The following is a 57671-nucleotide window of genomic DNA, read 5'->3' as shown; positions in this document are numbered from 1 at the left end:
ATGTTCACCTCTTCTCGGGTGTTGCGGGTGATGTCCTTCTCGAAGAACCGTGCGACCAGCGGCAGAAGCCCAAGCGCGCGCGTCGCGGCGAGGAGACGGCGTTTCGACGCGAACATCGCGAAAAATCGGTTCTCCCACCAGCGGTACGCGTCGAAGAGCCGGGTGACCGCGGTAATCGTCAGCGGATGCGCATAGGCCTCGAGGCCGAGCGTTTCCATCACGCAGGCCGGATCGTTCAGATCGAGCCCCCAGCGCCCGGCCTCGCGGAGGCGTATTCCCATGCGCTGGCGGTTTTCGATTTCGTCGGGCGCACGGTCATTCGCGATCTCATAAATGACGCGGGGCAGCCGATAACCGCCGAGCGCGAGCGTTATGGCGCTCATGTTGTCCTCGCCGGCGAAGACGCCCGTGCCGAACAACAGTTTGGAGGTGTCGGTCGTCGACTCCAGAAAGGGAAAGCGCTTCTCCCTGGCATAGCTCCTGCCGTGGGTCGAGCCGAAGATGCCGTTGTGGCCGTTGAGCGCCATATCGAAAAACATGAGATCCAGGATGATGGCCGCGCGGCGGGCGACGATTTCATCGCGGCAGAAGTCCGCGAGGTTCGCCAGCGCCGTAACGTCCTCGTCGTAGTACACGTTCGAGAGCCATTCGCTGAAGCCGGTGAGGTAGCGCATCTCCATCCAGCGCAAAATCCGCACGCGCGAGCGCTCCATCCGTTCGATGCCGGCAAGGCCGCTCCCGGCGAACACACGGTCGGGAAGGATCTGGCCGGCGAGATACTCGTTCGCCGCGAACATTATCTGGTGGTTCTCGGTCCAGGTGCACATGGAGTCGATCCCCGGTTCGTCAGGCCAGTACTTGAACGATAGGAGGGTCTTTTCCGCGCGCGCGACGAGCTTCCGGTCGAGCAGGCGGCTCTCCCGAAACTGATAGAGCATGCGCACGATGCCGAGCATCACGAAATCGGAACAGTCGCGCCGCTCATCGATATAGGTGAGCGCCGCGCCGAGAAGGCCCGCATGTATGGGACCGCGTCCGAGCGCAAGGCGCGCCAGCTCGCGAAAATGTCCCTTCATGGTGGTGCGGGCGGGATTGGTAATGGCGTGGTTGAGCAGCGCCCTGCGGCGGGCGTCGTAGGCCGGCGCGAAGGGACGCGGTGAGTAGCGGTCGGCGCGTTCGTGGGCGGGATATCCCTTCGGCGGCCTTCCGTACCCGGTGAACACATAGTCGGTCGCGCTCGTTGCCTCGAAGAACTCGTGCTGAAACATCGGTTCACCGGTTTTATTTTTCATGATGCTTATGCCTCTTTCCGATCATTGAGAACACGGTCCGGCGCGGACCTTGAGGATGCGGGGATTCCCCCGACGAGGGAGGAGCATTCCCGCTCGATTTTCCGGTTATGCGAAAAATCCATTTATACGGCTCAGACCAGTATATCCTTCAGCCGCTTTTCCTCGGCCGCAAGCTCGTCCGTCATGCCGCCGGCGCGACGGCGGGCCAGGAAGTCCTTGAGCCGTGCATGGACCTGGGGCGTGAGCGGAAACCCGAGGGCGAAGAGCAGGCAGAGGGCCAGCAGCGCCATCGGCACGGCCGCGAAAACCGCCCTGAGCACCAGGAGAAACCCTTCCGATTGCGGCTGCTGCACGAGCTTCGTGACGCCGTCTATCGTCTCGCTCACCGGCGGTACGTAACCCGCGAGCGATATGGCCTGCGATATCAGGAAGATCGCGAGGGCCGAGCTGAGCTTGCGCATGAAGGTGAGAAGGCCCGCGTAGACACCCTCCCGGCGCATCCCGGTAACGAGCTCGTCGACGTCGGGCAGGTCGGGGAATATGGCATAGAGCATCACCACCACCCCGCCGGTGGCAAGACCCATCGCGCTGCCGAAGATGAAGACCGACGTGCGGCCCGAATCGGGCGTTATGAAGAAGCTGTACACCATCACCGCCATCCAGAGGCAGACCGCGATTATGAAACCGGTCTTCTTGCTCGTCTTGCGGCTTAACCAGTAGTACGCCGGGATGACGCATAGCTGGGTGATGAGGAGCGCGCCGAGCACGTAGTTGGTGTCCCCGCCGCGCTTCATGTAGTGCGTCATGAAATAGATGACGATCGCCATCACCACGTCCATGGCAACGAAGGCGAAAAGATACATGCTCATCACGTGCAGGAACGACTTTATCCTGAATGGCTCGCGGTAGGATTTGACCAGGTTGAACTCGGGCACCGCCTCCTGGAACTCCGGCCGCTCCTTTGTATAGAAGAAGGTCGCCAGGAAGGGAAGCGCGAAAAAGAGCCCGAAGCTCGCGCCCATGACCATGTGGCCCACGCGCACATCCGGGATCATCTTGATGATCTCCATCGGCACGACCGCGCAGAGGATCGAGGAGAACATCGAAAATCCCATGCGGATGGAGATGAGCGAGGTGCGCTCGGCATAGTCGAGCGTCAGCTCGGAGGCGAGCGCGTTGTAGGGCACCATGACCAGCGTGATCACCGCGTCGAAGAAGAGATAGGCCAGGAGCACGAACGCGAATCGCGCGACCTCGCTCTCGTAGCTCACCGGATACCAGAGCATGAAATACGAGAGGAAGATGAAGGCGATCCCCGCGAGGAGAAACGGCCGCCTCCGCCCGAAGCGCGTACGGGTGCGGTCGGTGATGACCCCCATGAGCGGGTCGTTGACCGCGTCCCAGATCTTGCTGACCAGGAGCACCGTGCCCGCGAGCGCCGGGCTCAAGCCCACCACGTCGGTCAGAAAATAAAGATAATAGATGCCCACGATGATCATCGACCCGCCGCCGTAGATGTCGCCCATGCCGAACGCGATCTTGTTCCAGAGTGAGAGCTCGCCTTTGGTATTCTTCATTATTCGCCTCCTTTAATTCGATTACCGCCACGGCAGTCCTGACATCGTTGAAGCTGAACATCTCGCATACGCCGATGAAAAACAGATTTCCCCGGACTATGTCGGCCACATATGACCTCATCCCGTTGGGACCTTTCAGGGTGCTCCTCCCTGTAACCGGGTTTCGTCAAGCTCGAGAGCTTATCGCCGTTCCGCGTATTTGTCAGCTTCTTCATCCCGTGTATTCAATGGATTCCCTCCTCCCGCTCTCCGCGGAGCGGTACATGGCCAGGACCGTCGCCAGCGTCGGCAGAGACCGCTCGGCGACGTTATAAAAGTCCGCTCCGTGGCGTACCCACCGGCAGAACCCTATCATGTTGCGCTGAAGCGAAAAGAACCCCGGGGAAGGCATGGCATAGCGTTTCCCCTTGACGCCGAGGAATTTCAGCCGTGATGCCGGCGGGAAATCGTCGGGACCGGTATAGACGGCGGTGCCCCGCTCCCCGTACACCTCTATCGTCACTTTCTGATGCGGAGTCGCCGTCATCGCCCCGGTTACGTTTAAAAGAGCACCGCTGGCGAGCTCGACCGTTCCCATGCCAAGGTCTTCCACCTCGACATCGGTGAATCTGCGGCGGGCCGTCATTCCCATGACGGCAACCGGAGGGCTTCCCATCGCCTCGAGCGCGATGTCGATCCAGTGGCTGGTCTGCGTGATAAGCGTCCCGCCTCCGGCCTCGCCTTTCCTTGCGCGCCAGGTGCCGGTCGAAAAGTATTCCGGTCCCCGGTGCCACGGCATGTTGCAGCGGCAGTGGGAGATGGCGCCCAGAAGCCCCTCGCGGCACGCCATGATCAGGGCATGGGCGTTGCGGTCATACCGGTACTGGTAGTTGACACCCAGCCTGAGGTCATTTTTCCGGGCGGTATCGCATATTTCGCGCGCCTGGTCCATGGTGATGGCAAGGGGTTTCTCGCACAGCACGTTGTGCCCCAGGCCCAACGCAAGCATCGCCAGCGGGTGGTGGAGGTGATGGGGAATCCCGACGAAAAGCGCGTCAGGCCGCTCCTTTTCCATAAGCTTTGCGGCGTCGTCGTAGGTGGCCTTTACCGCGAAGCGGCGCGCGAAGGATGAAAGCCTCGACCCGTCCGGGTCGGCGCACGACGTTACGCGCACCCCCGGCGTCATGCCGATCACCCGCGCGAGGTCGGTCGCGATGTCGCCGCAGCCTATGAAGCCAAATGTAAACGGTTTTTTCATTGTATCATCACCCGATCTCAATCACCGGACCGGCAGACCCAGCGCAGGCCCCGCTCAAGCACCTCGACAGCGCCCGGATTCCGCATGGTGGGAGCGCAATGCCCCGGCGCGAAATAACAGACACGGCCCCTTCCGTACGAACGGGTCCATACCTGGGGTTCGGCCCCCTTCGCCGTGTCAGTGACGAAATGCACGGTGTTGGCGGTGTCGTAGTCGTGCAGGTAGAGCTCGTCTTTTACGGTGAAATCCCGTATTCCTCCGAAGATTTCCTGTTCGATTCCGCGCAGGGTGAAGGGCCCGATTTTACCGTGTCCAATGAAGCGCCCGCCGATTACCTCGAACCAGCGGCTTTTCGTCTTGAACGACGCGGAGGCCGAATGCACCGGCAGAAAACCGCCGCCGCCGCGCACGAAGTCTTCGAGGGCGCGGAGGGCGTCGTCCGGGATGGCGCCCCGGTGCAGATAGACGGCGAGCGCGTCGAAGCCCCCGTCCGACAGGGAGCGGAGCGACCCGATGGACGACGAAAAAACGCATTCGATCTCATCCATGCCGGTCAATAATTGCCTGAAATTCCATCTGGCCCGGATGGACGGGTGGACTATTCCATCGGAAATCACCAGTATCCGTTTTTTCATGTCTTCCTCCTTCCCGCCAGTGACGTTTTGCGCCCTGACGTTCGCTCAATCCGGAGTATACACGCTCCCTTCCATATACTCCTTCCAGACTCTCTCGAACCACATGGTTTCTCGCGGTATGGGTCGAACCGGAACTACGCGCGAGTCGATGCGTCCGTCCCCACCAAGCGAGAGCTCCACGATCTCGCCGAGGGCCATGCCGCCGAGGACCGGCGGCGACACCGTGCGCGCCCGTCCCTCCTCGTCGATCTTGAGGAAATCCCCGATCCTCCCAACCAGATACGAGCCGCGCCCACCCTCAATGCGCGAAAGCGCGAGCCTCGATGCCTCGAGGAACAAGCGCTCCGCAAGAAGCAGGTCGGCGTTTTTTAAAAAATCCCGCAGCGCCTTCGCTGCCGCCACACCGGACTCGCGGTGGCGCCGCATCGCCCCGGCGTTTTCCTCAATCGCGCGCTCGATCCCGGCAGGATCGCGCAGTATGCCGAGGGCGCGCGACATGCGCCGCTGCAATTCAAGGCGCTCTGCGCGCGGGTCCGCCGGTTTCGCCGCGAGCGCCCGTCTGCACTCGCGTATCCGGGCCTTTAGCGCGATGCGTACGGAGGCGCTTCGACCGTCCCCACCCTCCGGCGCTTTGCCGGAAACACGGTGCGCGATCATCTGCGCGGCGCGAAGCCCCCCGACCTGCCCCGCGTTGAGCGCCGCGCCTCCGGGACGGTACACGCCGTGGGAGCCGTTCGCCTCGCCCACCGGGAAGAGATTCCGTACGGACGACTCCCACCAGATATCGCCGCGGAGTCCGCCGTTTACATGCTGATGGCACACGGCGATCTCGAGCGGTTCGCGCGCGAGATCGATTCCATGCTTCAGGAAGAGTTCGTATGCGGGCGTATTCATCACGAGGAGCCGCTCGACCGGCGCTTTACCGACAGCGTTCGACCGCTCGAGGTAGTCGCGCGCTTCGGCCGGAAGGACGTCGATTCCAAAGGCCGAGCCGGGAAACGAGGGGTTGGAGCGGTAATCGATGTAGACGCGGCGGCCGCGCACGACCGATTCGTAATAGACCAGGAGGTCGACGCAGGACGAACCGTGCCCGGTAATTTTTTTTACGTCGAAGGGCCACTCGTAGCCCTTGCGAAACTGCGCCGCGAGAAGCGCCTCCACCGAGGGGAAGCAGTCGGCGAGAAACTCTCGTTCGCCGCCTCCGTCGGGAGCGGTCGAGTAATAGCGCGGCAGCGCCTGCTGGTACGAACCGGAGAGGTTCCAGCGCGGACGCTTTGACGCGATTCCGAACTGCGACTCGGACAGGTTCTGCGCCACCGCGCCCGAGGCGACGGCCGCGCCGAGCGAGCCGGCCTGCGACGCCGGGTAGACGCTGTCGGCGTAGAGCGCGCCGGGCCCTCCCGTGGCAAGCACCACATAGTCGGCCCCGATCGCGCACAGGTTGTATGGCGCACCCGCGCCGGAAACACCGCCCATCGCGATGATGCCCGCGGCGCGGCGGCCGTTGGTGTCGTCCACGGTGACGATGTCGACGACCGTGAGGCCCTCGAGCACCGGGATGCCGAGGAGCTTGGCCTCGTCGCGGAGCTTTTCGTACATCATGATCGAGGTGCCGGGCCCGGCCGAGGAACCGCGCGCTCTCTCGTCGTGGTCGGTGCGATAGGCGGCGTGTGAGCCGTAGCGGTCGAAGGGGAATGGCACGCCGAGCGAGGCGAGATGATGGAACTCTAAAAGCGAAAGCGAGGCCTCCACCAGCGCCACGTCGCCGTGCATGCAGCCGCCGGAGAAAAGCCGATTTGCCGTCTCGCGCGCGGAATCCCCCGCGTCGTCGGCGGGATTGAGCCGGTAATAAGTCTGCTTGTCCGATCCGGCGTTTGCCGAAACGCCCGCGCCGAGGCGCTCGGTGACGATGGCGACGTCGTCCACGCCGAGGCGAGCAAGGTGCACCGCGGCGTTCAGCGCCGCCGCGCCCGAACCGACAACGGCCACCCTCACGGAATGGAGGGGGAATTCGTTACCCGCGACGGTGATGGGTTTTTTTTCCATAATCGGTCCGACCCGTCATTTTAATGAAAATTATGATCCGCCGCACCCTGGAATAATTGCTGAAACGTCTTCCGCTACAGTGCGCCCCTGTTGATGTGAAACCCGCCGTCCACGTTTATTACCTCGCCCGTGGAATAGTCGTGATGCCCCCGCACCACGGCGAGGACCGCGCGCGCCACATCATCCGGCCCGCCCCAGCGCGAAAGCGGCAGGAGGCCGCCGCCGATCTGCGCATCGTACTTCGCCGCGACCGGTCCGGTCATGTCCGTGCGGATGATGCCCGGCCGTATCTCGAAGACGCGCACGCCGTGTGGGGCCAGGCGCACGGCGAAGAGCTTCGTCATCATGGCCATGCCGGCCTTGGATAAGCAGTAGTCGGCCCGGTTTACGGACGGCAGGTAGGCCGAAATCGACGAGATGTTGACGATATAGCGCAAAGCGTCGTCCCGTTCCATGAGGCGCGAAAGCGCGGAGCTGAGCAGGAACGGTCCCAGCAGATTGGTCCGCAGTACGCGAAGCATCGCCTCCTCGGTGAGATCGAGCATGTCGCACCGCCCCCCGGTGGTGACGCCGGCGTTGTTGACGAGCACGTCGAGCCTTCCGAAACGCGATTCGACCGCGTCGCACAGCGCCGCGCGGCCCGCCGCTTCCGAGACGTCCGCCGAAACGTAGATGCCACAGCCCGGCGCGCCGGAAAGCCGCTCGGCCTCGGCGCGGACGTCCTCGGCCGCCTCCGCGTCGCGCCTGCCGTTGAGCACCACCGCATACCCGTCCGCGGCAAGCGCGAGCGCGATTGCCCGGCCTATGCCGGCCGTCGATCCGGTGACCAGCGCCACCCTGCCTTTACCGGTGCGCTCATCCATCGCGGCCTCTCTTCCATCCCACCGATTCGCCGTCCACAAAGGCTCCCTCCACCTCCAGGCACATGGTGCGCGCCTCGCGCTGTTCGATGTTGTCGCGAAGCCAGCGCGCCGCCAGAAAGGCCATCTCGTAGGTGGACAGGCTGATGGTGGCGATCGAGGGCCGGAAGAGCGCCTGCGCGGGCGAGCGGTCGAAACCGGTGACGGCGATATCGCCGGGCACGCGCAAACCCATCTCGCGGAAAAGGGAGATGAGGCGGATGGCGAAATTGTCGTTGAAGCACATCACCGCGTCGCATTTACAGTCGGCGAAGAACGAGGCCGCCTTCCCGTCTACGGCGGCGATTTCTCCGGCCCGGTACACGTTCGCGCCGTAGCCGTCGATGCCGCCCTCCATCATTGCGACAAGAAAGCCCCGATAGCGGTCGGCGTTGATAACGTTATCGGCGCAGTCAAGGTAGCCCACGCGGCGATAGCCGCGGCCGAGCAGGTGCCGTCCCAGGCGGAGCATGCCCTTGAAATTGTTGCACGATATCGAGCTTTCGCCCTCGCGCACGCGGTTGAGAAAGATATAGGGAACATCGCCCGCGCGCAGCCGTTGGCGCAGGTCGTCGTCGATTTCGCCGAAGGCGAAGATGAAGCCGTCTATCGCCGACCCGGCCGAATCGAGACTCCGGGCCAGGTCGTCGTAGGTGAGAAGCGACACCTCGCGGGGGATGTCATTGAAGGCGTTGTTGATGGCGACGATGAGTTCGCCGGGGTCGAAGAAGGGATTGGTGGCGAGCCGCTGACGTCCGGGAATGACGACCGTGAGACGAATGGCGCTTCGGCTGATGCGGCGGCGGCGCCTGCGGGGAGAGAACTCGCCCGCCTCGACGGCCTCGAGCACCCTGCGCCGCGTGCCGGAGGCGATGCCGGGGGCGTTGCTGAGTACGCGCGAGACGGTGCTTGCCGAAACGCCGCACGCTCGCGCGATGTCGCCCAGTCCCCTGGGCCGATGCGGAGTCACGTCGCCTCCGCCGTACGCGGATAGGTGGTGCAGCGAACCGGCTCCTGGTTTTTCAGGAGCTTCGAGCAGCCGCCGCAGAGCGTGCAGTAATCAATATCGTCCGAACCCTGGGCGAGTTTGCGCGGGAAAAGCGGATCGGCGAGGTTCTGCCGCCCGAAGCCGGCGACATCGACCCCGCCGGCGGCGATGTTCTCCTCGGCGTATGCGGCCGCCGATTCGCCGCCGGTCGAATAGGCCGAGCCGATGACGGCAAGTTCCGGAAACCATTCCTTTACGGTCCGCGCGTAGCGAAAATGATGATAGAGGTCGAAGGCGTTTCCCTTCACCGGGCGGGTGAGCTGCGGCGTGAGCGCCGGGACGCCGGCCGAGACGTTGATGTAATCCGCGCCCGCCCCGACGATCGCGCCGAGCACCGCGCGCATGCCCGAAAGGTCCTCGATGACGTCCCCCGCGCCGGCCGTACCGCAGCCCCCGCGCAGGCCCTCGTAGAGCGAGACGCGGACGCCGGCGATGAAGCCGGGCCGGTGCGCCTTCGCCTCCGCCACCGCCGTGGAAACCAGGCGCGCCCTGTTCGCCGGGCCCCCGCCCCAGATGTCGTCGCGATCGTTCATCGGGCGGAGCAGTTCACCGCCGAGATAGCCGTGGCAGGCCTTGATCTCGACCCCGTCAAAGCCCGCCTTGGCCGCAAGCCTGACCGAATCGCCGTGCAGCGAACTTACCGTATCGAGCTCGGCCGTGGAAAGGCAGGGGATGGTATCGTCATCACCGAAGACCCTGACGGGCCGGGAAAAGCTCCCGGCCATGCGGCCCGCGTGGGTAAGCTGGATGATAAAAAGCGAATCGGGACTCGCCGCCCTGAACGAATCCACCAGGCGCCTGAACCCGTCGATGGTCTTTCCGTTGAGCACCAGCCCATTCAACCGCGCAAGCGAGTCGGCGGTGATCGAGACCGCTTCGACGATTACCACGCCCCAGCCGCCCGCGGCGAGCGAGGCATACCGCGCAAGTACCGCGCCGCTCACGGATCCGCCGGGACCCGCCGAATTGATCTCCATCGCCTGCGCCGCGAGCCTGTTGGGAATCGCCTTTCCGGCGAAGACGGCGGGCGACTGCAAAAGCTTTACGGTATTCATGGAAAATAATTGTGCTATTTACCGCAATTATTGCAATAAATTTTTTGAATTTTATCTTGACCATTCTCGTATTTTATAATATACTTAATTATCTTATGTTCTTTGTTTCAGGGTTAACCATGGCTTTGGAACGTGGAACGATTGCTGTCGAGGAGGCAGGACATGAAAAACATTATTGAGTCTTTCTGTATCGATGACCGGTGCGATTATTATCGCCGCACCGAAACCATCTTCAACGAGCTTGACAAGCCCACTCGGGAGAACGTGGACGAGCACTTCCTGGCTAAGCATATAATGCTCTGACATCCCCCGTCAGACGAGTATGGGAAGGCGGTTCAAACCGCCTTCTTTTTTATTTGCCGCCGCCGGATTTACATCGAAAACCAAAATACCGATGAAATTACATTGACAAATCCCCTGCCTGTTCCTCCATTACTCACAATTAAACGACCGGTACTCATGCACGAGCGCTCTTTCCCACATCAATGGGGTGGAGCGCTATTATATGCGAAATGCGGTTTTATTTGCCGGCTCCTTCCCTGCCGCGTGCGGGTAAAATACGGTTTTAGCGGTTGGTTCGGTCTATGCTAATGTTCAAGGAGGGGTGGCGTCGTCCGCCTTATGGAGGAAGGATTAATTTCTTCGGGAGAGCGTCTCGCGATAGGCCAGACCGGGCGGGGACGGTCGGTTTTCGCGCTTGAGGACTTCGGCGCGGGCTCGTGCATCATCGAATTCGGCGGCGGCAGGTTCAGCCGCAACGAATACATCAGCCACGTCGACCCCGACAACAACCACTTTCTGCAGATTGACCGGAACCTGTTCCTTGGACCGACCGAAACGGCGGACAACTTCATCAACCACTCCTGCGACCCCAACTGCGGACTGAAGATAGAGGCGGGCCGGGCGTATCTCTTCGCCATCAGGCAGATCGCCGCGGGCGATGAAATAACCTTTGACTATTCCACCTCCATGGACGAGGATTTCTGGGAGATGCGCTGCCAGTGCAGCAGCGCCGCGTGCAGGGGGCGGGTCCGGGACTTCAAGCATCTTCCCGTCGAAACCCGGAACCGCTACATAACGATGGGTGCGGTCCCCGAATTCATTCTTTCGGGCCTCGGGAACGAAGCGGCCGTGGCGGGGATGATCGTCGAAACGCGACCGAACGCGCTCTTCCCTTCCGCCGACGGCGAGGAGCAGGCTGCGCTGCGGGCATCGTAGGGGCGCGGGCCCTTGCAGCACCCGCCGTGCGACCGCGCATCCTCGCGGCCCGGCCGCGCTCCACGCTACCGCGGCGACATGACAGGTGGCCCAAGATGAAAACTGAAAGCGAAACGAAACACGACCGCGTCCCTTCCGAAGCCGAGTGCCGATTGCTCATCGCGGAGCATGGCATGCTCCCCAACATCGTCGAACACTCCGAACAGGTGATGCGCGTCGCCGCGTCGATAGCCGACGACCTGAAAGACGGCACGACGGTCGACCGGGACCTTGTGATCGCCTCGGCCCTCCTTCACGACATCGCCAAAACACGCTCGCTCGAGACAAGGGAGCGCCACGACGAATCGGGCGGGGCGCTTATGCGCGCGCTCGGCATGAGTCGCGTCGCCGAAATCGTCGAGCAGCATGTCTTTCTTAAAGATTTCGACCCGGACGGGCCGCTCCTCGAAAAGGAGATCGTCTATTACGCCGACAAGCGCGTGATGCACGACGTCGTCGTTACGCTCGACGAGCGGGTGGCGGACCTCGTTGGCCGCTACGGCACCACGCCGGAGCGCGTGACCCTCATCCGCAAAAATCTCGAATACGCGCGCGCGGTCGAGGATAAGATCGCCCGCTTCATGAGGACCGGCACGCGCGTGGTCTTTGGCCTCACGGAACGCGGGGATGGGTGAGCGATTCCTCATACTCGACTGCTATGTTGACGAACCCGCCTGCCTGGGCGTGCCACCGTTCGTCGCCCCCTACCCGCGCTACGTCTACGGCGCCCTGCTACACGCCGGCGTAGCACCCGCATCGATCGACTACCTGACGATCGATGCGCTCAGGTCGACGGAGTACCGGCTCGACGACCGTTACGGCGCGGCCTTCATCATCGGCGGCGCGGTGGTCCCGGGAAAGTATCTCGGCCACCGCATCGGCACCACGGCAGAGATAGTAAGGGTCATCGAGGGCAACCCGCGCCAGGAGTTCGCGGCGGGGGGGATGATTGCGCCACTCATCGCCCGTGATTGCGGGCCCAACTGCGTGAGCGTTCTCTGCGATATCGAGCTGTACGCGCACACCCGGGCGCATGGCGAACCCTCCGACGGGCGGCGCACCGCCGCACAGATAGCACGCTGGAGCGTTGATGGGGCCGCGCTCGTGCGTCTGCATCCCGACCATCCGCGCCTTATCTGCGAGATCGAGACCTACCGGGGCTGTCCGCGCCTCTCCCACTGCTCGTTCTGCCCGGAAGGCGCGACGCACCGGCTGGAATTCCGCGACGAGGAGGACATCCTCGCCGAAATCGACGCGCTGATCGCCGCCGGCGTTTCGCGCTTCCGCATAGGGCGACAGGCCGACATCTTTCAGTACAAAACGCCCTTCGAGGATTTCAGAAACGGTTTCCCGCGGCCCTCGATCGATTCGGTACGCGGGCTCTTCGGCGGGCTTAGAGAGCGGAGGGACTCCGGGGCGATACGGGTGCTCAACATCGACAACGGCAACCCCGGCACCATCGCCAATTTCCCGGAGGAATCTTCGGCCATTCTTTCGGCCATCGCCGACGCGGTGACGCCCGGCGACACGATAGCGCTGGGCGTCGAATCGCTCGACCCGACCGTCATCAAGCGCAACAACCTCAAGGTGAACGCGAAGGAGCTTCTCGACGTCGTTCGCCTGATAAACGACATCGGCGGACGGCGCGTGGAGGGGCTCCCGGTGCTTCTGCCCGGCATCAACCTGATCCACGGACTTCCGGGCGAGGGCATGGATACCTTCCGCATGAATTTCGAGGGGCTCGCGGCGATCGCCGGAGCCGGACTTATGGTGAAGCGCATCAACATCCGAAAGCTCCTCCCCTATCCCGGCACCGCCGCCGGCGAGGCCTTCCGCGAGCCTCCGGCGAAGCTCCGCAACCGCTACGAGTACTACAAGAAGAGGATTCGCGACGAGATCGACCGGGTCATGCTCGCGCGCGTGTACCCCGCGGGCACCATTTTGCGCGAGGCGCTGGTGGAGGAGCGGCGCCACGCGTATTCGCTGGCCAAGCAGATCGCCAGTTATTCGATAACCGCGACGATCCCCGTAGCGCTGCCGCTGAAAAGCTTCGTGGACGTGATGGTGGTCGGCCACCGCGAGCGCTCGGTGGCCGCCCTGCCCTTTCCGCTCGGGATAAACTCCCTGCCCGCCAAAGCGCTTGAGCTTATTTCGGGGGTGGGGAAAAAAAGCGCGAGCGAACTGATACTGCGCCGCCCGTTCGCCGGCCCCGGCGACGTGAGGGCCGCGGCGCCGTCAATACCCGACGCCTTGATCGAAGGTATGGTGTTCGACTGATTGCAAAACGCGCCGGGGGCGCGGCGCTCAGTATTTTTTTCGTTCCTTGTTGTGGTTGAGCCTGTTCATGATGTAGAGCGCCGCGTACCCGCCGATAAAGCCGGCGATGAGGTTGACCCCGGTGTCGTACACCAGGAAGCGCAACACCCGGATGGCGGCCTCAAGGAGCAGGCGGTCGAGGATGAATCCGCCGATAAGCGCGCCGATAACGCCGATCACGAGCCCGCCGATATAACCGCCAAGGAGGTCTCGCCGCTTCAGGTAATAGAAGATCCACGACAACAGCGCGCCAAGGGCCACGTAGAGAACGATGGCCAGGAGTTTCATTATAAAGCTTATCATTTCGTCGGACATGGTTTTCCTCTAAGACAGATTATAAATTCATCCCGGGGTGAAAAAGAGATCACCCTTACCCTTCCGTATAATCCGCATGTCACCGTCCGAAAAGTCGACCACCGTCGACGGCTCGGAAACCTTCGGCCCGCAGTCCATCACCAGATCGACCTCGTTTCGGTACACCTTCTCGAGGTCGTCCGGTTCTATTATGTATTCGCCCGCCGCCGTGCTGACGCTCGCCGAGATGATCGGCCTTCCCAGCGCCCGCACGATATCGCGCGCGACGTTGTTGTCGGGTATCCGCACACCGATCGTTTTCTGCTGCGAGATGGCGATCTTCGGCACCAGCCCGCTCGCCTTGAAGACGAAGGTGTACGGCCCCGGCAGGGCCTTCTTCATCGCCTTGAAGGCCGGGTCCGAAATATTACGCACGTATTCGTGAAGCTCGCTGATATCTGAGAACACAAAACTCAACGGCTTGTTTCTGGCAATCTTTTTAATACGATAAATCCGCTCTATCGCGCGCCGGTCCGTGATGTCGCAGCCATACGCGTAAACGGTGTCGGTGGGGTAGATGATGACGCCCCCCTGCTCGAGCACCTCGCGCGTCTTCTGTATCAGCCTCTTCTGCGGGTTCTGTTCGTTGATGACGAAAATCATTATGTTTTATTCCGCCCTGCGGCCTTTTTCCCAAACGCTATTCCATGACCAGGCTGTTGCACAGCCGGGCAATCCGCCCCTCCCCCGCCAACGGCGGGGAAAAAACCCGATTCCCCCTGAATCCACAACATGCCCGGTATATATATCGGCAAATACGGGCCCCTATATTTAGAAGACAAAAAAGGCTTTTGCAAGAATGCCGCTTGCAAAAGCCTTCTCCCCGGCATGTATCCAGGAGTGTAAATGATTATCAATCAATTCTAAAATCGGCCGAAGGCGATTTTTGCTTAACTTTTTTTCCCGCCGGCGTATTCCTCCGGTGCATTGAGAAGCGATCGGCGTGCTCTCAAATTCGGGGTGAAAATGCCGTCATCGCGAAGAGCGCGGCGATGCGGCGATCTCAAAAGGCAATATGTTGATCCATGAAACTTTGTATTAAAGAGCGACCGCCGCGCCCCGATACGGCCGGGGCTCGCGAAGACGGCGCATTATTATGATTCTTCCCGAAATTTAATTCTCACCCGAAAGAAGCGGGAACGCGCGACGCGATTAATGGTTGAAACGCCGTCCGCGCGGTGGTAAAGTGGCAGTACGGGTGTGCGTTATTCCACTAATACGGCGGGATCGTTACCGGCAGATGTCGAAAATAGACCTGAAAATAAAGAGCCGCGACATCCACGCGCTCCTCGCGGCGATCGAGGCGAACAATCCGGAAGGGGACCTCGATCTGATCAGGAGGGCGTACGAATACGCGAGCGAGGCCCACCGGGACCAGAAACGCTTTTCGGGCGAACCCTATATCGTTCACCCGCTCGAGATCGGAATCATTCTGGCGAATTTGAAGATGGACACCACCACCATCGCCGCGGCGCTGCTGCACGACGTGGTCGAGGACACATCCGTCTCGCTCGAAATCATCAGGGAGCGGTTCGGCGAGGATATCGCGCTTCTGGTCGACGGCGTCACCAAGATATCCTCGCTCAAAAAGAAGACCCGCTACAACGATCAGGTACACAGCATCAGGAAGATGCTGATGGCGACCATCAAGGACGTCCGCGTGATCCTCATCAAGCTCGCCGACAAGGTGCACAACATGCGCACCATCATGTTCCAGCCCGAGCAAAAACAGGTCCGTATCGCGCGCGAGGTGATGGACATCTACGCGCCGATGGCCGGGAGGCTCGGCATGTCGCAGATCCGCGCGGAGCTCGAGGACATGGCCTTCCACGTCCTCCACCCGGGCGAGTTCGAGGAGATCGCCGCCAAGGTGGCCCGGCGCAAGACCGAGATCGAGGAGTTCATCGAGGATTTGCGTTTCATTCTGGACCAGCAGTTAAAGCGCCTCGACATCCAGGCCAAGATCACCGGCCGCGCGAAGCACTTCTACTCCATCTACCGGAAGATGAAGATCCAGGGCAAGAGCTTCGAGGACATCTTCGACCTCCGCGCCATCCGCATCATCACCGCCGAGGTAAAGGACTGCTACGGCATTCTCGGCGTCATCCATACGCTCTGGTCTCCGATCACCTCGCGCTTCAAGGACTTTATCGCGGTGCCGAAATCGAACATGTACCAGTCGCTGCACACTACCGTAATAGGCCCCGACGGCCTGCCGCTCGAGTTCCAGATCCGCACTTACGACATGCACGCCACCGCCGAGATGGGAATCGCCGCGCACTGGCTCTACAAGGACAGGGACTCACTGCACCAGCGCGCGTTCAAAAATTTCCACGTTATGCAGAACATCCCCCGCGCCGATGCCGGGCAGAAGGAAAATGTGGACAGCCGCGAGTTCATGAAAGAGCTGAAGATGGACCTTTACGAGGACGAGATATTCGTCTTCACCCCCAAGGGAAAGATCATGAAGCTCGCCAAGGGCGCAACACCGATCGATTTCGCCTACGCCATCCACACCGAGGTCGGAAACCGCTGCGTCGGCGCCAAGGTCAACAACATGCTCGTGCCCCTCAAGACCGAGATAAAGAGCGGCGACATCGTCGAGGTGCTTACCAGCCCCAAGGGGCACCCGTCGGAGTCGTGGCTGAAGTTTGTCAAATCGTCCAACGCGCGCTACAAGATACGCAACTGGCTGCGCAGGGAAAAGGAGACCGAGCGGAAGCCCGGGGCGCCGCCGGAGACGAAAAAGACCGAAAAAACGGCCGAGGTATCGATCCCCGAGACCGAGCTATTCAAGATAAAAAGCATCTCCCGCCAGAAGAAGATGTCGCTCTCGATCGACGGCACGTCGAACGTGCTCATCAAACTCTCGCAGTGCTGTCAGCCCATTCCCGGCGACGACGTGGTGGGCTTCATTACGCGCGGAAGGGGCATCACCGTACATAAAAAGAGCTGCCCCTCGCTCAAACGGCTCACAAATGAACAGGAGCGCTTTATTGCCATCGTCTGGGAAGGATCGGAAAACACCTACCCGGTCAAGCTCTCGATCCAGGCAATCGACCGGCCGAACCTCCTCAAAGACGTCGCCGACGAGCTCGCCACCTGCAAAACCAACATCATCAAGGTCGAGGCCACGGTGCATGCCGGCGACAACGCGGTGATCAAGCTGGTCCTGGAGGTGAAAAGCCTTGCGCACCTCAGGGATATCATCGGCCGGTTGAAGCGGCTGAAGAACATCACCTCGATCCAGAAGCTCAATGAAAAGGTCCTCGTGAAATAGGCCATGCGCGTAATACTCGGATCATCCTCGCCCCGCAGAAAAGAGCTGCTGCGCGACATCTTCGACGACTTCAGCGTGATGTCGCCCGACGCGGACGAAACGCCCCTCCCCGGCGAAGCGCCCGAGGCGTACGCCGCGCGCGTCGCCGCCGACAAGATGCGCTCGCTCGCGCCGCTTGTCGAAAGCGGGCCGGAAGGAACGCTCGTCATCACCGGCGACACCATCGTTACAATCGGCGGCATGATCATCGGCAAACCCTCCGGCTTTGACGACGCGCTCTCGATACTCGGACGCCTCTCGGGACGGACGCACCAGGTGATAAGCGCCATCACCCTCGGCCTGTGGCGCGCCGGCGACGGAAGAGGGCGATACGTGACGGCGACCGGCATCGAGCGCTCGGACATCACGTTCAAGCCGCTCGACGCACCCTCGCTCGTCGCCTACCTCGGCCGCATCGAGTACCTGGACAAGGCCGGGGCCTATGCAGCGCAGGAGCACGGCGGCATGATCATCGAACGCGTTGAGGGCTCGGTTTCGAACGTTATCGGCTTTCCGCTGCGGCTCTTTTATAAAATGCTCGTCGAATCGGGCGCCGGTGAACTGTTGCTCCACGGTCCGGACGGCACGCCGCGGACGCGCGGCGCCGCGGCGAACCCATAAAGGGATTGACCAAATCCGCCCCGCCGTGCTATCCATTCAACCGGGGGCGGCCTGGACGCCCCACTTCCGCGAGGGGCATGCGCCATGACACAGCGAAAAAAGTACGTCCTCGATAAAAAGTTCCAGTTTAAGACCGCATTTTCTATCATCGCCGTCATCCTGCTTGTGTCGGCCGTTATCGTCGCCGCCATCAGCGCCAACATCAGCATGAACAACCGGCGGCTCAACAATATCATCGTGCTCTACAACAACAATGTGGAGGCGCTCCTCGCCTTTTCTCAGGAAGCCGCAGGCGCCGAGAACCTGCCGATTGCAAACATTTCGGGGATACACGCGCAGAACGTCGCCACCATGGAGAAGATCATCGCGCAGAACAACGCGCTCCTCCGGGGAATCGTCGTATTCATACTGGCCCAGGGAGCCATACTCTTCATCGCTCTTATAAGGAAGACCCACCACATCTCGGGACCCATTTACGTGATGTCCGGATATATGAAGGAAATAATCGCGGGGAAATATCCGTCGCCCCGGCCGCTGAGGAAGAACGACGAGTTCAAGGAGTTTTACGCGCTGTTCGGGGAGATGGTGGAGAGGTTAAAGGAAAGGAGATAGAGACCACACCCGATTCACGCCTCCAGGCTCGATATCTCTATGCTATCTTCGATTAATACTGCGCTTTTTTTCCGTGGGTTCCCGCCGGGGGTGATGATGCTTCGTGAGAGTATGTTTTTCGCGCCGATAGCCTTTTCGAACTCGGCAAACGACGGCGCGTCCGCGGAAGGATCCTCGGACCATTTGCGTTCGTAGAGCCCGAGCCTTCCCCCCACCGGAACGACAAAATCCACCTCATGCCCGTGATGGTCGCGGAAAAAATAAATCGCCGGCCTGCGGCAGCGGTTCGCGTATTTGCGTACCATCCGGCCGAGCATATGCTCACCAAGCATTAGCGCCAACCTTTTCCTCCCGAAAGCTTTCCATCACCTTGCTGATCATTTTTCAATAATAGACTTGTTTCTTAACTATCATCCCGCCCGAAGATAAAAGTTCCATGTTCCACATGATAACATGAATATCAAATCCACGAAACAATCCCGTTGCGACCGCGAAACATACACCGCGACACGCAATCGTTTGACCCCCGCGAAAGAATTTTCGATTTTCGCACGGACGCGGCCGGTCTTCCATTTCTTTTTTTTCTGAGAATTCGTCAACCCTCGCCCCTTCGGTTTTTTCTTGTCTTTTGGCCTGTTTTTGCGCTGTTTTGCGCCATCAATGATAACCAGTTTCTCATCTCCAATAATCCTGCCCGGCTCCTTTATCGATTCCACAGGCAATGATTTGCTTTTCTTTGATGACAATTCCCAAATATCGGCAACAGCCTGAAAAATGCTTTTCCCGTCACCCCGGTTGCCGCTTGACTTGACCGCTCTCCGATGATATCTTTTCCATGTCTATCGGAACACTATCAAATCAAATTTTGGAGGCACTAAGTGAAAAAGTTCCTTACCGCATTGTGTATTTCCCTAACATACCTACTGTTTATCTTTATGACCGAGACCGGCGTGACCGCCGCCAGACAGGAGCGTCTGGAGAAGACCGAAACCCACAGGTTCACCCTGTACCAGGCCCCGGGAGGGGAGAGAGATCCGTATTCTGTCCAGTTTCCGATCAAGCTCGACGAGCCGGGCCTCATTACGGCGAACATTGAGGTGGGAGGCGGCAAAATAAAGGGCGGCGAAGGCTCACCCTTCAAGGTATGGATCGTCGAGGCCAAAGGCATTCAGGATGAGAAGACCAACAATATACCGGACAGATACATCAAGAAAAAGGAACGGTTTAAAACGAAGTCATCCATCAATTACCCCGTCGACGCTGGCGAGCTCACCCGGACCGGCGGTGAATATGTGGTCCTGCTTTCAAACCTGGGCAAGGGCTCGCACGGGGTGGGGACGATCATTATCACCTACCCGGCCAGAGAAAAGACGGAGTCGCCGGGACCCAGGCAGCGCACGAAGAGGGATTAGCGCTTCGGTGGGGCGGTTTCGCGCCGCCCCGCACCCACCTTATCCCCGGCGCCGCCTTTCCCGTCGCGCAATCAATCCGCCGCATCCCCCGCATACCGATTCGGCCGCATTGGGCCCGGCGCCGTCGCGCATTGAGATCACGTTTGGTGCGTTTTGAAAATTGCTTGACAATAATTGAATATTTTATGAATGTATTCAATTATTTAACATGGTCTGTTCCTTGTCCCGACAGGCCTGTTATAAATCCCGGGAACAGAAGGTTTTTCCCCGCCGCCGGCTGGGAAAAACCGTTTTATCGCCCGGTTATGCGCCAACTGCCATGAGCAGAACGATAAAAGAAAACCGGATATTCGACGCCGCGCTGAAGCTTTTCGCGGAGTACGGCTACAAGAAGACCACCCTGGAAGACGTGGCCGGCAAACTCGGCATGACGCCGGGCAACATTTATTTCTACGTCAAAAACAAGAAGGATCTCTACGAGAGGACCGTGCGAAGCGCCCTGGACCGCTGGCGGGAGTCCGTGGCGCTGGCGGTGGCGGCGGAGAATCGCGCGCCGGAGAAGTTCGCCGTGATGGCGGAGCGCTCCTTCGAGTACCTGCGCGACCGCGGCGACATAACGGCGATCCTCTCGCGCGATCCCGACATCTTCACGCTGTCGCCCGATGAGGACCGGTTTCGCGACGTCAACGACGCAGCGATGCGGATCATGAGGGACATCCTGGCGCAGGGCGTACGGGAAAAATCGTTCCATAAGATGAACGTGGAACGCGCGACGGATTTCCTGTTTTCGGTGTATATCATGTTCCTCATCAGGGCGTACGTCAAAAAGGAAGGGGGGAACGTCGAGGAGATGTTCCGGGAGGGCCTGCGGCTCATCCTCCGGGGGCTGTGCCGGTGAGGCCCGGAGACGCAAAGCGCCGGTGCCGCGCCCGCGGAACGGCGCTAAGGCGCGCATAACGGTCCCGCAAGGGGCCGATCACGGGACTCGACACGGGGAAATCCGGCCGCGCCGGACCCCGCGCCGCGCCCGATAGATACAAGGGAGGATTTTATGACGGAAGCAACGCTTCAGGCACTCGACGGTCTGCGCGACCTGTCGACGCTCAAATGGTACGTCATTCCGCTCCTGGCGATCGTGATGTACATCTACGCCACCGAGATCAAAAAGGCGCGGGAGGGCGGCAACTGGGAGGCGGTCTTCGCCGGGCTCACCCTGTTCGGCATGGACTTCGTCAACGAGACGTGGAACGGGTGGGTAATGGTGCTCTCGGGCTACTCGGCCTTCTGGACCACGCCCGGTGACACGGCGCTTCGCACCATGGTGGGATGGAACATCGAGATCATGTTCATGTTTACGCTGGCGGGAATCATCTACTACCACACCCTGTCGAAGGGACAGAACCAGAAGATTCTGGGCCTTCCCGAAAAATGGTTCTGGGCGATCGGCTTCACCGCGTTCAGCGTTTTCGTGGAATGCCTGCTCAACATCGGCGGACTCCTGGTGTGGGACTGGGCCTGCTGGAACCGCAGCTTCGCCGGCATCTGGCTGATCCTTCTTATCGGCTATTTTCACTTCTTCGCGGCCATCATATTCATGCTGTGGCTCAAGACCACGAAGAAGCGCGTCATCTTCATCTCGTCGCTCTATGTCGTGGCGATCATCATGAACGTCATCGGCCTGGGGGTTATGGGATGGGTGTATTGAAAAACGCGGCTTTTCCCCGAGCCTGAGCACGCGGTTTTATTACAACAGCCTCAATGCCTCGCGTAATCGGGACTTCCTTCGCCGCGGGCGGGGGAAGTCCCGGCTTTTTAAGGCAGTTTGTTTTCTTCATTCTCATTTCGACATGACTGGCATTGTTGGGCATTACAATACAGGACCATTTATTAAAATATGACTCTGCTTTCAGGGAGCGGCCGCGACAACACGCTCCCAAATCAATGATTGACATGCCCGGCCCCGCCCTGTACGATGATCCCGCACGCGAATGCAAGGAGCAGCCGGGAACCTGATGCCGGGATTAAAACGCTCATACCTCATCGTCGCGATACTTTGCTGCGACATTACGGCCGCAGCCCGCGCCGCCGATGCCATGTTTCCCGGCAGTGGCGGCGTTTCGCGACTTGCGGGCCCCGACGTGGAGTTCTTCATTGAAGCAGACCATCCCCTTTCGATCGACGAAATAACATCGCCCGGAAACGCCGATCGTTTCACCCGGCTCGAGGGACCGCGCCTCGATATAACACGCGCCGCGCCGCGCGTGTGGCTGCGCTTCCGCCTGGACGAAAAGGCCGCCGGATGCGTATTCGAGGTTGAGCCGAGCTTCTCCATCATCCTCGAAAAAATCGACCTGTATCTGCCGCTCGGGGCCCCCGGAGGTGCGCATACCTATACCGTCGCGCATACCGGCTCGCTTCGCCCGACGCGGAAGGACGTGATATCCTCGCGCTTTTATCTCTTCGAGATTCCGCCGGGTGTGCCGCACGGCGCGCACCTGTATCTGCGCCTCGAAAGCTCGATGGACGTTACCGTACGCTTCAACCTGTGGCGCACGATCGCGCTCCGGCAGCGGGACGTTTTATACTTCCTGGCGTTCGGTATCATCTATGGAATCCTCCTCGGCATGATCGCGTATAACTTCTTCATCTTCGCCTCGCTGAGGGACAGGGCCTACCTGTATTACATCCTGTACATGGCCTCCGCGCTCGCCTGGCAGTTCCACGTGCAGGGGCACACCAAAATGTTTTTCGGCCGGTCTCCCGGGGTCGACCTCGGCCTTCTGTGGGTGCTGGTGGGCGGCGTGCAGCTGTGGGGTGGCGTCTTCTCCATGTCGTTCCTCTCCCTCCGAAAGAACCTCCCGCGCGTCAACGTGGTCATGGGAGCGCTCGCCTCGATGGGCGCGCTCGTTGGGGCGGCGGGCGTCATCGGATGGCACCGCGCGGCATTCGGTCTCTCGCATGTCGGCGGGCTGCTGCTGCCCATCGCGGTCATCGTCGCGGCACTGCTGCGCCTCCGGCAGGGTTTCGCGCCGGCGAGGTATTACATCCTGGCGTGGTCGTTTCTCGCGAGCGGCGGGGTGACCTTCGCGCTTATGGGACTTAAGGTGCTGCCGGTGGCATTCTGGAGCGTGAACGGCGTGGCTCTGGGGATGGCGGCGGAATCGCTCCTGCTGTCACTCGCGCTGGCCGACCGCATACGGACGCTCAAGGAGGAAAAGGAGTTTTTCGAGAAGTCGCAGAAGCGCTACATGGAGCTCAGCATCACCGACAGCCTCACGGGGCTTTTCAATCGCCGTTATCTGCAGAGCAAGCTCGAGAGCGAGATTCAACACTCGCAGCGCCTGGCGCAGCCGCTCTCGCTTGTGATGCTCGACCTGGACGACTTCAAGGCGGTCAACGACCGCAACGGTCACGGCTTCGGCGACATGGTCCTAATGCGCCTGGCGGCGACCATCCGGGCCGTCACGCGCGAGGTCGACGTGGCATGCCGCTACGGCGGCGAGGAGTTCGTTATCATCATGCCCGGCACCACGAAGGCGTATGCGCTCGGCACGGCCGAGCGCATACGCACGCGCTTCGCCGCCGAGCCCCTCATCACCGGTAAAAAACAGGTCGAAACCGTCACGGTCAGCCTCGGCGTTGCCGAGCTGGCCGAGGGCGATACCGCCGATGCGCTCCTCGAGTGCGCCGACAGGGCCATGTACCTGGCCAAACGAATGGGGAAGAACAGGACGGCGACGTAGCGGGGGACCGGCTGGTTGCCGGTTGCTAAACGAATCCTCCCACCTTTCTTCGACAAGCTCAGGACGGGCCGGCGCGACCTCGGTTGGCGAGCGAACGCTCAAGCGCCTCATCGCGACCCGCGTCGGCCAGCACCGCGGCGAACTCGTCGCCACGGTGGCGCACGCCGATATCGTTCTCCCCGAGCTCCGACTGCGGAAAGATCGCCATGAGCTTGAATACATGATCGCCCGCCTCGTGAGTGTAGCGGTCGTTGATCTCCTTGAAGTTGTCGGGCTTTATCATCAGGAGCGCCGCCCCGCCGCCGGGACGGGGCAGGAGGTTGACGAAGTCCCCGCGCGGAGAGGTCTCGTTGCAAAGGCCGGTCCTTTCGTTGAGGAGCTGTTTGACGTTCCATATTTGCCCGGCGATAATCCCGGGTAACCGGTGGAGCATGCGCGCGGCGACATAGGGGTAGTCGCGGAGAAGATCGGCCATCGCGATGCCCACCGCGGGAAAGCGCAGAAGCACCGATTCCTCCTCGATGAAGGCCGCCGCTTTGCGCGGCGCGTTCTCGAGGAATTCGAGTTCACCGAAGGACTCGCCCGGGGCGGGGCCGGCGAAAGGTCCTTCCAAATATTTCCGCTGGTCGATTTTTCGGGGCACAGAATAAATTATTGCGCGAAACGGATTCCAGTCCCGGATGATACCGCAGATTCGTTTTGCTTTGCAGAGAACAGGCGATATCTCCAGGACCTTGTTTCTCTGCTGTCCGTACAAGAAGCATGATGCTCATGCGATTTCGCATTGACAAGACCCGAAGACCCTTTTCGCCGGAGTGCTTATTGGTGATCCTTTTAAAATCATATCCAAAAATTAATGGTTGCATTCGTGAGAGAACCTCTCCACATGTGAATACGCTGTTAATCTCACTTGCGCTTGGATCTTTGAATGGTTTGCGCTCTCCATCTGGCAGACCGTCAGGTGGATAATGGCATTTATATTTACCCGTAAATTTTATGGGACGCAGTGTAAACAAATACTAAGCGCGCATCAGAGCGAAGCTAAAACAATGTATGTGAAGAAGCTTTTCATTTCCATGATCGCCCTCCTTTATATTCCATTTTCCCGCCTCCATGCGGACATAATCGTAACGAAGGACGATATGGTTCTCAACGGTAAGATACTGGAAAAGAAAACGAAACAGATCATATTTGGAAATTACCACGGCGTCTTCATCATTGACATGGCGCAGATAAAGGAAATCCATGAAACTGACAGCTATAAGGAGGATTTATCGATATTCGAGAAGAAGGGTAAACGTGTTGATGAAAATGAGGTGAAAAATAACTACCGGGCGGGGCTCGAGAGGGCCAAAGACCGGAAACTCGATAAGGGCGGAGAGAAAATCGTTCCGGTGCAGTATACACTGATGCTTACACCGTTCTATATTTTCAACGCCGGGAAATTGGGCGGAATAATGCCTCACAGCTCCGGCGTCATGCTGACGGCGGATGTCCCGCTGAAAAGCGATGCCCTTACGAAGTGGGTTCCCGACATCAAAAATACGGGGATCACCGGAATTCGAAGCGAGGTCGGATATTTTACCTCGAAAAAAGGCGTCAAGTCTATTAATGGCCCACGCGTATCATCGGGGCCGGTGTGGGAATTCCCTTTTTCAATCGGAGACATCCGCTTCATGTATACGATTTCACCGGTACTGGGCATCGGCCATTATACTGTCGAGAACAGGTACAAGAGGGTCGCGGCGCTCAAATGGCACGCCGGCTGTATCACAGGACCGACATTCGTTATTCATAACGCCGTCGTCTTTCCCCAGATCAGGCTTGACTACATTTATGACGGCAGCGTCCCGCTGTATGGAATGGGTCTTGGCATCGGCCTGGGTTATCGCTTCTCAATTTAAATCTTTCAAAAACTAAGGATTTATTGTAAGGCCCAAGACACCCCCCCAGGGTTATGCAACGACTCTGTTAATAGCACTGTTTGTGTTGGTGTTCCCATTGTTTGGCATTATTTTAAACTGATGTCCCGTAATTGTCCGAGAATATACCCAGAAGACCGGGAGCCATGTATCTGTTACGATGTATCGCTATCATGTTCTGTTTCGCATCCGCCCTGCTTAACTGCGGATCGGAATTCGAAATACTGCTGGATGATGATAGCTCCATATACTGGACCGAGTCGGACGGCGATATAACTGTGATCCGCTCCAACGGCACCGGAATGCGAACCATCGTGAGCCTCGCGCCGCGCGTTCCCCTCGATGTCGCCCTCGACCTGCATGGGAAAAAACTGTACTGGACCGAGTTCACCGGAAGCCGATACCAGATCAGGCGGATCGGACTGAACGGCGACGGCGAGGAACTCTACATCGATGTACCAGGTTCTCTGAACCATGGACCAACCGCCATTGCCATAGATCCGGCAGGAAGGAAAATCTATTGGAATCGTTACAGATCAGCCCCAGACCGTCTTGAAATAAATCGCGCGAACCTTACAATTCCGGCAACGGGGCAGCAGGGCTGGTGGTCCATTGACGATCCCGCTCGTCCATATGCATACGGTATATCCATCGATGCGATAAACCGGAAATTTTATTATACAGCGGGATCATATTGGAACCTTTACCCTCTCGCCTTCGGCAGTGGCAGCACCGGGCGGGTGTACGCTGGCGAGCTTGATGCCATCAATTCAGTCGTGTGGCCGATTACGGATAACGGATTCACAGACCCATCAATTCCCTTCAGCGGCATTGCAGTCGACGGCAGCGGCGGACATATTTATTATGTGAACAACACTACCGCGGCATTGTCCATCAGACGGGCCGATCTCAATGTCAATAATAGAACTGACTGGGTGGCCGCCTCGGGATTTGAAATGCAGAAACTCGCCCTTGACTTAAAAGAGAGAAAAATATACTGGACCTCGAGCGGCGACAACAGCATCTACCGGGCCGATCTGGACAGGCCGAATTCGGGCATAGAGCGGTTTCTACGGCTTTCAAACACACCCACGGGCATTACCGTCGGACCGTAATATCAATCCTGACTACCGACACCACGTAATTTACTTGCCCCCTGTGGGAAATTCCATTATACTCGAATAATAGAAGAACGTTACCCGTCCACTGGAAGGCGAATCGCCGTGCAGCCAGGCCCGATATTGCTTATACACGCCGTCCCCGCCCTGCTCGCAGTCGCGCTCGCAGTCCGCGCGTGGCGCCGGCGCGACGTTCGCGGAAACAGCTATATGGCGCTGCTGATGGCCGCGGTATGCCTGTGGGCCGTCACCGAGGCCATGGTGCACATGGTTCCCGACAGTCGCCATATGCAGTTCTGGTCGGTTGTCTCGTACCTGGGCAGCCAGACCACCCCGGTCTTCTTTTTTCTGTTTGTCCTCTCCTTTACCTGGCTCGAAGCGCGTGTCGGCCGGCTGTGGCGGTATGCGCTCTTCATCGTTCCCATGCTGTCAATCGCCCTGGCGGCCACCAACCACCTGCACGGCCTGGTGTGGTCGTCCATCACTCCCACCGAGACCGCGTATGGAACGACCGGCGTTTTCGGCCATGGTCCCTGGTTCTTCTTCCAGATTGCATACAGTTACCTTCTCATTTTAATGGCCATCGTGATGCTCGCCCGCGCCGCAGTCCGCCTGAACCACCTGTATTCGATGCAGACGCGCCTGCTCCTTCTGGGCTCGCTCGCGCCCTTCGCCGGGAACATCGTGTACGTGGCGGGCTTTTCGCCCGTGCCCGGCCTTGACATCACCCCCGCGGCTTTTTCCGTTACCGGTCTCATTCTGTCGCTCGCCGTTTCCCGCTTCCGGTTTCTGTCGTCGGGTCCCGTTTCGCGCGATTCCCTGCTCTCGATCATGAAGGACGGAATCATCGCGCTCTCGTCCGATTTGAGCATCGTCGAGATCAATCCCGCCGCCATGCGGATACTCGGCCTCGAGGGGAAAGCGCCAATCGGCGAAACGGCCGGGGGGGCCCTGGGGAACCACCCGGAACTGCTGGCGGCGATCACGCCGGGGGTTGTTTCGGCAACGCTTGTCCGGCTTGGAGACCGGCATGTCGAGCTCGATATCAACCCACTCCCGGCACGGCCCGGCGCCCCTCCCGGGCGAATGCTGGTGCTGCGCGACGTGACCTCGCGCCGGCGCGCCGAAGAAGCCCTGCGCGCGAGCGAGGAGCGTTTCCGCGACCTGGTGGACCTTCTTCCAATAGGCATATACGAGTCCGATTCCGAGGCGCGAATCACCTATGTCAACAGGGCCGCCATGGACATGTTCGGCTTTTCATCGAAGAACATTCTCCCCGGGGATTTTCGAACGGTCGACATTCTTTCACCGGCGGCACGGGAGAAGTGGCCTTTAATCAGGAGAATGCTGGCGACGCGCGGAATCGCCCTGAACCTGGAACTCGAAGCCATGCGCGCCGACGGCACGACCTTCCCCGTCATCGTCAACGCCTGCTCCATCGATCCCGACGACTTCCTTCGCGGAACCCGTGGAGTCATCATCGACATCACCGAAAGAAAGAGCGCGGAAACCGCGCTCACCGAGCGAGAAAAGCGTCTTTCGGCAATCTTCGACAACGCCGGCGCCGGCATGGACCTCGTCAACGCCGACGGCAGGTTCCTCAAGGTCAACAAGGCCCTGGCCGACATGCTGGGCTACACCGTGGACGAACTCGAGGGAATGTACGTCACCGAGGTAACGCATCCCGACGACATGCGCGCCAGCGGCGAAAAACTGCGGGCCCTGCAGAGCGGCGAGGTTGACGCGTACCAGATGGATAAGCGCTACATACGGCGCGACGGCACCATCATCTGGATCAGCCTCTCGGTGACGCCCATACGCAACACCGACGGCGGCACGGAGGCGATCATCGGCCTGATCTCCGACATCACCGACCGCGTCGCGGTGGAGGACGCCCTGCGCGCGGCCAAGGAGGCCGCCGAAGAGGCAAGCCGCGTTAAGAGCGAATTCCTCGCCAATATGAGCCACGAGATCCGCACCCCGCTTAACGGCATAATCGGCCTTGCCCACCTGGCCCTCAAGACCGGCCTTACCGACAGGCAGCGCGATTACCTCGACAAGATCGGCGCTTCGGCGAAGATGCTTTCAGGTATAATCAACGACCTGCTTGATTTCTCGAAGATCGAGGCCGGGCGCATCGAACTGGAAGAGGTCGACTTCTCGCTCGACGATATTTTGAAAAACCTTCTCGCCGTGCTCGGCCGCCCCGCCGAAGAAAAGGGACTCGAGATTTTTCTGCATATAACTGCGGGCATGCCGCTCGCTCTCCGCGGCGACCCGCTGCGACTGCAGCAGGTGCTCTTCAACCTGCTCAGCAACGCCGTCAAGTTCACTCACCACGGCGAGGTGGTGCTGCGCGTCGAGGCGCCGGTGCGCCCCGGTGACGGTGCCGACCGCCGGATCTCCGTCAGGTTCACGGTGCGCGACACGGGCATCGGCATACCCGTGGAGGATCAGGCAAAGATATTCCAGTCATTCACGCAGGCGGACACCGCCATCACCCGCCGCTACGGAGGCACGGGCCTTGGGCTTTCCATTTCCAAAAGGCTCGTGGAGCTCATGGGCGGAGAGATAGGCTTTACAAGCGTTCCGGGGAGCGGATCGCGCTTTTATTTTACCGTCCCGCTCGAGATGCGGAAGCCCGGCGAGCCGGCGCTGCGGCGCACGGCGGAATTCGGAAAGCTTCGCCTCCTTGTGGTCGACGACAGTGACACTTCGCTCGAGATACTCGACGAAAGCCTCACATTTTTCGGGTTCACCGTTACGACCGCGCGCTCGGGAGCGGAGGCGCTTTCCCTTATAGAGGGGAACCCTCCGGGCTTCTTCGACCTGGCCCTCATCGACTGGAAGATGCCGGACCTCGACGGCATCGAAACCGCCGCGCGCATCCGCGCCCTCTCAAAGAAGATGCGCGTTCCCGAGATCATCATCGTCTCGGCGTACGATCCCGATATCGTCAGGGAGCGCTCGGGCAAGGTCGGCGTACGACGCGTTCTGCCCAAACCGGTTACTCCCTCCGTCCTCCTCGAAAGCGTGATGGAAGCGCTGGGAATCAGCGGGCGAAGCCCCGAACGCGTCCGGGGCGACAAACTGGCCGTTGCGGCGAAGGCGCGATATACGGGCAAGGCCGTGCTCCTGGTGGAAGACGATCCCATCAGCCGCCAGGTGGTACGTGAACTTCTTAAGCCCGAGGGCATAGACGTGGTCGAGGCGGTCGACGGGGCCCGGGCGATCGAACTGCTCGAACAGGGACTCTTTGACCTTGTATTCATGGATGTGCAGATGCCGGTGATGGACGGCCTGGAGGCGACGACGAGGATCCGCGCCGACGCGCGCTACAGGGACCTTCCGATCGTGGCGATGACCGCCTATGCGATGAGAGGCGACCGCGACCGGTGCCTTGAGGTCGGAATGAACGATCACCTGCCCAAGCCCGTGGACCCGGACGCGCTCTTTGCCGCGCTTTCCCGATGGCTCGGTCCCGGCACGGCCGCTGAAAACGCCGCCGGCGTCAAGGAAACACACCCTGCCGAAGCCGGGGCTGCGTTAAGCGGAATTGACATGGAGTTCGCGCTGCACAGGATGCGCGGCGACGAGGGCTTTCTGCGGCAGCTCGTCGCGCAGTTCTGTGATCTCTATGCGAACGCCCCGGCCGTGATCGGCAAGCACCTGGAGGCCGGCGAGACATACGACGCGCGTCGGCTCGCCCATTCCATCAACGGCTCGGCCGGTACGCTCGGAGCGCTCAGACTGCAGAAGTCCGCCGCCGCCCTCGAGAAGGTGATCGCCGACGGCGGCGCCGATATCGCCGCCCCGCTTTCTGATTTCGGCCGTGAACTCGGCGTAGTGCTTGCCAACCGGGCCCCATCCCTGAAAGATGACGAAATAAAACATGCCGCTCCCTCGACAGGACCGGCAGAAGCGCTCGGGCTGCTCGCGCGGCTACAACGCGAAACGGCCGCAGGGAGCTACGGCGCGCTCGACACGTTCGCCGCGCTTAAGAGAGCGTGGCCGGGGCGCGCGCCCAAGGACCTCGCCGAACTTGACAATGCGCTCGCGCGCTTCGACAATGAGTCGGCGATATCGCTTATCGCCAGGTTGGAAAAAAAACTGAATGGAGGACGCTCCTGAATGGGCAGGGAAAAGATACTGATCGTGGATGACGCCCCCACCCCGCTTCGTGTGCTGGGCGAGCTCTTAAGGGACGACTACGACCTGTACACCGCGACCGACGGCCGGCAGGCCATAAAGCGCGCCTTGGAAATACTTCCCGACCTCGTTTTGCTCGACGTCATGATGCCAGGCATGGACGGATATGCAATCTGCGCCACTTTAAAGAACGAACCGGCGACGACCGATATTCCTGTCCTCTTTATAACCGCAAAAAGCGAACCTAACGACATAGTGCGGGGCTTCGAGGCGGGAGGGCACGACTATATCACCAAGCCCTTCAATCCCCGCGAACTCTTCGCGAGGATCCGGACCCATCTCGAACTGCGACGCTCGCGCCTGGACCTGCGCTCGTACGCGGAGGAACTCGAGCGCCGCAACGATGAGCTTAACAGGGTGCGCGCGCGCCTGGAGGTGATGGCGCGGATCGACCCGCTTACTGGCCTGGCGAATCGCCGTTATGCGCTGGAGCGCCTCTCGTCCGAGCTGTCGCGCTCGTCCCGCCACGGCGAGCCCTTCTCGCTGGCGATGGCGGACATCGACGACTTCAAGCTGTTCAACGACACCCACGGCCACGAGGGCGGCGACGTGGTCCTCAAAAGCGTGGCCGACATCCTCGTCTCCTCGGTGCGGAAGGAGGACATGGCCTCGCGCTGGGGTGGAGAGGAGTTCCTGTTGATATTTCCGCGATTGACGATGGACGGCACGATGGCGGTAACCGAAAAGCTGCGCGCGGCCGTCGAGGCGGGCAGGCCGGAGTTCAAAGGTAATAAACTGAAGGTGACGGTCACCATTGGCGTGGCCGAATACGATCACTCGATCGATCTCGACGCCAACATCAGCAGGGCCGACGGGGCGATGTACGAAGGCAAACGGGCCACCAAGAATTGCGTGGTCGCCGCCCGCCCCCGGGCCTAAACCCAGGCGACCTTCGAGGCGGGACCGGCGCGGTCGATTCCGATGCACTCGAGCGCCGACAGGCGCGCGAGCTCGCGCTCGACATCGGCGATACCGTAGCCGATTTCTCTTTCCACAAAGGCGGCGAAATCCGACATCACAATTTTATCCGTCGCCCCGTCCGGAAGTCCGGGGTACCGCTCCACTACCTGTCCCGAGATGAGCCTCTCGCTGAAATCGAATGAAAGGATGCCTCCCAGCATGTCCTCGTCGGTGCTCGAGATGCCTTCACCCCGTTTCTTCCGCTCGCCGATGGCCTCGACGTAGCGCCGTATTCCCCCATTGAACTCGTTTACGATGCGGTCGATCTCCTCGTGCGACATGTGGACGGACTCGGCGACCGACCGGTTGGCGTCGTAGAGGTCCCAGTCGTCGGTGAGGATGCGCATGCCGTACTCGGCGGCCTTCTCGCGCACCTCGGTGCCGGGGAAGGGCGCGAGGATGTGGTAGCCGTACATGGGGCTTAAATTCCGGGCGAACTCCATGGTAGTGCGAACGGTCTCCGGCGTCTCGCCCGGCAGGCCCAGGATGTACGATGTCATGGGTTCGATCCCCGCCGCGTTGCAGAGGTCCACGGCCGCCTTCGCCTTCTCGAGCGTGATGTTCTTTTTTACGAGGTCCAGTATCTCCTGGTTCCCGCTCTCTATACCGAAGCACAGCGTGGTGCAGCCGGCGGTCTTCATGGAGTTGAGGAGCTCCTTCGACACCGTGTCGACCCGAGCGAAGGCGGTCCAGCGGTGACGTATGCCCCTGCGCACGATCTCCTCGCAGATGGAGATGCAGCGATTCTTGTTGGCGGTGAAGAGGTCGTCGACGATGTTGATCTGCCGAAAGCGCATGGTCGACAACAGCTCGAACTCGTCGACAACGCGCTGCACGTCGAGGTAGCGGACCTTGCGGCCCACCATGCGGCTTCCGACGCAGAATATGCACTTGTTGGGACAGCCCCGCGAGGTGACCATGTTGATGGGGAAGCCGAGCGCACGGTAGCGCGAGAGCGAGATAAGGTGCCTCGCCGGATACGGCAGCACGTTGATGTCGGGGATGAGGGGTCGGTCGGGGTTGTGCCGCACCGAGCCATTCGAACGGAGCGAAACGCCCTCCACTTCTTCGGGGGGCGAACCGGTCTCGAGCGAGCGGAGCATTTCGGTGAAGGTGATCTCGCCCTCGCCGCGGATTATGTAATCCAGGAAGTGGTGGCCGCCGAGTATGGCGTCGGCGTCGAAGCTCACGTGGGGCCCTCCCATCACGGCAATCACTTTGGGATTTTCTTCCTTGTAGTCGCGCAGTATGGAAAGCGCGCGCTTCACATTCATGGTGACCGCCGTGGAACCGACCACGTCCGGCCGGAAGGCGGAAAGCACTTCGCGGACGCGCGCACGCGAATATGGCTGTACGATATAATCCTCGACCAGCACCTCGACTCCCTCGCGCTCCAGGTACGCCCCGAGCGATATGACCCCGAACGGCGGAGTGGGTGATTCCTCGAACGGATAGGGCGGATTTATGAGCAAGACCTTCATCGGCGTTACCTTTGCTTGATATAGAGGCGGTTTAAAATATCCATTTGGGAAAGGCTTTTTGTAAAGAAAATAAAACCGCCGGGGTATTTTTTATCCCCCGCAACGGGAACTTTACGGGACAGACCGGCGTGCGCGAAATACCCGCTAAAATAAAAAATTTTCTTGACGCCCGGGGGTGCCGGCTCCTATATAAGAGCTTCGCGGCGTTACGAGGCTTCCTTTGTTGTATTACGACAATTTTTATGGATTTTAACAGAATATCAGGCCCGACAACCGCGAACACAGCGTCAAGAAGGTGAATGATGGTAAAAGAGAAGATTTTCTGCGCAAATTGTCAGAACTGCATCGTGATACGCCAGTATGAATCCGAGCCCGACCGGTACGTACTCAGGGTGAAGTGCCTCAAGAAAAAATGGGTGAAGCGCTCCGGCGAGGAAAAGCTCTATAAATATTTCACGGTCGCCCGGCGTATCATGGACGATTGCGACAGCTTCGTGGACGCCGGCGAGCTCTTCCCATATATAAAAAACCTCAGGAAAGAACTCCCGATCAAAGACGAGATCTATTCGACCAGGGGGTAATCCATGGCCCTTACCACCTTTTCGGGCGGGATACATCCGCCCGAAAACAAGCGCCAGAGCGAAGGGAAGGCCTTTTCAAACCTCTCGGTCCCGCAACTCTGCTACATCCCGCTCCAGCAGCACATCGGCAAGCCGGCCAGGCCGATCGTGGAGGCGGGCGAAATCGTACACGAAGGCCAGCTCATAGGTCTGGCCGACGGTTATATCAGCGCGAACGTGCACGCTTCGGTGCCCGGCAAGGTAGTGGGGATATCCGAGCACCCCACCGTGTATTCGAAGCGGGGAATGTGCGTGGTGATCGAGGCGCAGGGCTCGTTTTCGACCTCGGGCAAGCCCCTCGAGCCCTCGGCCTGGGAATCGATGAGCGGCCTCGAGCTCCTCAACCGCGTTGCCGAGGCGGGCGTTGTCGGCCTCGGGGGGGCCGCGTTCCCCACGCAGGTAAAGCTCCACCCTCCGGGCAACCGCCCTATCGAGGCGCTCATCATCAACGGCGCGGAGTGCGAGCCCTATCTCACCGTGGACGACATGCTCATGCAAACCTTCCCCGGCGAGGTCATCGAGGGTGTCCGCATGGCGCTGAAGATCCTCGGGATAACCACCGCCTTTATCGGCGTGGAGGACAACAAACCGCGCGCCATCGCGGCACTGAAAAAAAAGCTCGCGGAGATCAGACCCTCCGAAAACATCCGGGTTTCGACGCTCAAGACCAAGTTTCCACAGGGCGCCGAGAAACAGCTCATCTACAGCCTCACGCGTCGCGAGGTGCCGTCGGGTGGACTCCCCATGGACGCGGCGACCATCGTGCAGAACGTAGGCACCATCTTCGCAATCCGCGAAGCCGTTGCGCTTGGCAAACCCCTCTTCGAGCGCTACGTCACCGTAACCGGACCGTGCGTTAAGAACCCCGGCAACTACAAGGTGCGCCTGGGCAGCCGCGTTTCGGACGTCATCGAGGAATGCGGCGGACTCGTCGCCGAGCCGGCCAAGATAATCATGGGCGGGCCGATGTGCGGGACGGCGCTCGACAACATGGACATCCCCGTGGTCAAGGGCACCTCGGGCATCCTGGTACTCGGGAGGGAAGAGGCGCGCTCCCTGGACTACCTGCCCTGTATACGCTGCGGGCGCTGCGTGACCGTGTGCCCGGCGGGGCTCGTTCCCTCCGACATGGTCAACGCCATCGAGAAGGGACGGCTCGACCTCGCCGAACAGTCGCACCCCTTCGATTGCATCATGTGCGGTTCGTGCGCGTACGTTTGTCCCTCGCGCAGGCCGCTTAACCACTTCATCAAACTCGCGCAGGAGAAGCTGCGCCGCAGGCAGAAAGAATAGGTTATCCGGGGGTGAACAACGACCATGCAGGATGAGAAAAAAGCAGCCCCCGGGCTCTTGCTGTCGAACGCGCCGCATATCCACGCCGGCCAGTCGCTTGAATCGATCATGTGGCTGGTGGTGCTCGCCCTGGCCCCCGCGGTGGCGTACTCGGTGTACATCTTCGGTCTGAACGCGCTCCTGCTGACCGCCGTTTCGGTGGCGGTGTGCGTGGCGGCCGAGGCGGCCTTTTGCTTTCTAATGAAAAAACCAGTTACGGTCACCGATGGCTCCGCCGTAATAACCGGGATACTTCTGGCGTTCAACGTACCGCCCAACGCACCGCTCTGGATGATAGCGATCGGCGCGGCGTTCGCGATAATCGTCGCCAAGCAGCTTTTCGGCGGCATCGGCTTCAATATCTTCAACCCGGCGCTGGCGGGCAGGGCGCTCCTGATGGCCTCGTGGCCGGTGCACATGACGACGACCTGGCACCGCTTTGAGCCGACCAACGTGCTCTCGCAGGCGGCCTCGAACGTTGCCGGGCTCCCGGAGCAGGCCTACGACATCATCACCCAGGCGACGCCGCTCGGCGCCCTTAAAGACGGCCCCAGGCTCCTCGCCGACCTTGGGGTCGCGCCCGATGCCGTGTACCGCACGCTCTTCACCCCCGAAATGCTCAAATCGCTTTTCATCGGAAACATAGGCGGATGCGTCGGCGAGACATCGGCGCTGCTTTTGCTCGTCGGAGGACTCCTCCTGCTTTACAAGCGCATCATCTCCTGGCACATTCCGGCTACCTACATCGGCACGGTCGCCATTATCATGTTCGCCTATTATTCGCTTACGGGCTTCGCGTACGCCGCCGAGGCGACGCTCTTTCACATTCTTTCGGGGGGACTGTTCCTCGGGGCCTTTTTCATGGCGACGGACATGGTCACCTCACCGGTAACGCCGAGGGGCATGATCGTCTTCGGCGTGGGCTGCGGCGTGCTCACCTGTGTTATACGGCTGTGGGGAGGATACCCGGAAGGCGTCTCGTACTCGATTTTACTGATGAATTCCACCGTGCCGCTCATCGACCGGTTCACCAGGCCGAGGGTTTTCGGAACGAAACACGCGTGAAGGGGCGCACAGATGAATGCTTCCATACTCAGATCGACGTTCATTCTCGGGCTGACCGCATTTGTAGCGACCTTTGCGCTTTCGCACATCAATGCGATCACCTACCCCATCATCCAGAAACAGGAGCGCCAGAAACAGGAAAACGCCCTCGCGCTCGTGCTTCCGGGCTATTCGATCGGAGAAGAACGGAGCGCCGGGGGGGACGGATACAACTTCACCTACTGGATCGGCGAGAAGACCGAGGGGAACAGGACAATCAGGGCCTATGCCTTTATCGCGGAAAAACCAGGGTATAGCGGGGCCATCCGCACCATTGTGGGCGTTGACGAAAAAAGCACGGTGCTTGGTATTTCGATAATCCGCCAGTCCGAAACCCCCGGCCTCGGCGACAGGGTGCTCGAGGCGGCAAGCAGCGCGACCTTCTTCCAGGCGATAACCGGCAGGGCGCACGAGGGCGGCGAAGCGCCGTCTCCATGGTTCCAGGAACAGTTTAAGGGGCTGAACGCGGCCACAAAAATCGAAATCGTCAAGAAGGGAGACTGGAACGAGGCGATGCGCGACGAACTTTTACGGAAGAACAGCGTCTCGGCAATAACTGGCGCCACCATCACCACCAGGGTCGTAAAGGACAGCATCGAGGAGGGCGTGAGGACCCTGAAAATGGCGCTCGACGAACACGCGAAGGCGCAGGAGGCACCCGTACGATGAACTACTACCGGGAATTCTCGAAAGGGCTGTGGGAGAAAAATCCCATCCTCATTCTGGGCATCGGCCTGTGTCCCGCCCTCGCCGTTTCGACATCCGTGTCGAACGCATTGTGGATGACGATGGCCGCCACCTTTGTGCTCATCTTCTCGAACATTTTCGTTTCACTTATAAAGTCGATGGTTCCGTCGCACATCCGCATACCCATTTTTATCGCCATCATCGCCACCTTCGTCATCATCGTCGAGCTGACGCTAAAGGCGTTTCAGCCGGACATCTATAAATCGCTCGGCATCTTCATCCCGCTCATCGTGGTAAACTGCATCATCCTGGGACGCGCCGAGGAGTTCGCCTCGAAAAACACCGTACTGCCCTCGGTCCTCGACGGGCTGGGCATGGGGCTGGGATTCGGCCTCACACTTACGGTACTCGCCTTCTTCAGGGAGATCCTTGGATCGAACAGGCTCTTCGGCTACACCCTCATTCCCGGCATGGAGCCCGCCACCATCATGACCCTCGCGCCGGGGGCCTTTTTTACCCTGGGCATAATGCTGTGGGGCATGAACGCGCTCAAGTCGCGGAAAAGGAGGTAACAGCGTGGAGATAAAGGCTCTCTTCGTCATACTTATATCGACCATCTTCATAAACAACAACGTGCTCTCGCAGATGCTGGGCCTGTGTCCCTTCCTGGGCGTTTCCAAAAAGCTCGACTCTGCGCTGGGCATGGGACTCGCCGTCATCTTCGTGATGGTGATGGCCTCGTTTTTCACCTTCCTAATCTACAGGTACATCCTGCTGCCGTTCGACATCGCGTACCTGCGCACAATCGCGTTCATCCTCGTCATCGCGGGACTGGTACAGTTCGTCGAGATGGTGATAGAAAAAGTGTCGCCGGTGCTCTATCACTCGCTGGGGATATTTCTTCCGCTCATCACCACCAACTGCGCGGTGCTGGGCGTGGCCGTGCTCAATACCGAGGCCGGCTTTCTCTCCGGCGACCTCGGCCTGTTAAAGGCCGTCGTGCAGGGCCTCGGCGCGGGGCTCGGCTTCACACTGGCGCTCCTCCTCATAGCCGGCATCCGCGAGCGCCTCGAGATCGCGGACATACCCGAAAACTTGAGGGGGCTTCCCATCACCTTCATCGTGGCGGGCCTCATGGCAATGGCGTTCCTCGGGTTCTCGGGAATGAAGATATAGTCCGTTTATGCGCATTACCGAACCAGAAATAACCCTGCTCTCCGTAACCCCCCGCGCCGAAAAGCTCATCGAGGAGGCGGGGCGTACCTGCTACCTCTCCTTCGACAAGATGGACGACACGAGCGAGGCGAACTTCATCCGCCGCTGCATCAAAAACGGCCATCACTCAATACTCGAGCACGCCTCGGCGAGTTTCCGCATACGCGGGGCCTCGCGCGCGTTCACGCACCAGCTGGTTCGCCACCGCGTGGCGAGCTTCTCGCAGCAATCGCAGCGCTACGTGAGCGAGGAGGAGTTCAACTATGTCGTACCGCCCGATGTCCAGGTGCACGACGAAGCCGGCGCGCTCTTCGACGAGTTCCTTGAAAACGCGCGGCTCACCTACAGGCGGTTGCGGGAGATGGGAATAAAAAAAGAGGACGCGCGCTTCGTGCTTCCGAACGCGCTTGAAAGCGAGATCGTATTCTCGGCCAATTTCCGCGAGCTTCGGCACGTCTTTGCGCTGCGCTGCGCGCGGGGCGCTCAGTGGGAGATACGCGCCGTGTGCCTGGCGATGCTTCGCGTTATGCAGGTGGAGGCCCCCTCGGTGTTCGGCGATTTCATCATCGACGAAACGACTAAAACGGCGCGCTCAATGCTATAGCTCGAAGCGCAGTTCGATCACCCCGTCGGCCAAAATCGATTTCGGTTTGACCTCCCCTTTCCCGAAGACCCTCAGCATCTTGTCGTTCTGAGGGAGCACTGTCGCCGTCAGCCGCTTTATTCCCCTGTCTCGGGCGATCTTTATGAGGTAGTTCAGCAGAAAGGTCGAGATACCCCGCCCCTGGTACTCCTCGTCGACGATAAACGCCATCTCGTACGCGTCGATCCTGTCGTGATAGGCGTAGCGCGCCTCGGCGATGATCCGCTCGGTACGATCTTTCTGTAAAATGCCCACGATAGAGAATGTCTTTTCATAATCGATGTTTACGTACTTCTGCATCTCTTTGTGGGGCATAATCGAAAGCCTGGCAAAATAGCGCAGGTACTTCGACTCGTCCGAAAAATGGTAGAAAAGCCTGCGCATCATGTCCTCGTCGGAGGGGAGTATCGGGCGCAGCTTGAGCTCGAGGCCCCCGCCGAATGTCTTAACGGTCTCCATGTCGAGCGGATAACTGCACGTAGTGTCGCAGACATATATCTGGTCCTGATAGGCGTAGCCGTACTTTTTGGCCATGACCAGGAGTTTTTCCCGGTGAGAGGGGTGCGCGATGTCGATCATGGCCAGCACCCGCTCGCGGATCGACTTGCCGAACAGGCGCGCCACCCCGAACTCGCTCACGACATAGCGCGTCGCCCCCAGCGTGGCCCTCACCCGCTCGCCCTCCTCATGGGCAATCACGATATTGCTGTTGCCCTCGGGGTCGACCGACTTGAGCGCCACTATCGCCTTACCCTGTTTGGTGAAAGCGGCGGCTATGGCGAAGTTGAGTTTGCTCTCGTAACCCGAAAGCAGGTTGTCGCCCGAATGGAACACCACCGACTCGCCCGTAATGTCTATGCGCTTGACGTTCATTATGCTGGTCAGGCGTGAGAGGCGCTGGATCACGAAGGGATTGACCAGGCGTGCAATCGGATGGAACTCGAAAACCGGGTTACGGTCCACATAATCGTAAAGAGCGCGCGTGCCGTAACAGTAGCTTGTCGTGACCAGGCCCCCGCTGACGCGACCGCGGTCGAGCGAGATCGCTCCCGACTCGACAAGGTCGATCACCCAGTCCGAGATCACGTGCGTGTAGACTCCCAGTCGCTTCTTGGAGCGGAGGTTCTTTGCGATCGCGTCGAACATGCTCCCGGCGTGAAGCACCACCGTTGATTCGTCCTCGATCAGGTTGGTAATGTGCCAGCCGATGCGCTCCATGATAGAATCGTACTTCGTCCGTTCGCGTTCGAGGAGCGGCAGCGAACTCTCGACGAGAAAGTCGACCTGGTTTACGTGGATGCTGGTTTCACCATAGGTGACCGGCACCGCCGGATTGATCTCGGCGATAACGAGGTCGGCGTTCTTGATCGCGATGTTCGCGACGTCCACGGCCACGCCGAGGTTGATGAAGCCCCGCCTGTCGGGAGGCGACGTCTGTACGACGGCGATGTCGACCCCAACGGCCCCCGACGAGAGGATGAGCGGTATCTCCAGGAGGTTGGCCGGAATAAAGTCCACCTTGCCTTCGCCGATGTCGCGTACAATGCTTTCCCCTATATTGAACGTCTTGAGCCGGTACTTGGATGTCTGGCTGGCGTCGGATGGCAGGTAATCCCCGAGCGTGATGAGCTGTATAATTTCGAGGTCGAGGAGGTTCTTTTCGTCCGAATCGACGATCGCCTTGACGGTCAGCGCCGGAATGGCCGGCCCGCTGCTGAGGAAAATGCGGTTTCCAGGCTTGATGAGCTCGAGGACCTGGTCGACCGAAACGAGCTTTTCTTTATAGTCGCCGACGGTTTTCATATGCGCCGTCCTTCCTTCCTGGAAATGATTCCACCTATTTCGCGCCGATGGAACCTCACACCATAACTGTAGCGCCTGCAGGCGTATCTTCATGTAAACCCGGGCGAAATGAAAGAAAATTATAATTCGCGCGGACGGAAAACCCGACACCATCGGCCCGCCACCCGTGCGTTGCGGACGGCGGACACCGCCCCGGCGCCAGTTGGACCTGCTCACAATAAATATAGTTGATAAATATATCAGTATCCATATATTAGACTTGACTAATTTATTTAGCGTAGTCCCTATATCCACCAACGGGGGAACAACTCATGAAGCAGGGCGACGATAGCGCGGGCAAGGAAGAATTCTTCGAGAGCACCGAACTCTCGGCCAACATGGAAGACTACATGGAAACCATAGCGCTCCTCTCCTCGCTTAACCGGGTGGTGCGGGTCAAGGACATCGCAAAGACCCTTAAAATTACCATGCCGAGCGTCACCGCCGCGCTGAACAAGCTGCGCGAAAAAGACCTCATCCATTATGAGAAATACGGCTTTATCGAGCTCACCGGCAAGGGAAAGCAGGTGGCGGAGCTGGTGTACCGCAAGCACTCCTTCCTCAAGCGTTTCTTCGGAGAAATTCTTCGAATGGAGCAGAGTTCGGCCGATGAGGAAGCGTGCCGTATCGAGCACCACCTTTCGCCCGAGGCCTGCCGCAGGCTGTACCGCCTGGTGGAGTTCCACGATGCCGAGCACGGGTCGGAACGCGAATGGACCGACCAGCTCCAGATCATGATGGAGGAAGTCCCCCTGAACGAGCTCAGGGAGGGCCGGTCGGCGGCAATCGTCAAGGTGCTCGGCGACTCCCCCCTCCGCAAACGGCTGATCGACATGGGATTCCGAAAGGGGGAACGAATCACCGTGATCAAGTACGCGCCGCTGCGCGACCCCATAGAGCTTTCAATTAAGGACTACCGCCTCTCGCTCCGGGTCGAGGAGGCACGGAACATCATCGTCCGGCCCCTCGAACACGGCAGGCACGGGCGGCGGCACGGCAAGGAATAGACCATCGATGAAGACCAGGGAAATCACCGTCGGGCTTGTGGGCAATCCCAACTGCGGTAAAACCACAATATTCAATGCGCTCACCGGCGCCAGGCAGAAGGTGGCGAACTGGAGCGGAGTCACCGTAGAGAAACGAGAGGGACGCCTAAAACACGGGGGCGCCTCCATCAGGGTCATCGACCTCCCCGGAATCTACAGCCTTACCTCGTACAGCATGGAGGAGATCATCACGCGCAACTTCATCATCGACGACCGCCCCGACGTAATCGTCAACGTCGTCGACGCCGGCAACCTCGATCGCAACCTGTACCTTACGACCCAGCTCATCAATATCGGCGCCCGTTCGGTGATTGCGCTCAACATGTTCGACGAGGCGGCGAACAAGGGCCTGGTGATCGACTCCGAAAGGCTCGGGACGCTGCTGGGTATGCCCGTGGTCAAGACCGTGGGCACGCGTTCCATCGGCATCGCCGAGCTGCTCGACAGGATCGTCCAGGTTGCGCAGGGAGCCGACGATACCGCGCGCCACATCCACATCCCCTTCGGCGACGACGTGGAGGCGGAGATTCGCGCGATTCAGCGTAAAATGTGGGAGGACGAAACGATCGGAAGGCGTTATTCCACGCGCTGGCTGTCCGTGCGCCTCCTCGAACGCGACACCGACGCGGTCAAGAAGCTGGAGGCGTACCCCGGCCACGAAATTGTCATGGAGCAGGTAGCGAAGAGCCGTACCGTCCTGGAGCGGCACTTCGATGACGACATAGAGACCATTATCTCCGACCGCCGTTACGGCTTCATCGCCGGGGCGGTGCGCGAATCGGTGAAGAAGACCGCGCCGCGCAGGGTGGATGTGTCGGATAAAATAGACCGGGTGATAACCAACCGGTATCTCGGCTTTCCCATCCTCTTCCTTTTTCTCTGGGCCCTTTTTTATCTCACCTTCGCCCTGGGCGAATACCCGATGAACCTGATCGAGAACGGGGTGCACCATCTCGGTCTTGCGGTGGAACGCCTTGTGACCGCGGGACCGCTGAAAGACCTTGTCGTTGACGGGATTATCGGCGGCGTGGGCGGCGTCATAGTGTTTCTGCCTAACATTCTTATCCTCTTTATGGGCATAAGCTTAATGGAGGATACCGGCTATATGGCGCGCGCCGCCTTCATCATGGACAGGGTGATGCATACCATGGGCCTGCACGGGAAGTCGTTCATCCCGCTTATCATGGGATTCGGTTGCAATGTCCCCGCGATCATGGCCACACGGTCGCTTGAGAACCGGCAGGACCGGATTCTCACCATTCTCATCAATCCCTTCATGAGCTGTTCGGCGCGTTTGCCCGTCTACATCCTGTTCGCAGGGGCGTTCTTTCACGATCACGCGGGCTCGGTGATCCTTTCACTTTATCTCGTCGGCATCCTTCTCGCCTTTGTCTCGGCAAAGCTGTATGGTCGCGTCTTCTTCCGCGGCGGATCCACGCCTTTTGTGATGGAGCTCCCGCCCTACCGCATCCCCACCATAAAATCGACCCTGCTGCACATGTGGGACCGCTCGTCGCAATATCTTCGGAAGATGGGAGGGATCATCCTCGCGTTTTCGGTGGTGATCTGGTTTATGGGCGAGTACCCTAAGTCGCCGGATATCGCGCACGAGTTCGACGCGCGCATCTCCGCGCTCCGGTCCCACAGCGCGCGTGTCATCGACAGGGCGCGCGCAGGCGGAGCGCCGTCCGAAACCATCGAGGCGAAGCGGGCGGAACTCGATGCGAAGCTGGAATCGCTCGAGGTTGAAAAGATCTCGCTCGAAAAGCGTAACACGATGATAGGACGCATGGGCTCCATGCTCACGCCGCTGATGCAGCCCCTCGGCTTCAACCAGCAGATGGGCATCTCGCTCGTAACCGGTTTTGTCGCCAAGGAGGTCGTGGTGAGCACCATGGGAGTGCTGTACCATGCCGGGGACGGAGCCGGAGGCGCGCAGCAGCCCATCGTTCAGTCGATACGGCGGCCCGAGTACGGCATTACGCCGCTTACCGCCTACACGTTCATGCTCTTCGTGCTCCTGTACGTTCCCTGCCTGGCAACGGTGGTGGTAATGGGCCGGGAGGCCGGATGGCGATGGGCGTTTATCTCCCTGGCCTACCAGCTGCTTCTGGCCTGGTCGGTTTGCTTTCTTTTTTACAACGCGGGGAAACTACTCGGATTCTGACGGGCCGCCATACCCGCTTTGTGCGTTTTTGTTAAATATCGTCGCACCCATGGCTACATGCAGAGAATCGCCGCCACCGGCTCCAGGTCGAGATCCATCTCGTACTCGCTTCCGTGCACGCCGCTGATGCGAAACCCGATGCGAAAAAGGGCCGTCATGGCTTCGTCGTTGGCGCTTTCGATCATAAGCCATATCCGTTTTTTCCCAAGGCACAGCGCCCTGCGGCAGATATCCCCGGCCAGGGCCGAACCTATCCCGCGCCCGCGGAAGTCCTGGTGCACGAAAAAGATAAACTCGCAGAAATCCTCATCCGGCACATCGATGATGGACGCATGACCGACAATCCGCCTTCCCGACAGCGCGATTACGTTCAGCCTGCCGTGCTCCAGGTTTTCGACCCATCGCCTCCGAAGCGTCCGCTCGTTCGGAGGCAGACCGAAAGCGACGTGCTTGGGATCAAAATGAGCGTACATTCGGAGGAGGTTTTTATGGTCATGCGGGCGAAGCGTCCGTATCCGGATCTTTTTGCCATCTACATCGGGCGCATGCCGCGCCATCAGTTGCGCCGCCCTCTTCCTGCGCATGATACTCGCCTCCCTCGGGATATCCGCCCGATATGCACGGTTCGCCGTGACGCTCAATGCCTTCGTGTATAATGGTACTGCATCGTGATGATTAAAGCAACAACGATTAGGGCGGCGGGCAAAACGGAGAGAAGGAAAAGGGGAGCGTTTCCGCCTCCCTTTTCCCCAGGGTATTATACTGAGAAGTTTACGCGCAGACCACGGCGGGACTACACTTTCTGAAGCTTCTTTTCCTGAATCGCCTTAAGGACCTTCTCCTGGACTTCCTTGCCCAGGGGTACATACCGCGAGAACTCCATGGAATAGTTGGCGCGGCCGCTCGAAAGGCTGCGAAGCTGAGTCGCGTAGCCGAACATCTCCATAAGCGGCACGAAGCCGTTTACCTTCTGCGCCCCCTTTCGGAACCTGCGCATGGACTCCACTTTGCCCCGGCGCCTGTTGAGGTCACCGATGACTTCGCCGATGTATTCGTCCGGCGTGTTGATCTCCATCTTCATTAGCGGTTCGAGCAGGGTCGGCGACGCCTTCCGGAAAGCCTCTTTAAAGCACAGCGAGCCGCAGGTACGAAACGCCATGTCAGAGGAGTCCACCTCGTGGTAGCTGCCGTCAAGCACCACGACCTTCACGTCGACCACGGGGAATCCCGCGATAATACCGTCGGCGATCGCCCCTTCAATGCCCTTTCTAATGGAAGGCATGTACTCCTGCGGAATCACCCCGCCCTTGGTGTGGTCGACGAACTCGAAGCCCTTGTCAGGATTGGGCTCTATGCGCATCACGCAGTGCGCGTACTGCCCCCGCCCGCCCGTCTGCTTGGCGAACTTAACCTCGGCCTGTGCCTCGTGCTTGATGGCTTCGCGGAAAGCCACGGAGGGCTCACCGACAGTCGCCTCCACGTTGAACTCGGTCATTAGCCGGTCAACGATGATTTCGAGGTGCAGCTCGCCCATGCCGCTTATTATCGTCTCGTTAGTCTCATCGTCCACCCGAATGGTGAATGAAGGGTCTTCCATGGCGAGCTTGCGGAGCGCTATTCCGAGCTTCTCCTCCTCTTTCTTGGAGGGGGGAGTCACCTTGAGATCGATGACCGCCGGCGGAATATAGATCGATTCGAGCACGATCGGATGGCGCATATCGCAAAGCGTATCGCCGGTCTTGGTATGCTTCATTCCGATAAGCGCAACGATATCGCCGGGACCGGCGCTGGTAATATCCTCGCGTTCCTTGGCGCGGATGCGCATTATCCGGCCTATGCGTTCGTTCTCGCCCTTCGTGCCGTTTAACACCTGCATGCCGCTCTCGAGCTTGCCGGAGTAAACCCGGACGAAGGTCTGCTGCCCCACATAGGGATCGTGGATCAGCTTGAAGGCCAGCGCACAGAACGGATCGCCCGGCAGGGGATGGCGGGTCTGGGTCTTTTCAGTGTCCTTGACATCCATGCCGACTACTGCGCCCTTGTCGACCGGCGACGGGAGGTAGTCCAGGACCGCATCGAGGAGCAGTTGCACGCCCTTGTTCTTATATGCAGCCCCGCAAAAAACGGGGGTAAAGAGCATCTTTATGGTCGCGCACCGCGAAGCCTTTTTTATCAACTCCGCCGGAATGTCCTTCTCCTCAAGGTACATCTGCATGATGTCCTCGTCGAAGTCCGCCAGCTTCTCCGTCAGGTGACGCCGCGCGTTTTCGCATCTCTCCCTGTACTCCTCGGGCACATCGGTAACAAACCGCTCAAACTCCTTGAAAATGACGGCCTTCCGCTCAACGATATCGACGACGCCCAGAAAGTTTTCCTCGGCACCCATGGGCACCTGAAAGGGGACCGGGTTGGCGTCGAGGTACTTTTCCATCTGGTTGATGCACTCGTCGAAATCGGCGCCGACGCGGTCCATCTTGTTGACGAACGCGATGCGGGGCACCTTGTAACGGTCGGCCTGGTTCCACACGGTCTCGCTCTGAGGTTCGACACCGGCAACCGCGCAGAAGAGGCCGATCATGCCGTCGATCACCCTGAGGGAACGCTCCACTTCCACGGTAAAATCCACGTGCCCGGGAGTGTCAATGATGTTGATGGCATAGTCCTTCCACTGGCAGGAAATCGCCGCCGAGGCGATGGTGATGCCGCGCTCCTGCTCCTGTTTCATGAAATCCATGGTGGCCTGGCCGTCATGCACCTCGCCAAGCTTTCTCGTGGAGCCGGTAAAATAGAGCAGCCGCTCGGTAAGCGTAGTCTTGCCCGCGTCGATATGCGCGGCGATTCCGATATTTCGCAACTTCTGTAAAGGCATATATCAATCTCCCCTGGATAAACGTATTTTCCGTAATTATGGCACAATCAGGAACCGGCGCGATGTGCTGTTGGCGGTTATAGGACGGGGTTGGCCCATCTTGCTGCAGTGACGCCGTCTACAATGAATCGCGATTATAGTTAATGTAACACAATAATAGCTCGTTGCCGTTTAAAATATATAAAAAAACGGTAAGCGTATCGCCGTGAACTTCATTTTATTAATTAACGCCCCCGCCAGCCATCGGTACCATTCACATTTGATAATGGCGATAGGAGCCGAAATTCACATTACGGAAAGCGCATACTCGAATACCCCGTGATTTCTGTCAACAAATTATCTTTTTTTAACGAAGGGGCCGCTTGCCGCTGAAAATTTGAAGGACGCCGCGCTTTATTCACCGGACCGCTCACTTCTCTATTATTTTGAGCAGGTCTATCTGTATCCTGGAAAGATATGCATAGGTCGAATATGGATACTGCTCGATTATGGATCGGAATACGCCCTGCGCCCTGGTGTCGTAACCCATCTTCTGATAGCAGATGCCTGTTTTGTAATACGCCTCTATGCCTTCCTCGGTGTTATTGGACTCCTCATGGATGGCGGTATAGGCACGGATCGACTTTTCGTACTCGAACCGGTCGAAGTGGATCAGGGCGACATGACGCAATGCCTCGCTGCGATGCGCCCCGGTGAGATATATCTCCAGGTACTCGTTGAACATCTGAAGGGCCTTGCGGTAATCGCCCATGGAGTAGAACTGCAGGGCGTTCTCAAACTTTATATCGTCCGCAACGGCGCCGAGGCTCTTACCAGATGCTTCTTTTGCGGCCTCCTTCGGAGCCTCCTGCGCATGGAGTTCCATACCCGCCAGCGCCAGCAAGGCGCCGCACGCCAGGAACATCGCCGTTTTTTTCATGATATCGCTCCCCTTGTCCACGCTGATTATGTCTCTATGCACGGTGTCCCAACCCCTGGTTTTCTTATCGGCGGATTTCCCCGAAATTATAATCAAACAAAAAGGAGGGGATGGATTTTTTCGCCCGGGGCCGCTCTCGCCGAAGGCGGAAAACCGATACCGGTCCGGCGCGTCGTCCGCGTGAGGGCCCATGCCCGGAAATATCATTGCAAAAAAGCGGCTCTCCCACAATACTTTCCATCCCCTGTGCATGCGGGATATTCGACCCTTAAAACGGAGAGCGATGGAAGAACTCTTAAATATTAAAAAGCTCTATTCGAACATTGGCAAGATCATAACTTCCTCCCTCGAATTCGGGGTGATACTCGACTCCATAATGGAAGAGATTCACCTGTTCTTCGACGCGGAGAACTGGAGCCTCATGCGGCTCGACCCCAATACCGACGAACTTTTCTTCGTTATTGTAAAGGGAATCGACGCGAAAGCCGTCGAAAACATCCGGCTGGGAATGGGCGAAGGGATAGCGGGCACGGTGGCGCGGACGAAGCGCTCCATCTTCGTTCCCGACACATCGAGGGACAAGCGGTTCAGCGACAGGGTCGACAAGGCCACGGGATTCAAAACGAAATCGGTGATGGCCGTGCCGATCGTTTTCGGTGACACACTGTACGGCGTCATCGAGCTGGTAAACCGCACCACCGGGGGACTTTTCACCGAAATGGAACACCTGATCCTCCAGGCCATCGCCGATTACGCGGCGATCGCCTTCGCGAACTCGGCGCTCTACGAGCAGGCGCTTCAGCGCAGCCTTACCGATCCCCTGACCGGTCTTTTCAATCGGGCGAAACTGGACCAGGTTGTTGCCGAAGCGGAAAAAACGGCCTCCCCGCGCCGCAGGCGCTACGACACCGAACCGGCCATGGTAGTGGTCATGGTCGACGTTGATAAATTCAAGGAAATCAACGACGGTTTCGGGCATCCGCTGGGGGACGAGGTGTTGAAAGAAGTATCAAGAATTTTAAAATCGCGCCTGCGATACAACGACATGCTCTTCCGCATCGGCGGCGACGAATTTCTCGCGATAGTTCCCGCACCGTCCGAACAGGTGGAAAAAATCGAGAGACGGTTCGCGCGCGAGATGAAAAAGCTTTCACGCTTCGCCATGGCGGACGGACCGTCCGTGTGCTTTTCCTACGGCACCGCCGCCGGCCCCTTCCCGAAAATCCGGGAACTCATCCGGATGGCCGACGCCGGCATGTATCACCACAAGGGGACGGTCAGGAAGAACGCATGAAAGCGCGGATACCCATCCGCGCCATCCGCGACATCCGCGCCTTCACGCGACATCCGCGCCTTCACGCGCCTTCACGCGCCTTCACGCGCCTTCACGCGCCTTCACGCGCCTTCACGCGACATCCGCGCCTTCACGCGCCTTCACGCGACATCCGCGCCATCCGCGCCTTCGCGCGACATCCGCGCCTTCAACGAATCTCCTCGATCCCCAGCGGAAATTTCGACATCTCGTCGCATCCGTCCTTCATGATAACGATCGGGTTCTCATAGCGAAAACCGATGTTTTCCTCCGGACAGGCGTACTGCATGGCGCAGATCAGCACCTCGTTCTCGCGGTATACATGGTCTGGATTGGTCCAGTAGGGGAAGGGACCGTCGTTTAGTCCGATCCGCCACTCGTCCCCCATCATGCCTATTCCATGCTCGAACCCGGGCACCATGTAGTCGGAGAAACCGCGCTCTTCGGCGAATGCCATCATCGCATCGGCGAGCGTTGATGGAGTTATACCGGCGCGATAGGTCTTGAGCGTGAGTGCGACGATGTCCACGAAGTTTCTGGCGTGCCAGCGCTGCCGGTCGGTCGCCGGCGCGATCAGGTAGTTGTGCGAGTGGTCGCCCAGGCCCAGCATGAACATGGAATGAATGTCGACCATGAGTGGCTCGCCCGCTGCGAGTTTTTTTCGAGTGGCGGGGGTGCAGGCGCCTCCGGCAAGGCCAGTGCGGTATCCCGCGGCGATCTCGTTGCCGCCTGTGAAGCTCCACTCCCATTCGCTCCCTTCGCGCCGCATGGCGAGCGCGGCGAGCCCGGCAATCTCCGTTTCGGTCATGCCCTTCCATCCGCCGTCCTTTATCGCCTCGAACACTGCCCTGTGTCCGACGTCCACGATGCGCGAGGCCTCGCGGAAACGGTTGATCGTACCCGGGTCCTTGACGATCGAAAGCGCGTCGACTATCGAATGGGCGTTTACCAGCCCGCACCCATCGAGCGCTTCCGAATAACGCTGATACTCGTAGTGCGTAAGCCAGCCCTCGGGCAGGTAATTGGACATTCCGCTCTCGATGCCGACACGGCCCTTCCCTCCCTTTAACTGGTCTTTTATGAAGTCGCTTATGAGCTCTATCTGGTCCTGCCCGCCCATGGGAACGAAGCCATAGACGCGGTCCTCGTCGATCCAGGTTTCGTCGGCGATGCGCGCGGCGTCGATGACGAAGCTGAACGCCGCGGGCATTCCCTGGGCGGGAATAACCACGAAGCTCCGCCACGGGCAGAACGCGTCGAGCGTCCACGACAGGGTGCGCAGGCGCGAGCCGAGGTATACATCGATATTCTGCCTCGCCATCTCGGCCTGTATGCTTTTTATGCGGGCCGGAAAATCTATAAAATACGGCCCCTTGTTTTCTATACGTGATGTCATGCTGTTCACCTCTCTAAATGTATAATCCAAAGCCTTTCGACGCGCGATCAGTACTCGGCGGGAATCTTCGACAGGACTTTGTTGAGCCTGTCTGCGACTGAAGCGAGCTTGAGTGCCTTGATCATATTGCCCTTGAGCTTCAGCTTTCCGGTCATGAGCGCCTTCTGCGAGCCGAGCTCGGCGCGCGAAATCTTCGCGAAAACCTCGTAATCACCGCTGATCCGGAATTCCGCCGCGGGCGGCTCGCCGTCACCTATCGCAAGCTCTGCGAAATTTCCGTCCTCGAACTTGAAAAACAGGTAGCGGGTCTTTCCGTCCGGGCAATTCTGGTAGATATTGGACATGGAAGAGGTGATGTTGTTCATTTTTTCCGGGCTGAGTTCGCTCTTCAGCCGCTTTTCGGCCTCGTCCCGCCATTCGGTGCTTAAGTATTTAACCGCCTGTGCCATTCTGCGCCTCCCTGAGTAAATAGTATCAGTCCCTGAACAGCCCCCGCGTCAGGAGCTCGAGGGTCTCCTCGAAGACCTTCCGCATCTCCTTTCCTTCCGGGTGAATGTACATCCGTATTATGAACATCTTATATATGGAAAATATCGCGTTCGGCGTCGTGCGCGGATTTACCTTCCTGAAGTCTCCTTCCGCCATGCCCTTTTTCAGAATAAACCTGATCATGGCCATGGAGTTTCTGTTGATCCGCTCGTAGGGGTCCCGGACGGGAAACATCGGAAATATCTCAGGGTCGTGCACCAGCAGGCGGCGAAAATTCTCGTCCATCGCCAGGTACTCGACGGCCTTGTTGCACATCGTTATGAACATCGACCGGGCGTCCTTTTCAAGCGCCACCGCCTCGCGCACCCGGGCCTGCCAGCGGAGCATGGCATATTCGACCGTCTTCTCATACAATTTGCGCTTGTTCCGGGCATACAGGTAGAGATTGCCCTTGGTCATGCCGAGTTCGCGGGCGATGTCTTCGACCGTGGTTTTCTTGAAGCCATAGCGGGCGAACACCCTTAGCGCGGCCTCGTATATCGCTTCCTGTTTTTCCTTCTTTCTCATGCTTCAGTTAAACCCGCCGCGCAATCCGGAAACGGGGCGGATTTCACCTGGTCCCGGAGCACGCACATTAAATAAATGAATATATTATTTATTTGTTCATTATAGAAGCGACCCCACTTCTGTCAACACATTAATCGCCCGGCCCGACCCGCGACATCAGTGTGGGAATTTAAATCAGGGGTGAACATATTGTCATCGCAAGGAGCCCGGCGACGCGGCGATCTTAAAAGGCGGGAAGTTAATTGTAAAAGCTTAGCATAAAAGGAGAGCGCCGGGCCCCGATACGGCAGGGGCCCGCAATGACGGCGTATTCCCCGAAATTTAATTCACGCCCCGATATCCGAATTCGTCGTGTTTCGCTCTCCATCGGTTTGCGGCACCGTCGATCAATTCGTTTGACTTATACGAGCAATCGGGCTTTGCTGTCCGAAAGCCGCCCGATCGATTTAGAGGGGATTACGTTTCAAATCATGCCTAAAACAACCCGCACAGCCCTGGCCGTCCTGCTCATTTTCGTTTTGCTTCAGTCGTGCCGCCGGGCGCCGGAGGGGCTTTCCGTTTCCTTCGTGGGCGACATCATCATGCATATACCCGTTAAGTCCTGCGCACGCCTAAACGACATCCCATCCGGCAACCCGGGCGAATCGGCCAACAACGGCGGGTTCGATTACCTGTTCGAGCTGATCGCCCCTCGGCTGCTGACGGCTGATATCACGCTCGGAAATCTGGAGTTTCCGGTATCGGCCCCGTTCGAGAGCAGGCCATACGTTTTCAACTGCAGGCCAGAGGTGCTCGGCGCGCTTAAAAAAGCCGGGATATCGCTCGTAACGATCGCGAACAACCACATCCTCGATCAGGGCATAGCGGGCGCGCTTGAAACGCTCGAACACCTGAAGCGTTATGGAATCCGATACGTCGGTGGCGGCCCTTCGATGGAAGAGGCGGCCGCTGGATATGTATTCCAGAAGAACGGCATCCGCGTCGGCCTTATCGCCTGTACCGGTGTCGTCAACACCGCGTTTCCACGGGCGAGCAGCCGTTTTTATCTTAACAATTTTTATAAAAAGGAGCTGATGCTCGAACAGATCGACGCGATGAAGGCGCGCGCTGATTTTATCGTCATGTCGGTGCACGCGGGCGCCGAATACGTGACCGTTCCCCTGGCCGCCGATGCCGCATTGATGCGCGAATATGGAGAGCATGGCGCGGACCTTATAATCGGACACCATCCGCATGTGCTCCAGCGCGTCGATCGGTTTACGGCGGCCGACGGCCGCATGTACCACATCTTCCACAGCCTCGGCAACTTCATCTCCAACCAGTCCAGCGAACACGCGATCGGCGCCGCGACCGCGCTCAGCACGCGCGACTCGGCGATCGTAACGCTCTTCCTGGAACGGCACGACAGGTCCATCCGCCCGCGATTCGAGATAGTCCCCATCCGAACCGTCAATGAAATCGTCCGCCACCGGTCCGGTCGAATGTTTCGCAGCATCCGGCCCGTCGCCATCGCCGACGAGATCAACGCCCTCCGGGCGAAGACTTCCGCCGCCATCGCCGACGACGAAACCGCACGGCGACTTATCGTCCGGATGGAAGTAATAAAAAAAGCTCTTCTAAGCAACCGTACAATCGATACGATACACTTCGCCGACCACTGACGCCGCCGGATACAGGCCAGTGCACCGTTCACGTGAAATAATAAATTCTTTTTCGATACCACAGTCGTGGATCTTAACGGCGCTTCGCACCGCCTCAATCCTGCTCACAGCGCCGCTTGCGCCGGCTTCCCGAATGCCGGCCGCGAGCGGCCATGGAACGCCGCGGAGTCCCTTACCATAGTCCAGACCGGCGTTACGGCCATGACGCGCGCTTTCATCTCCGCGGTCGCACGCTCCGGGAATATGCTGCACCCGGTCGGGGAAACGGCGCCGCCCACCGCGCAGGCCGATCCGGCGCCCACCTCCAGCGAGGTGTCATTTCTCGAGTCGTGCCGCCGCCCTTTCAAAGACCGAATGCGTTTCTGTTCGCCGTTGCGTTTTTTCGATATACTCCGGCAGATGTACGTAGATGCGATACGCGGCCCGGTATGGCGATACACAACAGGCCTCCGGGCGATATCGACGCCCCCCACCTGTGGAACAAGCGCCGGCAACCAAGCGAAGAGCGGCGATGCCGTACCGCGGATTAAAGCTGGGACGCGATGACCATTCTCTGGACATTGGATGAGCCGTCTATCGAAATGAGGAGCTGTGCGTCGTTGAAAATGTTTCGCGCCTCGGAATCGGCCTCGAAGGCGCGGTAACCGAGCGCTTCAAGGCAGAACTCGGCGAGGTCGCGGAGCGTTTCGCTGGCGAAAAGCTTGGCCATCGACGCCTCCATGGTAAATTCGCGCCCCTCGTCGATGAGCGCAAGCGCGTCGAGGTAAAGAAGTCTCGAAGCCCGCAGCCGCGTGGCCAGGTCGGCGAGCCTGAACGATATCCCCTGGAACGAGAAGAGCGGTTTTCCGAATTGCTCCCTCCGGCGCACATGCGCCGTTACAATATCAAGGAGCCTCCCGGCGGCGCCGGCACAGCTGGCCGCGACAAGCGGCCGCCCCTTGTCGAAGGTTTCCATCACGAGAAAATACCCGCTTCCCTCCTCCCCGAGCATGTTCTCGCGGGGGATTGCGACGTTCCTGAATCCGACTTTCCCGATTACGCTGTTCCCGAAACCAAAACCCCTGACCGATTCACCGCGCTCCACGCCGGGCGACGAGGCGTCCACTACGAAAGCGTTGAGACCCGCCCTTCCCTTCGAGAAATCCGTGGTGGCTATCACGATAAAGAAATCGGCGATGCTGTTATTTATCACGATGGACTTTTCGCCGTTGATCACGTATCCGTCCCCCGCCTGGTCGGCCATGCAGCGGATGCCCGTAATATCGGAGCCCGCATCTTCCTCGGTAAGACAGAAACCGAAGATGCGGCCGTCGCTCCCGATCTTCTTCAAAAAGCCCTGTTCGCTCTGCCTGTTGCCGGCTATTTTCAACAGCTCGGCGCAATGCGCATTCGTCAGCAGGGTGGGCATGAAGCCGATCCCATGATAGCTCAGTTCCTCGTAGATCTGGCCGGCGGTCGCATAGTCAAGCCCCCCGCCCCCATGCGTTTGTGGGACAAGCAGGGCATGGTAATTCGCCGCGGACAATCCCGCGAACAGGCGGCGCGCCGCGTCGGACAGGCCCATGTCGGAGTGCTCCGGCGTGGAGCCGAGTTTCCTCCCGGTTTCCCGGGCCCTTTGAATTTCATCGCTCTGGAGCATGCCGGGTTTATTCATTGTTTTTCCGCCTCCACTCAAGGAAATCGAGGAAACCCTCAAGCTCCCGCAGATTCCCGTCGCTCAGGCGGACCGTACGCTCGTAGAGGGAACCGAGCAATCGTTCGCGCCCGTTCGATGCATCCCGCTCATCGCCTTCGAAGAATTTCTCCTGGGCTATGAAATAATCGACGCTCTTGCCGAGCAGTTCTGCGACCGCCTGAATCTTTCCCAGATACAGGCGGCGCTTGCCCAGCTCATAATTTGAAAGGGCGGCCTGCGATATGCCCAGGCCCTCGGCGAGGGTAGCCTGGGTCATGCCCTTCTCTTCGCGCGCAGTCTGGATCTTTTTTCCGATTTCCTTGAATCCCATACAACCGTTTCCCGCGGATTAACTGGTAGCATTTAATTTTGAGCCTGAAAGTTCAATAAAAATTCATGATAATCCGCTCCCCGATCCTCGCGCCGTCATTTCCCGGCTAAACCCGGAAATAATTACAGTATGGTTGACAAAATATAACAAGTATTTATAATATTATAACATTTTGTTATAATACAGGGGGGCACCTTCATGTTTGATTTTCTACTCACCGACGAGCAACTAAAACTTCGCGACGAGGCCCGCGCTTTCACCAACTGGGTTCCCAAAGAGATGATCCTCGACATGGACGCGGAAAAGATACAGTTTCCCCAAGAATACCTGAAAGAGGCCGGCAGGCGCAAGCTGCTCGGCATCAGACTTCCAAAAGAATACGGAGGCCGTGAACTCGGCTGGGTCGACGATACCATGGTGGCCGAGGAGATCGGCGTGGCCAGCTACAGTCTGGCCTGCCTGTGGGGCGTCGGCGCCGACATCGTCTGCGAGGCCATTGTCAATTACGGTATCGAGGAACTGAAACAGGAAATAGTGGTCCCGCTCCTCAGGGGCGAAGTGTACGCTGCTGAATGCCTCACCGAGCCGCGCGGCGGATCGGACTTTTTCGGCGCGGCGACCACGGCCCGTAAGGACGGCGGCGACTGGATCATTAACGGCCAGAAGCGCTTCATCGTGGGGGCGGAGGGCGCCGACTGGTTCATGGTCTACGCGGTGACCGATCCGTCAGCTCCTGCCCACCAGCGTATGACCTGTTTCATGGTGCCGCGCACGAAGGGTGTCGAATCAAAATACATCTACGGCCTCATGGGGGTGCGCGGCGGCGGCGCGGGACGCGTCATCCTGGACGACGTGCGCGTGCCCGAACGCTATGCCCTCAACGGCATCAATGGCGGCTTCCCGGTATTCCAGACCAACATGCTCCCGGAGCGTCTCGGCACTGCGGCGATGACCATCGGTTCCGTACGGCCCGCCGTCGAGATCGCGACACGGTACACATCGATGCGCAAGGCGTTCGGCGTGCCCATTATGAACTTCCAGGCGGTCGGTTTTCGCGTGGCGGACTGCGTCCAGAGGCTCGACACCATGCGTTCGATCGCCTACACCACCGCGCGCGCCATAGACTCCGCGAAGGTGCATCCCGGACGCCTCCGCCGCATGGTCTCCGAAAGCAAGAAGTTCATCACCGAGGCGTCGTGGGAGGTGGTGAACAACTGCATGCAGGTGATGGGCGGCATCGGCTACACCAATGTCTATCCGATCGAGCGCATCCTGCGCGACATTCGGCTTTCCATGATATGGGTCGGCACCAACGAGATCATGCAGCTCATCATCCAGAATGAATGGTACAAGGAATACTTCAAGGTTTTTTCAAAGGAAAACGTCCGCGACGTGGAACAGGACGCGCCCAACGCCGGCGAGGTGGACGAAAAAATTTATGAATGATTGATCACGGCGCGCGCGGTTTTTTCGCGTATTTATCCACGCGGTAGATTTTGATATCGAATGCCTGCACCTTGAAACCGTAAATAAAATTATCGGGCTCAATGAGTCCGGGAACGTACTCGTTGTATTTCGCTTCCTCATTTTTGTGCGACTTCACAACCACGTAATCGGGTCGAAGCAGCGGAATATTGCCGACATTCCGCCGGTCGTCCGGGTTTGAATATATGGGCTTGAGATCGCTTTCGAAACAGAGCATGGGGGCCCAGTCCCCGATCATCACGGAGCCGGCCGGCAGTGTGTTGACGAAATCCATCGCATCACGAATCGTTGTTGTCCGGTTGAACTGCCAGCTGAGCAGGTAGATGAGCTGCACTTCGATGAGCAGGAAAATCATCATCTTCGGGGTTATATGCTTCTGTATAAAGGCGACGAAATCGTCGTAGTTCTTCGCGAGGTAGAAAACGAGCGGCAGAACGACCGCGATCAGGATGAATACGAAAGACGCCCCTGGGCCCGCAAGGACCCCCTTCGTCAGGTTAAGGTAGAAATCATCGAAGATCACTTTTCTGGTCTCGTAGCTTAAAAAAAGCATTACCAGAAAGATGACAAACTGGATGGCGATATAGAACATTAGCACGAAAATGATCAGGGAGCGGGCCGCGCTTTTAGGGCGCTTCCTCCCCTCATTCAGAATCTTGATCTCACCATCATAATTCGCCACGAACCGCCCCGCGAGGAACAGTATCGACACCTCGGAAAAGAGGAAGTAGCGCAGCGGACTGTACGAGGACATGTAAACGACGAGGAACGAAAAGATGAACTGGAGTGCGAAAAAAACATCGATCTGGTACTGCAGAAAACGCTCGCGATTATAGCTGAAATAGCGCCTGTTGCCCAGTATTTTTATAACTGCGATTGTACACAACACCGCCATGAGAAAGGTGTTTGGCTGCAGATAGATGATCTCGAGAAACCAGATTTTACCAAGGAGTATGAACGGATTCCCCAGGTAGCGCACCTGAAAGCCAAGGTTCGCCTGCCAGACATAGAGGATAAAAGACACCAGCAGGATTCCGCCGATGGCCATAAGAAACAGGTTTTTGGGATCGAGTATGCGCGGGTAGCGCGTGCGTTTCTTAAAGAACGGCAGGATCGCGGCGAAAGCGAAGGCCGCAAGCACGGAACCAATGTATATCGCGAACGAACCTTTTATCCGCATCCCCAGCCAGGAGACAAG

The 57671-nt window shown here is 59.1% G+C and carries 51 protein-coding genes (2 of these 51 running past the window's edge); 27 read left to right on the top strand and 24 right to left on the bottom strand.

The features are described from left to right. From VLM75_02800 to VLM75_02765, 8 genes are all read right to left on the bottom strand, one after another. Positions 1 to 1292, bottom strand: partial view of a hypothetical protein gene (locus VLM75_02800; GenBank protein ID HSV95846.1) — the 5' portion only. The gene continues 760 nt to the left of window position 1, outside the view; 1292 of the gene's 2052 nt are visible here — the first part of the coding sequence; the start codon lies at positions 1290 to 1292; its stop codon lies beyond the left edge, outside the window. A gap of 131 nt (positions 1293 to 1423) precedes the next feature. Then, positions 1424 to 2869 (bottom strand): MFS transporter, encoded by a 1446-nt coding sequence (locus VLM75_02795; protein HSV95845.1) that lies wholly within the window; start codon positions 2867 to 2869, stop codon positions 1424 to 1426. Between the two features lie 211 nt (positions 2870 to 3080). After that, the gene (locus VLM75_02790) at positions 3081 to 4106 is read right to left on the bottom strand and encodes a Gfo/Idh/MocA family oxidoreductase (protein HSV95844.1); all 1026 of its coding nucleotides are present in this window, start codon (positions 4104 to 4106) and stop codon (positions 3081 to 3083) included. A gap of 17 nt (positions 4107 to 4123) precedes the next feature. Then, on the bottom strand, positions 4124 to 4741 hold the full coding sequence (locus VLM75_02785; protein HSV95843.1) for a ThuA domain-containing protein: 618 nt from the start codon (positions 4739 to 4741) through the stop codon (positions 4124 to 4126). Positions 4742 to 4786: 45 nt separating this feature from the next. Next, on the bottom strand, positions 4787 to 6787 hold the full coding sequence (locus VLM75_02780) for an FAD-binding protein (GenBank protein ID HSV95842.1): 2001 nt from the start codon (positions 6785 to 6787) through the stop codon (positions 4787 to 4789). Between the two features lie 74 nt (positions 6788 to 6861). Continuing rightward, positions 6862 to 7650, bottom strand: a complete 789-nt coding sequence (locus tag VLM75_02775) for a 3-ketoacyl-ACP reductase (GenBank protein HSV95841.1) — start codon at positions 7648 to 7650, stop codon at positions 6862 to 6864. Next, entirely contained in the window at positions 7643 to 8656 is a 1014-nt protein-coding gene (locus tag VLM75_02770; GenBank protein HSV95840.1) for a LacI family DNA-binding transcriptional regulator, read from the bottom strand. Before VLM75_02770 ends, VLM75_02775 begins: the two co-directional genes overlap by 8 nt. Continuing rightward, positions 8653 to 9789 carry a hypothetical protein gene (locus VLM75_02765; protein ID HSV95839.1) on the bottom strand — a complete coding sequence of 379 codons (1137 nt, stop codon included), beginning with the start codon at positions 9787 to 9789 and terminating at the stop codon, positions 8653 to 8655. Before VLM75_02765 ends, VLM75_02770 begins: the two co-directional genes overlap by 4 nt. A 162-nt stretch (positions 9790 to 9951) precedes the next feature. Here VLM75_02765 and VLM75_02760 point away from each other — a divergent pair, with 162 nt between their 5' ends. The 4 genes from VLM75_02760 to VLM75_02745 all read left to right on the top strand — a co-directional run bounded on the left by VLM75_02760 (position 9952) and on the right by VLM75_02745 (position 13323). Then, entirely contained in the window at positions 9952 to 10092 is a 141-nt protein-coding gene (locus VLM75_02760) for a hypothetical protein (protein HSV95838.1), read from the top strand. Positions 10093 to 10410: 318 nt separating this feature from the next. Next, positions 10411 to 11007, top strand: coding sequence for an SET domain-containing protein-lysine N-methyltransferase (locus VLM75_02755; protein HSV95837.1), 597 nt, complete (start codon positions 10411 to 10413; stop codon positions 11005 to 11007). A 95-nt stretch (positions 11008 to 11102) separates the two neighbouring features. Beyond that, the gene (locus tag VLM75_02750) at positions 11103 to 11681 is read left to right on the top strand and encodes an HD domain-containing protein (protein HSV95836.1); all 579 of its coding nucleotides are present in this window, start codon (positions 11103 to 11105) and stop codon (positions 11679 to 11681) included. After that, positions 11674 to 13323 (top strand): radical SAM protein, encoded by a 1650-nt coding sequence (locus VLM75_02745; protein ID HSV95835.1) that lies wholly within the window; start codon positions 11674 to 11676, stop codon positions 13321 to 13323. The genes VLM75_02750 and VLM75_02745 overlap by 8 nt, the downstream gene beginning before the upstream one ends. 27 nt (positions 13324 to 13350) lie before the next feature. On the opposite strand, the gene VLM75_02740 is transcribed toward VLM75_02745, so the two are convergent. After that, positions 13351 to 13677, bottom strand: a complete 327-nt coding sequence (locus tag VLM75_02740) for a hypothetical protein (GenBank protein ID HSV95834.1) — start codon at positions 13675 to 13677, stop codon at positions 13351 to 13353. A 27-nt stretch (positions 13678 to 13704) separates the two neighbouring features. Then, a complete protein-coding gene (locus VLM75_02735; protein HSV95833.1) occupies positions 13705 to 14319 on the bottom strand; it encodes an L-threonylcarbamoyladenylate synthase in 615 nt (204 codons plus the stop codon). Positions 14320 to 14956: 637 nt separating this feature from the next. Here VLM75_02735 and VLM75_02730 point away from each other — a divergent pair. From VLM75_02730 to VLM75_02720, 3 genes are all read left to right on the top strand, one after another. After that, positions 14957 to 16996 carry a bifunctional (p)ppGpp synthetase/guanosine-3',5'-bis(diphosphate) 3'-pyrophosphohydrolase gene (locus VLM75_02730; GenBank protein ID HSV95832.1) on the top strand — a complete coding sequence of 680 codons (2040 nt, stop codon included), beginning with the start codon at positions 14957 to 14959 and terminating at the stop codon, positions 16994 to 16996. A gap of 3 nt (positions 16997 to 16999) precedes the next feature. Continuing rightward, positions 17000 to 17656, top strand: a complete 657-nt coding sequence (locus VLM75_02725) for a nucleoside triphosphate pyrophosphatase (GenBank protein HSV95831.1) — start codon at positions 17000 to 17002, stop codon at positions 17654 to 17656. 84 nt (positions 17657 to 17740) lie between these two features. Beyond that, on the top strand, positions 17741 to 18268 hold the full coding sequence (locus VLM75_02720) for a hypothetical protein (protein HSV95830.1): 528 nt from the start codon (positions 17741 to 17743) through the stop codon (positions 18266 to 18268). Between the two features lie 14 nt (positions 18269 to 18282). On the opposite strand, the gene VLM75_02715 is transcribed toward VLM75_02720, so the two are convergent. Next, on the bottom strand, positions 18283 to 18600 hold the full coding sequence (locus VLM75_02715; GenBank protein ID HSV95829.1) for a hypothetical protein: 318 nt from the start codon (positions 18598 to 18600) through the stop codon (positions 18283 to 18285). A gap of 618 nt (positions 18601 to 19218) precedes the next feature. On the opposite strand from VLM75_02715, the gene VLM75_02710 reads away from it, so the two are divergent. The 4 genes from VLM75_02710 to VLM75_02695 all read left to right on the top strand — a co-directional run bounded on the left by VLM75_02710 (position 19219) and on the right by VLM75_02695 (position 23423). Further along, complete coding sequence (locus tag VLM75_02710) at positions 19219 to 19680, top strand: hypothetical protein (protein ID HSV95828.1); 462 nt, start codon at positions 19219 to 19221, stop codon at positions 19678 to 19680. Between the two features lie 319 nt (positions 19681 to 19999). Continuing rightward, entirely contained in the window at positions 20000 to 20578 is a 579-nt protein-coding gene (locus VLM75_02705) for a TetR/AcrR family transcriptional regulator (GenBank protein HSV95827.1), read from the top strand. Between the two features lie 153 nt (positions 20579 to 20731). Beyond that, the gene (locus VLM75_02700; protein HSV95826.1) at positions 20732 to 21385 is read left to right on the top strand and encodes a hypothetical protein; all 654 of its coding nucleotides are present in this window, start codon (positions 20732 to 20734) and stop codon (positions 21383 to 21385) included. A gap of 307 nt (positions 21386 to 21692) precedes the next feature. Next, on the top strand, positions 21693 to 23423 hold the full coding sequence (locus VLM75_02695; GenBank protein HSV95825.1) for a diguanylate cyclase: 1731 nt from the start codon (positions 21693 to 21695) through the stop codon (positions 23421 to 23423). A 58-nt stretch (positions 23424 to 23481) separates the two neighbouring features. Here the strand turns inward: VLM75_02695 and VLM75_02690 are convergent, their stop codons facing one another. Then, positions 23482 to 24036, bottom strand: a complete 555-nt coding sequence (locus tag VLM75_02690) for a diguanylate cyclase (protein HSV95824.1) — start codon at positions 24034 to 24036, stop codon at positions 23482 to 23484. 436 nt (positions 24037 to 24472) lie between these two features. Here VLM75_02690 and VLM75_02685 point away from each other — a divergent pair, with 436 nt between their 5' ends. The 4 genes from VLM75_02685 (at position 24473) to VLM75_02670 (ending at position 31551) form a co-directional block, all read left to right on the top strand. Further along, complete coding sequence (locus tag VLM75_02685) at positions 24473 to 25327, top strand: hypothetical protein (protein HSV95823.1); 855 nt, start codon at positions 24473 to 24475, stop codon at positions 25325 to 25327. Between the two features lie 191 nt (positions 25328 to 25518). Then, positions 25519 to 26460 (top strand): hypothetical protein, encoded by a 942-nt coding sequence (locus VLM75_02680; protein HSV95822.1) that lies wholly within the window; start codon positions 25519 to 25521, stop codon positions 26458 to 26460. 108 nt (positions 26461 to 26568) lie between these two features. Then, a complete protein-coding gene (locus VLM75_02675) occupies positions 26569 to 30594 on the top strand; it encodes a histidine kinase N-terminal 7TM domain-containing protein (GenBank protein ID HSV95821.1) in 4026 nt (1341 codons plus the stop codon). Then, positions 30595 to 31551 (top strand): diguanylate cyclase, encoded by a 957-nt coding sequence (locus tag VLM75_02670; GenBank protein ID HSV95820.1) that lies wholly within the window; start codon positions 30595 to 30597, stop codon positions 31549 to 31551. Here the strand turns inward: VLM75_02670 and VLM75_02665 are convergent. Further along, positions 31548 to 33113: a radical SAM protein gene (locus VLM75_02665; protein ID HSV95819.1), complete on the bottom strand. Its 1566-nt coding sequence runs from the start codon at positions 33111 to 33113 to the stop codon at positions 31548 to 31550. The genes VLM75_02670 and VLM75_02665 overlap by 4 nt on opposite strands. Positions 33114 to 33412: 299 nt before the next feature. Here VLM75_02665 and VLM75_02660 point away from each other — a divergent pair, with 299 nt between their 5' ends. Genes VLM75_02660 through thyX form a run of 7 tightly spaced genes read left to right on the top strand, consistent with a single transcriptional unit; the run spans position 33413 to position 38675 of the window. After that, on the top strand, positions 33413 to 33694 hold the full coding sequence (locus VLM75_02660) for a hypothetical protein (GenBank protein HSV95818.1): 282 nt from the start codon (positions 33413 to 33415) through the stop codon (positions 33692 to 33694). A 3-nt stretch (positions 33695 to 33697) separates the two neighbouring features. Then, positions 33698 to 35026: an electron transport complex subunit RsxC gene (gene rsxC / locus VLM75_02655; GenBank protein HSV95817.1), complete on the top strand. Its 1329-nt coding sequence runs from the start codon at positions 33698 to 33700 to the stop codon at positions 35024 to 35026. A 24-nt stretch (positions 35027 to 35050) separates the two neighbouring features. Next, on the top strand, positions 35051 to 36130 hold the full coding sequence (locus VLM75_02650) for an RnfABCDGE type electron transport complex subunit D (protein HSV95816.1): 1080 nt from the start codon (positions 35051 to 35053) through the stop codon (positions 36128 to 36130). Positions 36131 to 36142: 12 nt separating this feature from the next. After that, positions 36143 to 36838, top strand: a complete 696-nt coding sequence (locus tag VLM75_02645) for an FMN-binding protein (protein HSV95815.1) — start codon at positions 36143 to 36145, stop codon at positions 36836 to 36838. Next, complete coding sequence (rsxE, locus tag VLM75_02640; GenBank protein HSV95814.1) at positions 36835 to 37428, top strand: electron transport complex subunit RsxE; 594 nt, start codon at positions 36835 to 36837, stop codon at positions 37426 to 37428. Before VLM75_02645 ends, rsxE begins: the two co-directional genes overlap by 4 nt. 4 nt (positions 37429 to 37432) lie before the next feature. Beyond that, a complete protein-coding gene (gene rsxA, locus VLM75_02635) occupies positions 37433 to 38032 on the top strand; it encodes an electron transport complex subunit RsxA (GenBank protein HSV95813.1) in 600 nt (199 codons plus the stop codon). Positions 38033 to 38039: 7 nt separating this feature from the next. After that, positions 38040 to 38675, top strand: coding sequence for an FAD-dependent thymidylate synthase (thyX, locus tag VLM75_02630; protein HSV95812.1), 636 nt, complete (start codon positions 38040 to 38042; stop codon positions 38673 to 38675). On the opposite strand, the gene VLM75_02625 is transcribed toward thyX, so the two are convergent. After that, positions 38670 to 40517, bottom strand: coding sequence for a GNAT family N-acetyltransferase (locus VLM75_02625; GenBank protein HSV95811.1), 1848 nt, complete (start codon positions 40515 to 40517; stop codon positions 38670 to 38672). The two genes, thyX and VLM75_02625, sit on opposite strands and share 6 nt — an antisense overlap. Positions 40518 to 40828: 311 nt before the next feature. On the opposite strand from VLM75_02625, the gene VLM75_02620 reads away from it, so the two are divergent. Then, positions 40829 to 41563, top strand: coding sequence for a metal-dependent transcriptional regulator (locus VLM75_02620; GenBank protein HSV95810.1), 735 nt, complete (start codon positions 40829 to 40831; stop codon positions 41561 to 41563). 7 nt (positions 41564 to 41570) lie between these two features. Further along, on the top strand, positions 41571 to 43769 hold the full coding sequence (gene feoB / locus VLM75_02615; GenBank protein HSV95809.1) for a ferrous iron transport protein B: 2199 nt from the start codon (positions 41571 to 41573) through the stop codon (positions 43767 to 43769). A 53-nt stretch (positions 43770 to 43822) separates the two neighbouring features. Here feoB and VLM75_02610 read toward each other — a convergent pair whose 3' ends face one another. From VLM75_02610 to VLM75_02600, 3 genes are all read right to left on the bottom strand, one after another. Then, positions 43823 to 44353, bottom strand: a complete 531-nt coding sequence (locus VLM75_02610) for a GNAT family N-acetyltransferase (protein HSV95808.1) — start codon at positions 44351 to 44353, stop codon at positions 43823 to 43825. Positions 44354 to 44562: 209 nt separating this feature from the next. Beyond that, positions 44563 to 46638: an elongation factor G gene (gene fusA / locus VLM75_02605; GenBank protein HSV95807.1), complete on the bottom strand. Its 2076-nt coding sequence runs from the start codon at positions 46636 to 46638 to the stop codon at positions 44563 to 44565. Positions 46639 to 47047: 409 nt separating this feature from the next. Next, a complete protein-coding gene (locus VLM75_02600) occupies positions 47048 to 47599 on the bottom strand; it encodes a tetratricopeptide repeat protein (protein HSV95806.1) in 552 nt (183 codons plus the stop codon). A 241-nt stretch (positions 47600 to 47840) separates the two neighbouring features. Here VLM75_02600 and VLM75_02595 point away from each other — a divergent pair, with 241 nt between their 5' ends. Further along, positions 47841 to 48851, top strand: coding sequence for a sensor domain-containing diguanylate cyclase (locus VLM75_02595; GenBank protein HSV95805.1), 1011 nt, complete (start codon positions 47841 to 47843; stop codon positions 48849 to 48851). 187 nt (positions 48852 to 49038) lie between these two features. On the opposite strand, the gene VLM75_02590 is transcribed toward VLM75_02595, so the two are convergent. From VLM75_02590 to VLM75_02580, 3 genes are read right to left on the bottom strand one after another with little or no spacing between them, the layout of a single operon-like run. After that, positions 49039 to 50265, bottom strand: a complete 1227-nt coding sequence (locus VLM75_02590; protein ID HSV95804.1) for a M24 family metallopeptidase — start codon at positions 50263 to 50265, stop codon at positions 49039 to 49041. Between the two features lie 47 nt (positions 50266 to 50312). Further along, the gene (locus tag VLM75_02585; protein HSV95803.1) at positions 50313 to 50714 is read right to left on the bottom strand and encodes an SCP2 sterol-binding domain-containing protein; all 402 of its coding nucleotides are present in this window, start codon (positions 50712 to 50714) and stop codon (positions 50313 to 50315) included. Positions 50715 to 50739: 25 nt separating this feature from the next. After that, on the bottom strand, positions 50740 to 51321 hold the full coding sequence (locus tag VLM75_02580; protein ID HSV95802.1) for a TetR/AcrR family transcriptional regulator: 582 nt from the start codon (positions 51319 to 51321) through the stop codon (positions 50740 to 50742). Positions 51322 to 51791: 470 nt separating this feature from the next. Between VLM75_02580 and VLM75_02575 the strand changes: the two genes are divergently transcribed. Then, positions 51792 to 52982, top strand: a complete 1191-nt coding sequence (locus tag VLM75_02575; GenBank protein HSV95801.1) for a CapA family protein — start codon at positions 51792 to 51794, stop codon at positions 52980 to 52982. A gap of 104 nt (positions 52983 to 53086) precedes the next feature. On the opposite strand, the gene VLM75_02570 is transcribed toward VLM75_02575, so the two are convergent. From VLM75_02570 to VLM75_02560, 3 genes are all read right to left on the bottom strand, one after another. Beyond that, the gene (locus VLM75_02570; GenBank protein ID HSV95800.1) at positions 53087 to 53422 is read right to left on the bottom strand and encodes a hypothetical protein; all 336 of its coding nucleotides are present in this window, start codon (positions 53420 to 53422) and stop codon (positions 53087 to 53089) included. Positions 53423 to 53508: 86 nt separating this feature from the next. Next, on the bottom strand, positions 53509 to 54636 hold the full coding sequence (locus VLM75_02565) for an acyl-CoA dehydrogenase family protein (GenBank protein HSV95799.1): 1128 nt from the start codon (positions 54634 to 54636) through the stop codon (positions 53509 to 53511). Then, positions 54629 to 54988 (bottom strand): helix-turn-helix transcriptional regulator, encoded by a 360-nt coding sequence (locus VLM75_02560; protein HSV95798.1) that lies wholly within the window; start codon positions 54986 to 54988, stop codon positions 54629 to 54631. Before VLM75_02560 ends, VLM75_02565 begins: the two co-directional genes overlap by 8 nt. 198 nt (positions 54989 to 55186) lie before the next feature. Between VLM75_02560 and VLM75_02555 the strand changes: the two genes are divergently transcribed. Then, positions 55187 to 56434 (top strand): acyl-CoA dehydrogenase family protein, encoded by a 1248-nt coding sequence (locus tag VLM75_02555; GenBank protein HSV95797.1) that lies wholly within the window; start codon positions 55187 to 55189, stop codon positions 56432 to 56434. A 4-nt stretch (positions 56435 to 56438) separates the two neighbouring features. On the opposite strand, the gene VLM75_02550 is transcribed toward VLM75_02555, so the two are convergent. Further along, positions 56439 to 57671 carry the 3' portion of a hypothetical protein gene (locus VLM75_02550; GenBank protein ID HSV95796.1) on the bottom strand. The gene runs 576 nt beyond the window's last position, so the window shows 1233 of its 1809 coding nt (coding positions 577–1809); the start codon falls outside the window, past its right edge; it ends in the stop codon at positions 56439 to 56441.

This window comes from Spirochaetota bacterium (assembly GCA_035477215.1).
In the GTDB taxonomy this organism is placed as follows: domain Bacteria; phylum Spirochaetota; class UBA4802; order UBA4802; family UBA5368; genus MVZN01.
The sequence above is the reverse complement of the archived record's forward strand: the minus strand, read 5'-3'. Positions and strand labels throughout refer to the sequence as shown.

Bases quoted from the DNA above. Each gene is read 5' to 3' on its own strand.
- VLM75_02660 (HSV95818.1), top strand. From the start codon at position 33,413: ATGATGGTAAAAGAGAAGATTTTCTGCGCAAATTGTCAGAACTGCATC.
- VLM75_02595 (HSV95805.1), top strand. From the start codon at position 47,841: ATGGAAGAACTCTTAAATATTAAAAAGCTCTATTCGAACATTGGCAAG.
- VLM75_02795 (HSV95845.1), bottom strand. From the start codon at position 2,869: ATGAAGAATACCAAAGGCGAGCTCTCACTCTGGAACAAGATCGCGTTC.
- VLM75_02760 (HSV95838.1), top strand. From the start codon at position 9,952: ATGAAAAACATTATTGAGTCTTTCTGTATCGATGACCGGTGCGATTAT.
- VLM75_02580 (HSV95802.1), bottom strand. From the start codon at position 51,321: ATGAGAAAGAAGGAAAAACAGGAAGCGATATACGAGGCCGCGCTAAGG.
- VLM75_02645 (HSV95815.1), top strand. From the start codon at position 36,143: ATGAATGCTTCCATACTCAGATCGACGTTCATTCTCGGGCTGACCGCA.
- VLM75_02575 (HSV95801.1), top strand. From the start codon at position 51,792: ATGCCTAAAACAACCCGCACAGCCCTGGCCGTCCTGCTCATTTTCGTT.
- VLM75_02585 (HSV95803.1), bottom strand. From the start codon at position 50,714: ATGGCACAGGCGGTTAAATACTTAAGCACCGAATGGCGGGACGAGGCC.
- VLM75_02775 (HSV95841.1), bottom strand. From the start codon at position 7,650: ATGGATGAGCGCACCGGTAAAGGCAGGGTGGCGCTGGTCACCGGATCG.
- VLM75_02685 (HSV95823.1), top strand. From the start codon at position 24,473: ATGTATGTGAAGAAGCTTTTCATTTCCATGATCGCCCTCCTTTATATT.
- VLM75_02560 (HSV95798.1), bottom strand. From the start codon at position 54,988: ATGGGATTCAAGGAAATCGGAAAAAAGATCCAGACTGCGCGCGAAGAG.
- VLM75_02625 (HSV95811.1), bottom strand. From the start codon at position 40,517: ATGAAAACCGTCGGCGACTATAAAGAAAAGCTCGTTTCGGTCGACCAG.
- VLM75_02740 (HSV95834.1), bottom strand. From the start codon at position 13,677: ATGTCCGACGAAATGATAAGCTTTATAATGAAACTCCTGGCCATCGTT.
- VLM75_02790 (HSV95844.1), bottom strand. From the start codon at position 4,106: ATGAAAAAACCGTTTACATTTGGCTTCATAGGCTGCGGCGACATCGCG.
- VLM75_02725 (HSV95831.1), top strand. From the start codon at position 17,000: ATGCGCGTAATACTCGGATCATCCTCGCCCCGCAGAAAAGAGCTGCTG.
- rsxE (HSV95814.1), top strand. From the start codon at position 36,835: ATGAACTACTACCGGGAATTCTCGAAAGGGCTGTGGGAGAAAAATCCC.
- VLM75_02755 (HSV95837.1), top strand. From the start codon at position 10,411: ATGGAGGAAGGATTAATTTCTTCGGGAGAGCGTCTCGCGATAGGCCAG.
- VLM75_02780 (HSV95842.1), bottom strand. From the start codon at position 6,787: ATGGAAAAAAAACCCATCACCGTCGCGGGTAACGAATTCCCCCTCCAT.
- VLM75_02565 (HSV95799.1), bottom strand. From the start codon at position 54,636: ATGAATAAACCCGGCATGCTCCAGAGCGATGAAATTCAAAGGGCCCGG.
- VLM75_02590 (HSV95804.1), bottom strand. From the start codon at position 50,265: ATGACATCACGTATAGAAAACAAGGGGCCGTATTTTATAGATTTTCCG.
- VLM75_02695 (HSV95825.1), top strand. From the start codon at position 21,693: ATGCCGGGATTAAAACGCTCATACCTCATCGTCGCGATACTTTGCTGC.
- VLM75_02785 (HSV95843.1), bottom strand. From the start codon at position 4,741: ATGAAAAAACGGATACTGGTGATTTCCGATGGAATAGTCCACCCGTCC.
- VLM75_02750 (HSV95836.1), top strand. From the start codon at position 11,103: ATGAAAACTGAAAGCGAAACGAAACACGACCGCGTCCCTTCCGAAGCC.
- rsxC (HSV95817.1), top strand. From the start codon at position 33,698: ATGGCCCTTACCACCTTTTCGGGCGGGATACATCCGCCCGAAAACAAG.
- VLM75_02670 (HSV95820.1), top strand. From the start codon at position 30,595: ATGGGCAGGGAAAAGATACTGATCGTGGATGACGCCCCCACCCCGCTT.
- VLM75_02665 (HSV95819.1), bottom strand. From the start codon at position 33,113: ATGAAGGTCTTGCTCATAAATCCGCCCTATCCGTTCGAGGAATCACCC.
- VLM75_02705 (HSV95827.1), top strand. From the start codon at position 20,000: ATGAGCAGAACGATAAAAGAAAACCGGATATTCGACGCCGCGCTGAAG.
- VLM75_02745 (HSV95835.1), top strand. From the start codon at position 11,674: ATGGGTGAGCGATTCCTCATACTCGACTGCTATGTTGACGAACCCGCC.
- VLM75_02650 (HSV95816.1), top strand. From the start codon at position 35,051: ATGCAGGATGAGAAAAAAGCAGCCCCCGGGCTCTTGCTGTCGAACGCG.
- VLM75_02555 (HSV95797.1), top strand. From the start codon at position 55,187: ATGTTTGATTTTCTACTCACCGACGAGCAACTAAAACTTCGCGACGAG.
- VLM75_02730 (HSV95832.1), top strand. From the start codon at position 14,957: ATGTCGAAAATAGACCTGAAAATAAAGAGCCGCGACATCCACGCGCTC.
- VLM75_02765 (HSV95839.1), bottom strand. From the start codon at position 9,789: ATGAATACCGTAAAGCTTTTGCAGTCGCCCGCCGTCTTCGCCGGAAAG.
- fusA (HSV95807.1), bottom strand. From the start codon at position 46,638: ATGCCTTTACAGAAGTTGCGAAATATCGGAATCGCCGCGCATATCGAC.
- VLM75_02610 (HSV95808.1), bottom strand. From the start codon at position 44,353: ATGCGCAGGAAGAGGGCGGCGCAACTGATGGCGCGGCATGCGCCCGAT.
- VLM75_02700 (HSV95826.1), top strand. From the start codon at position 20,732: ATGACGGAAGCAACGCTTCAGGCACTCGACGGTCTGCGCGACCTGTCG.
- VLM75_02715 (HSV95829.1), bottom strand. From the start codon at position 18,600: ATGCTTGGTGAGCATATGCTCGGCCGGATGGTACGCAAATACGCGAAC.
- feoB (HSV95809.1), top strand. From the start codon at position 41,571: ATGAAGACCAGGGAAATCACCGTCGGGCTTGTGGGCAATCCCAACTGC.
- VLM75_02735 (HSV95833.1), bottom strand. From the start codon at position 14,319: ATGATTTTCGTCATCAACGAACAGAACCCGCAGAAGAGGCTGATACAG.
- VLM75_02620 (HSV95810.1), top strand. From the start codon at position 40,829: ATGAAGCAGGGCGACGATAGCGCGGGCAAGGAAGAATTCTTCGAGAGC.
- thyX (HSV95812.1), top strand. From the start codon at position 38,040: ATGCGCATTACCGAACCAGAAATAACCCTGCTCTCCGTAACCCCCCGC.
- VLM75_02720 (HSV95830.1), top strand. From the start codon at position 17,741: ATGACACAGCGAAAAAAGTACGTCCTCGATAAAAAGTTCCAGTTTAAG.
- VLM75_02680 (HSV95822.1), top strand. From the start codon at position 25,519: ATGTTCTGTTTCGCATCCGCCCTGCTTAACTGCGGATCGGAATTCGAA.